The sequence below is a fragment of the Geobacillus sp. BK01 genome (assembly GCF_052220245.1).
Taxonomy (GTDB): Bacteria; Bacillota; Bacilli; order Bacillales; family Anoxybacillaceae; genus Geobacillus.
Genome location: NZ_JBQPTH010000001.1, coordinates 56,584 through 114,254, shown reverse-complemented (window position 1 = coordinate 114,254; position 57,671 = coordinate 56,584). Strand labels below are relative to the sequence as shown.

Below are 57,671 nucleotides of genomic sequence, written 5' to 3'. Positions count from 1 at the left end.
CGCCACGACCGCTGTTTTTTCCCACCTTTTTTCTTTTTTTGGAACGCTTCTGACACAGAAATGACTCTGTCGTCTTCTTCAAGGGCGGCTGCTTCTTCCCCTTTAACTGTTTCACACGTCTTCGTTTCCGCCTCGTAGTCGCCGGTTTGCCGGCCGCCCTCCTGAAATGAACGTGTCTGATGATGGCCGGCTGACTGTCTGTCAATGACATGATCGGCGGAGAAACGATCTTCAGATTGGTGTCCGCTCAGCTCATCCGGCTGATCTCCTTCCGATGAGTGTCTAATCGTAAACGGCCGCGAATGTCCGTTAATGTTCACCGTAATGCCCGGGCGCTGCTTGTCCATTTTGCCACCGTCCTTTTCCGTCCTTCGATTTCTTTCGCCTATCTTACCATAAAGAAAAAAAAAAAGAACAAGACATTTGTCGCCTTGTTCCCGCTTCTTTTCTTCATTTTCCGACATTACCGGTCACGAATCCTCTCCGTCCCCAGCGCTTCGACAGGAATCGGCTGCTCGCGCCCTTGATCAAAGCAAAGCTGCTTCGTCTCTCCCTTCAAGCAAACGGCATAATCGATTCCGCCATCCTCCCGCTTCATAACAAGCACATACGATGGATTCGTTTCCGGGGCCAATAGGTTTCCGGTAAACGGATCATGGATCGGTTCAAGCAGGCCGTTTTCCACCAACTCCCCGTACGACAACGCGGCAGAGGAACGGGCTGGCAAAAACTCCACTTTCTCGGCGCCGACATACAACCGCGCCGCTTCGTACATCGCATAGGCATCAGCGACAAACGCCCGTTCCCGCGCCCGGTCGATCATCGTCCAGATGGCCAAGCCAACGATCGTTGCCACAATGCCGATGATCACCAGCACGGCGAGCAGTTCAATCAACGTCATCCCACGCTTCGCCCGGATGAGCATACAAGCCTCCTTCTCGATTACGGGCCCGCCGGCGGCGCGATTTCCACGAACGGGTTGTCTTTGCCGCTTGGCGGCGGAACGTCCAGCATCGGCGCGATCTGCTTCCATTTTTCAAGCTGCGGCGCATAAAAGGCGCGCACGGTCAACGAATACGTCAACGGCTGAACTTCGACAGCCGTCGAGGTCAATTCCGGCCGTCCGGCAAATGTGAGCGATTCAACAGCGAGAATCCGCTCCGAACGTTCAAGTGTCTCTAAAAACCGCTCGAGCTGGTAATATGAGGGCGACTGAACGGTCAGCTGGGCGCTCACCGTTTCAATCCCGTCCGGCGGAGTGCCCGTTTTTCCTTCTCCCGCCTGCCCGGCCGCTGCTTTCCCTCCTTCGGAAAAATTGACACTCAGCAGCACGCTGCCGGAGATGTATTCCGCCTTTTGAAACTCAAGCAGCAACTGCTCAGTGAGCGGGCGGACCGGCACTTTCTTTTGCAGCGCGGTGAGGCTTTCCATCATATCCCCCTCTTGGGGGGACGCACGCTGTTCCATGGCGGCCAGCACTTTTTTCTCGCTCTCGAGCACAGCGGCAAGCTGGTCGATTTCCCGGTAGCGCGGCGCCAGCAAGAAAAAATAGAATGCAGCCAACACAGCAACAGCGAACAGCGTCGATACTAAAACAGTCAACCATTTGCCGATGCGGTTGGTCATGGTGATATCCCCTTTTTCTCAGCTTGGCCGATCGTTAATTCATATTGCGCCATATAGCGCGGCACTGTTATGTCCGTCCCGGCTTCCTCGTTTGAGCCGTTGGCGGAAACCCCGGTCAACTTCGCTTGTTTGACCATCTTGACTGCCCCGAGCCGCTCCAAATAATAAGCAGCTTCTTCCGCCGTATCAAACTGGACGGTCATCGTCACCGTCCGCCGGTCGGCATAGGTCAAATTCATAATAAAACCGCGCTCCGGCAACTGTTTCGTCAAAGCGCGCAACAGCGGCACCGTTTTGAGCGGATAGGCGTCCGCCCATTGCACCGCTTCCGTGAGCTGCTGGCGTCCTTTTTGCTCTTCGGCGTCCTGCTGTTTGGCCGCAACCGCGGCCTGCAAGGCGCGCACTTGCTTCAGCTCCGCCTCAAGCGCCGCCTGGCGGCTGTCAGCGCGCTCAAGCAGCCAATACCCTAAGCCGGCGCCGAGCAAAAGAAGAAGAACCGCCAAGAGGGCCGCCATAGCGCCCCCGGTGCGGCGCGGCTCTTTTCGCGGCAACAAGTTGATGTCAGCGATCATCGTCAGCCATTCCTTCTTTCAACGCCAGTCCCCAGGCAAGATGGTAGCGGTCCGGCAGCGGATCGAGCGGCTGGGCGAGCTGCTCCGGCAGCACGTCAAGCCGCTCCGCCAAGGCAGCGAATACACCATGAAGCTGCGGATGGTCGCCGGTGAGGAAGAGGCGCGTAATTTGCTGTTTTCCTTGTTGGAGGGAAAATGAATAAAAGCTCATCATCCGTTCGATTTCTTTGTACACATCCACAAACGGGTCAATGAACGCCGCCGTCTGCCCTGCGGGCGCCTCGAGCGGCAAATGGCGCATAAACAAGGGCAAATGTCGATGGAACACACTTACATTCACCGCCGATTCATCAAATTGCACAAGCAAAATATGATCATCCGGCCCGGCTTGTCCGGCAGCATAAAACGGGCGATAGGCGCAAAGCGGCGACACATCGGCCGCCACAGGGCGCAAATCCATCCCCTCCAACAGCTCCGCATACTCAGACACCGTCTCCTCCGGCGCCGCAAACAACAAAATCGACACCGCCTCGCTCGTTCTCTCCATCACCACATAATCGAACACCGGGTCGGCAAACGGAAGCGGAATCGATTCACCCAATTCCATAAACAAATAGCCGCGAATGTCCTCATCAGCTAAATGAGGCGGAAGCGACAAGCTGCGGATCATGACGAACGGATCGGGGACGACAAAGCGGACGCGCCGCCCGTCAAGCTTCCATTCATCAACGCACTCATCCAAAATCATCGCCAATGCATCCGCATCCACGATTTTGCCATCGCGAATGACGCCGGGCGGCAGCTCACGCTCGCCCCACCGTTTCGCCTCCGGCGGATCGCCCGGCTTCGCTTCCACATAGCGGATGACATGGTCTTTCATCACGATGTTCGCTTCCTTCCCTTTTCGCCGCCATAACGCCATCTTCGCTGCTTCCTTTCTGCTATCGTTACCGGATGAACGCCATATACGCGCGCACGATCGCCTCGCCGAAAAACAACGCCGTCAGCGCCCCGAGCGCGATCGCCGGCGCAAACGGCATCGGCACGCCGCGCCGCACGCGCCCCAACGCCATGCCGACAAGCCCGATTGCTGTTCCGTACAACGTCGCCAAAAAAAACGCGAGCAACACGAGTTTCCAGCCAAGCACGAACCCAAGCACGGCAAACAGCTTCACATCGCCGCCGCCCATCCCGCCTTTTGACAGCACGGCGATCAGCCATAAAAGGAAAAAGCCGGCCGCCGCGCCGATCACCATATCGGTCCACGGCAAAAACGGAATCCACAGCCGCTCGATGAGAAACAACGCGGCAAACGCGAGCAACACCCGGTCCGGGATGAGCATATAGCGAAGGTCGGACACGACGATGATCGCCAACAAGCTGATCAACGTCCACGCTACAATCAACCGCCCGCCCCAGCCGACCCAAACAGGCGCAGCCGTAAACAAGGCGGCAGTCGCGAGCTCCATCGCCGGGTAAAGGGGGGAAATGCGCCCCCCACACCCTTTGCAACGCCCGCGCTGCACGACATACGACACGACCGGAACCAACTCCCTCGCCGACAGCGTCCGCCCACACGCCGGACAATGCGACCGCGGCCTTACAATCGACTTCCCGGCCGGCACCCGCAGCCCGACGACGTTGAAAAAGGAAGCGAGGAGGAGGGAGTAGAGGAAAATGAAACCATATCGCATAACACTATAAGTTTAACGGACTTCGGAACGTTTCAAATTTGATTCTGTGACTGCTGAACCATCGGCAGCATGAACACCACGACTGCTATTTATTAACTTGACGAAATAGCTTAATTTATTTGCACTATTTTGTATAAGTACATAGGAATAGGCAGCCTTAGGGTCAGCAGTCAAATTTTTTTGGATTTGAGCTGCACCTTGACCTTCAGGCCCTTTATTGTACGATGTTGTATCCCCATCTGGATCCTTTACGGTCTCTAAGTATCCCTCCTCTTCCAAATATTTAAGCGTAACAAGTGTATACTTCCCATTCGCCGGTATTAAATCCTTATCCGCCGTTACGGCGATTTTCGCAGCGTTGATCATTTGTTGCGCGTTGGCTACGTGCGCATCCTTTTTCGAATTGTCAATCAACCCCCCGATCGCCGGAATCGCAATCGCCGCAACGATCCCTAAAATGACAATGACGGCGAGCAGTTCGATGAGCGTCAAGCCGCGCTCGTTTTTCACGATTCGCTTTACCATCGTTTCCTCTCCCTTTCAAACAAAATTAGAACGTTTTCCCTATTATTCTACAACAAAGTGGCATAAATAGGAATATATTCTTATTTTCTAATTATTGAACATGATTGAAAATATCGTACATCGGCACGATGATCGCCGTGACGATCGTCCCGACGACGCCGGCGAGCAGCACGATCATGAGCGGCTCGATGAGCGATTTTAACCGGTCGGTGCCGGCGTCCACCTCCGCTTCGTAAAAGTCGGCGACTTTGCCGAGCATGGCGTCAAGCGAACCGGTTTGTTCGCCGATGGCGATCATTTGCGCAACGAGCGGCGGAAACGCCCAATGGCGGCGGAGCGGCTCGGCGAGCGACTGGCCGCGCTCAAGGGCGCCGCGCGCTTCGTCCAACACGGACGCGATCACTTCATTTTCGACGACGCGCCCGGCGACCGACAGCGCTTCTAAAATCGGCACCGAACTTGACACGAGCGAGCTGAGCGTCCGCGTCAGGCGGGCGAGCGCCGCCTTTTGCACGAGCTTGCCGAAAATCGGCAGCCGCATGGCGGCATAGTCCAAATAATATTTCGCCGCCTTTTGCCGGCGGAGGGCGGCGAATGAAGCGGAACAGGCGATCAAGACGAGAACGGCCGCCCACCAATACTGTTCCATCACGCCGCTTGCCTTGAGCACGAACTTCGTAATCGCCGGCAGCTCGGCGTGAAACTCAGCGAACATTTCGACGAACGTTGGCACGACGGCAACGAGCAAAAAGATGACGACGGCCGTGGCGATGATGGCGACCGCCGCCGGATAGGCGAGCGCCGAGGCGATTTTTTGCCTTGTGCGATGCATTTTTTCAAAATGATCGGCCAGGCGGTCAAGCGTTTCGTCCAATGTACCGCCCGCCTCGCCGGCGCGCACCATGTTGACAAACAGCGGCGGAAAGATGCGCGGATGATTCGCCGCTGCCGCCGAGAGCGGATTCCCGCCGCGCAGCGACTGTTCGATGTCAGAAAGCGCCCGGGCGAGCGGCTTGCTTTCCGTTTGCTCGGCCAAAATGCGGACTGAATCGACGATCGTCACCCCGGCGCGCACAAGGGTCGCAAATTGGCGCAAAAAGATGACAAAGTGCTGCAGCTTGACAGCGCGGCCGAATGAAATTTCTTTATTCCATATCGACGGCGGCACTTCGGCGAGCGTCAGCGGGCGAATCCCTTTTTCACGGAGCTTCACGGCCGCCTCGCGCCGCGAAACGGCGGTGATCACTCCGGTTTTTTTCCGCCCGCTTTGGTCGCGCCCTTCGTACTTAAACTGCGCCATTCTGTTCACGCTCCCCCGCCAAATACGCTTCCGCCGCCAACGGATCGATGCGCCCGGCGGCGGCAAGTTCTTTGATGCTCATCTCCATCGTCTGCATGCCGGCTTGGCGGCTCGTCTGCATAATGTTGACAATTTGATGCTCTTTTTCGTTGCGGATCAAGTTGGCGACCGCCGCGTTGTTCAGTAAAATTTCCAGCGCCGCTGTCCGGCCGGTTTTCCGGCTGTTGGGAAACAGACGCTGAGCGATGATGGCGACAAGCACGGAAGCGAGCTGAAGGCGGATTTGCGCCTGTTGGGCGGACGGAAAGACGTCAATCATCCGCTCGACTGCCGCCGGCGCGCTCGCCGTATGAAGCGTGCCTAGCACTAAGTGCCCGGTTTCGGCAGCGGTGATCGCCGTTTGAATCGTCTCTAAATCGCGCATCTCCCCGACTAAAATCACATCCGGATCTTGGCGCAAGGCGGCGCGCAGCCCGGCGGCAAAGCTTCCGGTGTCAAACCCGACCTCGCGCTGGTCGATAATCGATTTCCCGTGCTTATGCAAATACTCGATCGGATCTTCGAGCGTGATGATGTGTTTTGACATCGTTTTGTTCATATAGTCGATCATCGCCGCCAATGTTGTCGATTTGCCCGAGCCGGTCGGCCCGGTGACGAGCACGAGCCCGTGCGGTTTTTCGGCGATGCGTTTCAAAACGTTCGGCATGGCGAGCTCTTCTAACGTCGGGATGCGCATCGGGATGAGGCGCACGGCGAGCGACACACATGACCGCTGTTTAAAGATGTTGATGCGAAAGCGGGAAACACCGGGAATGCCATACGAAAAATCAAGCTCTCCGGTTTCTTGAAACTGCTGCCAAAGCGGCGGCGGGACGGCAGCTTTCGCCATTTGCTCGGTCTCCTCCGGCTGCAGCCGCTCATGGCCGTATGCTCTCAACTCCCCGTTCACGCGAAAAATCGGCGGCGCACCGACGGTCAAATGCACGTCGGACGCGCGGCATTCAAACGCGGCGCGCAATAACGCCTCAAGTTTTTCTTTCATCCGTCTCACCCATCAATGCAAAATGGCCACTTTTAGCACTTCTTCAAGCGTCGTCAACCCTTGCTTCACTTTCAACAGCCCGTCATCCAGCAAAAAAATCATTTTGTTTTGACTGGCGAGCTCGCGCAGTTTTGAAAACGGCTCGTTATTTAAAATGACGCGCCGCATCTCCTCGGTGACGACAAGCAGCTCGTGAATCGCCAGCCGTCCGCGGTAGCCGGTCATGTTGCACGTCGGACAGCCGCGGCCACGGACGAGTTGGCGAACGTCGATGCCGCGGCGGGCGAAAATGTCCCGTTCCCGCTTCGTTGGCTCATACGCCTCTTGGCAATCGCGGCAGACGCGGCGCACAAGCCGCTGTGAAACGACGCCGGCAAGCGACGTCGCCACCAAAAACGGCTCAATGCCCATATCGACGAGGCGCGTGATCGTGCTTAACGCATCGTTCGTATGAAGCGTGCTCAACACTAAATGGCCGGTGAGCGAAGCGCGGATCGCCACTTCCGCCGTCTCGCGGTCGCGAATCTCCCCAACCATGATGATGTTCGGATCTTGGCGCAAAATCGACCGCAGCCCTTGGGCGAACGTCAAGCCGACATTCGGGTTCACTTGAATTTGGTTGACGCCTTCGATCTGATATTCGACTGGATCTTCAATCGTAATAATGTTCACGTGCTCGCTGTTTAAATGATTGAGCGCCGCATAAAGCGTCGATGATTTCCCCGAACCGGTCGGTCCGGTGATCAAGACGATGCCGTTCGGCCGCTCGATCAAGCGGATAAACCGGTCCAAATTGACCGGATTGAAGCCAAGTTTATGAATATCGTTTAACGCCGCACCTAAATCAAGAACGCGCATAACGATTTTCTCGCCATATACGGTCGGCAATGTCGAGACGCGCAAATCGACCGGATGAAAATCGATGTCCATTTTGATCCGCCCGTCTTGCGGCACGCGGTGTTCGGTAATGTCCATATTGGCCAAAATTTTAATTCTCGCCGTCAACATGCTTTGCATATGTTTCGGCAGCGCCCGCTCGGTGCGAAGCAACCCGTCGATGCGATAGCGGATGAGCACTTTCGTCTCTTGCGGATCGATGTGAATGTCGCTCGCCCGCTGTTCGACCGCCAGCTGCAAAATTTGATTGACGAGCCGGACGATCGGCGAATCGTCATCCTCCGTCCGCTCGTCTTCGCGCACTTCCGGCGCCGCCTGCAAAAATTCGTCAAACGACTCATCGATGTCGTAATACTTGTTAATCGCCCGCAAAATATCGTCTTTTGAAGCGATCGCCGTTTCAATTTGAAACCCGGTCGACAGGCGCAAGTCGTCGATGACAAAAAAGTCCATCGGGTCGGCCATAGCGACAAGCAGCCGCTCGCCTTCAATTTTCAGCGGCATGACCATATGGCGGCGGGCAAACTCTTTTGGCACTAAACTGGTCGCCTTCGGGTCGATCGGATAACGGTATAAGCTGACGTGGGGAATGCCGAGCTGAAACTCGAGCACTTCAATGAGCTGCTGCTCGGTGATGTAGCCGCGCTGCAGCAAGGCATCGCCGAGCTTCTGACCGGGCGCCTTCTCGCGCAGCGCTTCGGCCAACTGGCTTTCGGTGATCAACCCCGCTTCGACAAGCAAATCACCAAGCCGTTTCCGTTCCTGCTTTTTGCTCATTTTCCTTCCCCTCCGCCCATGTCCGTCTCCCCGCCAGCGCCCGCTTTCGGCGCGGATGCGCCGTCGCCCGGCTTATCGCCTTCTTCCTTTCCTTCATCGTTTTCCGGTTCTGATGAAGCGGGTTGTTCCGCCGGCGTGCTGTTTTCGCTTTCCCCGCCGTTTGGCTCCGCGCTGCTTTCCGGAACTTCAAGACCGCGCACTTGAATCGTATACGTCGGTGGGTAAAAGTCTTCGCTCACCGTCTCCCGGCGCACAAGTTTGGTCCCATCGCGCACTTCACGCATGACTTTCACTAGCAGCCCCGGGCGGCCGCTCTGTTTCGTCTGCTGCTCGCCGGGCGCTAAGCGCGAATCGTACTGGACAACGGTGCGCGGTTCGATTTTCTCCGTTTCGCTAACGTGAATCGTATATTGATAGACAAACGGCAGCCCGATGATGGACGCACGCACGTTTCGCCCATCGTATCGAAGAACGAGCGTGTAATCGGTCGTGTTCGGGTTGAACCATTCCAAATCGCGGCCGCCGCTGATGGCGGCCTCAAACCCGGGCGCCGCTCCACCCGGCAACATACGGCTCGTATAGCGCTCCACAACAGTGAAATTGGTCGCCAGCACCGCCCGGTACACCGCGGAAGCGATCGCATCGGCCGCTTTCGCGGGCAAATCGGCCTTCGCCTTTTTCATATAATCGCCAAACGAAAACAACTGGTTTGCCTTAATCACTGCGCGCCGCTCTTGCGACAGCCAGCGGGCCGCCGCCGCATCGGAAACCGCCGCCGCCGCTTCGCTCACGACCGGCCGCCGCTCATCCGGAAGCGATATGTATTGCGCCAAATCGACCGGAGAAGACGGCGCCTCAAGCCGGGATGCCACAGCTTCCAAGTCGGCCCCAAGCCGCTTCACATCGAGCGCCGGCAGCACCGTCGGCGGGACGATGGACGACGCTGCATGAAGGCCCGTTTCCAAGTCAGCCAGCACAAACAACGGCGTCCGCTGTCCATCGACAAGCTGCTTTAGGCTTTCCTCAAGCTGAAACGCAAACGCGTCCGCCGGCAGTTCGGCTTGTTTTTCTTGGTAGCGCAGCGGAATCGCCGCCGTCGCCCGCCACTCGTTTACCCGCTCGGCCACCGCCTGCCGGGCCGCGGACGGCGTCAGACCGGAAAGTGACACCGGACCGACGGCTGTCCCCGGGCGGAAGCGGCCGTCATCCGGGGCGAGCGCATCGTAGGCAAAGGCGCCAAGGCGGGAAAACGCGGTAAAATACATCGTACACACCGCCATGACAACAAACAGCTTCCACGCGGCCGCTTTTTTCACCGCCGACCCTCCCCGTTTACTCCTCGACATTCATGGAAACGTCAACGATGACGCCCGGTCCGGCAGCTTGCGCTTTGCGCACATCCGCTTCCGTCAGCACCGTGCCGCTCGCGAACAGCAGGCGGCCGTCCGCGTCGTAAATGTCTTTCGTCAGCCGCTTGCCGGCCAGCAGAGCGATTTGTTTTTCTCTTAACGTATGAAGCGCCTCAACGTTTTCCGCGCTTTCCGCCATCGCTTCCATTTGCGCCAAGAGACCGCCTTCATCCGTTTCGACAGCCGGTTGGCCGCTTTCCGCCTTCACCAGCTGCGCCGGGTCGTCACAAAGCGCCCCGTTCGCCCCGTCGTTGACAATTAAAATGTCTTTGCCGTATGTCAGCACTTCCGAAGCCGGCAGCACCGCTTCTTTGTCGTCAAGCCGCAAGGCAATGCCGATAATCTCCCCGGATTCCTCATCAACAAAAAACTCGCTCGCCTCGCCAAGCAGCTGCCCTTTGCGCGTAATCGCCTTCGCATTTTTAATGCGGATTTGCTTGTTGACAAGCTGGTTGGCAATCGGAATTTCTGAGAGATCGATCACATCATGCCCTTTCTCTACGGTCACGGCAAACTCACCGATGCCGATGACTTTTTTAAACGGAATGGCTTTTAAGCTGAGCTGCACATCATCTTGCTCGACCGTTAAAAAATCAATCGTTCCCTTATCCGGATTGATGACGACACTTTTCACCACGCCGATTTGCACGCCGTCGGCAATGCTGATGATCGGCAGTCCAATGATTTGCGCGCTAGCTTTCATCGTTTTCACCCCAACTTGTTTGCTAATGCGGCGGCTTGTTGCCGCCAAAGCGCCAACTCTTCGGCCACGGCCGGGTAGGCGCCAAAACGTCCGGCCAGTTCGTCAAGCCAGATCGCGAGCTTGTCATACTGTTGTTCTAGTACATAATGTTCCATTAACAACCGGGCCAATACGTAATAATCGCGATCGGAAAGCGGCGCTTCCAGGCAGCGGCGGAGGCAGCGCTCATAACTGTCGGCAGCCAAACAACGGCGGCTGAGGCGCAATTCGAGCGCGACCGCTTGCACCACTTCCGGACGCACCGTCTTGCGTTCCTCCCCAGGCGGCCCGGCAGCTTGCGTTTCGCCCTCCGCCTTCTGTTCTCCCTCGTCGGCACCGCAGCCTTCGCCCTCTTCCCGGCCTTTGGGCAACGCTTCTTCTCCGTTGTCAAGCCCGCTATATTCGCGGCGTTCCTCTCTTGGTGGTTCGAGCGCCGCTCCTTCGCCCGCTTCCATGCCGGCCGCCTCCATAGCACCGCCTATATCCAGCGGGCGCAGCTCTATGCTCTTAGGCAGCTCCGCAAACGGCGGCCGTTCAAAAGAAGGTTCCCGTTCCAACGCAAAACCGTCCCGATCAATAAAGGCGCCGGTCCGTTCAAGCCCAGCCCATTCGGGAGGCAGGACGCCGGCCCCATCCCGCAGGCCCTGCCCGCCATCGTCCAGGCTGTCGGCCGCTTTTCCTGTCTGCAGCACGGCCGCTTCGATGTCCGGCGTCACGGCCACCGGCAGCTCATCGAGCCAATCGTCCAACCGGCGCACGGGCTCGATCTCTGAAGCAGCGTCCTCGAGAGGAAGAAGCGAAAGCTCAGAAAGGAAACGCTTCTCCTCTTCCGTTTCGCTCCCGTCCCTTCCATCATCCGCCATAGCAGCTCTCCCTAAAAGGAGGAAATCGTCTTCTTCCGCACCGTCAGCCGAAGCGGAAAACGGCGCGGTGAAATGCCGATCCGCCCCCTCTTCCAGCGCGCGCAGGACGTCGGGAGCGAACGCAGGCGCCGTTTCCCCCGCTTCTTCTGACGCCAACGCGATTTCATCCAAAGCAGGCGGCCCATCCCCCACTCCGTCATGCGCCGGTGCGTTTCCATCCGGTTGGCCGGCGTGGATCGGCTGCCTCACATCTTCCTCCCTAGGGAGCATCTTCATTTCAGGCCAGCGGGCCGACGGGCGCCCCCCATCGACCGCCTGCCCCGCCAAAGACGTTGCTTCCGCGCCTTTTGGCGTCCCCCGCCTCCCCGTTTCGTTTCGCTCCGTCATCCGATACAACACCGCCCCAAAACGGCGGTCAAGCAAGTACGATGCAGCGGCCAACAAAAGCCCGACCAATAACACCGTTTGCCAGACGGGCGCCACCGATTCCGCCAACTTGGCCAACACGGCAGCCAACAGCGCGACCATCACAGCCACCGCGCCCCCAACCCGGCTGAAGCCAAGCGGCAGCAGCCAGACCGCCCCAAGCGCCAACACGAATGCAACGACATAAATGACTGCCTCTTTTCCCATGCCACCCGTTCCTTCCCGGCTATCGTCTGCCAAAAAGCGGCATATGCACCGCCTATCGTCCTCTTAGCCTAAAATTCTACATAATTCAACTCGAACTTATTGTATAATAAAGTTACATATTTTGAAAGAAGGTTATGACGAATGACCGAAGGCAATTTTTCTCCCACTGGCCGCCAAGGCGGGTTCACGCTCATTGAAACGTTGCTCGCTCTCACCCTTCTATCAAGCGTTGTGATCGGCTTGTTTTACTTTTTTACGAATGCTATGGCCCATACGTCCTACAGCCAAGGGCGGACGGTGGCGATCAACATCGCCCGCGGCGTCGCCGCCTATATGGAACGGCTTGAGTTTTCCGCGCTCGAACGTTACGTTCGCCAGTCAGCAGGCGAACAGGCGCCGTTTGTCAAATTGACGAGCGGCGATTGCGAAAATAGAGCCATTTTCCCAGAGCCGGACGCCTGCCGCGCCCAGCTCGGCCCGACGGTCAACAATATCGTTTATGACGACGGGCGGGTGGCCGTCTTTCTCATCCCGTATGACGGAGCGCTTTGGGAACAGCTCGTCTCATCGCCGCCTGACGCGTTCCCGTCCTCCCTCCGCAAACAAATCGAAAAAGAAGCGGAAAAAGTGCGGGCGTCAGACCCCGGCCTCGGGCAGTATTTGTTGAAAATGTACGTTGTCGTCCGCTGGGGCGAGCGTCCTGGGGAAGCGGAATGGGTCGAAGGGGTGGTCACCGATGAAACGATCCGCTAGAAGCAAAGCCGGCATGACGCTGATCGAGCTTCTAGCTGCTGTTTCCGTTTCGCTGTTGATCATCGGCGCCATCTATACCGTGTTTCTAAGCGGCATCCGCGCCTACGAACGGATCGGCATCGAAAACGAACTGCGCAGTGAGGCGGACTACGCCATGGCAATGGTGATGAATAAACTGTACGAATTTGCACCGGATGGGATTAACCTTAGCGAAAGCGGCGAAAAAACATTAACGTTTATCGACGACCGGCAAAAGCGGGTTGACCCCTCATCCGGATTTGTCGATGAAAGAGAAATCGGCGGCGGCGCGTTGACTGTTTCCATTGAAAACGGCTCGCTCATCATCAACGGGGAAGCCATTTCCCCGCCACACTTGCTGCTTGTGGACAACTCTGCCTTTTCGGTGCGCTGTTTGCGCGAAGAGCGGAAAGAGGAAGCGCGAATTTGCCGCAGCGGCGTCATCACGATCCGTCTTGCCGTACAAGACCGCAAACATGCTGATCCGGACAGCCGCTTGTATGTGCGCCCGTTTACATTAAAAACAGAATTCGGCTTTTAAGGAGGGACGAGGATGAACCGTCCGCGCTCGAACGAGGCTGGCTACAGTCTCGTGACAACGATGCTCGTCATCACCATTTTCTTTTTGCTCGGCACAACCATTTTAACAGTGGCCGCCCAGCAGGCGCGATGGGCCGCCGTGCGCGTCGAAGATGTCGAGTCGTTTCATGAAGCAGCCAGCGCCATCGATGAAACCGTGGCCGCCTTAAAGACAGCGATCACCAAACCCGATTTTGCCTTCTCTACCCCAACGCGCTTTGACGATGATTTGAGGCGTTGGCTCCCTTCGTTTGAGCGGCGCTATGACGTCACGATCACGGATGCAACCAATGAAGAAGGGATCGACCGAAAAAAGCTGTTCACCCGCGTTTTGCACATTGCAAAATCGTCCGGTCAGAAAACCATCACCCGCCGCGTCATTATCACCAACACGCCAAGCTTTTTGAAATACGCCCTCGGTTCAGCTGAAGATTTGCTCGTCAACGGCGGGGCATACATTGACGGGCATGTGTACGCAGGCCGAAATGCCTACGTCACTAACGCTGCCAACTATATCGATCACTCGCAGCGCCGGACCGAGCTGACTTCCTTCCCCACCCTCTCAACCGGCAGCGCTTGGCTTGTTCAAGGGGAAATATCATCGTGCGAACACGGTGCGGGGTGTTACCGGATCGAAGACGGGGTGTTCATCCGCCGTGAAAACACCTTTTCCCCTCGTCTTGACGGAGCTCCGGTGCAAAAGGAAAAAGACGATTTTATCGACGTCAATTTTGATTGGACGGTGAAAGATAAGCTGCTCCATGCCGCAGGAATGGAAACGTTCAGCGATGAATACGAACAGTATATCCATGAGGACATCCCGACATTGCTTGCCATGCTCCGGGGCCGCCTAACGGTCGTGGACAGCGTAGGGCCGCTGCTTGGCCGTTCTTGGAACGAGCCGGTTTTGCTTGAGAGCGAAGAAGTTTCCTCCTTTTTCATTGACCATGGAGAAATCGATTTAAAGAAAAACTGGCTTGTCGTCAATGGCGATTTGTTTTTAGGAAACACGGCGCAAACGCCGACGAAAGTGCGCGGCAATCTCATCGTGCTCGGCGATGTCACCATTCAAGGAAATGTGGCGTTTGACGCCTCGGTCTACGTCACCGGACGCACGCTCGTTTACAGCGCCGATATCAGCGGTTGGGGCGGAAAAGAGCTCGTTCTCTTATCGAACGGGCCGCTCGAGCTGGCGCGCATCAATGAGTTTGATAACTCGTTCCCGCCGCGGCCGAATTTAAAAGGATATTTCTATACGAACAGCAACGCGACCGTTTATGCCGTCGGCTCGTATATCCACATTCAAGGCGGCTTGTTCGCCCGCGGGGATGCCTCCAGCCTTGCCCCTGATGCCGATATATCGGGCCTTGTCGTCAACGCCTACCGCGGACGGGCGGAAAACGGGCTGTCATTCATCCCGGCGCCTGACGATGATCTGGAACAATCACGCCTTGTCATTCACCACGACCCGCAAGTGTTGATCGACCGCGGGGAAGGGTTGCCGTTTGTCAAACAGCTGTCGCTCGTCGTTGAGCCAATAAAAGTCAAATAGAAAAAAGCGGCCTGTGCAAGGCCGCCTTTTCGTTTTGCCGCCGCGCGGAAGCAGCTGCTTTTGTCACCACCGATTTCGCCCGTCATCGCTACCGTCGGCCGCTTCTTGAACAATGACCGTCACCGCCGCTTGAATCGCCTTATGATCGCTCGTTCTCGCCTTGGCGGTCGCCGTCACCGTCGCATAGCCGACATCGTTGGCGATCAGCACCCATGTTCCGTTTTCATTGACCGCTTCCACATAGGCCGGGGCGGATGACTGGACATCGGCAATCGTTTTGTCGGTCGCATTCTCAGGGATAAACCGCAGTTGCGGCGCCACCTCGAGCCGTTCGTCGACTTTCATGTACAGCACCGGGCTGGAAAACGCCATCCTTTCAAGCGGCACATACGGGTCGATGACCGTAATCACCGCTCTAGCTGTTGCCCCGCTTCCGTCAGTTGCGCGGACGATGATCGCGGCCGTTCCCGGTTTGTTTGCTGTTACAACACCGTTATGGCCGACAGAAGCGATATCCGGGTCGCTCGATTCCCACATAAGCGTTTTGTTTGTCGCATCAATCGGTTCAATGATCACCGGAATCGTTTGCGTTTCGCCAACGTTCATTTCCCGTCTGTAATCGCCGAGCGTCAAATTGCGAATGAGCTTCATATACTGGAATGACACGATCGTCGTTCCATCGCCGCGCGTCAACCCGCCGCTTGAACGCACGGCAACCGTATACTCGCCGTCATCGGAAACCGAAATGGCATACGGCGGACCAAGCAGCTGCCAATCGGACGATGAGCCGTTGCGCACGATTTCGTATTCATACATCACCCGTTCACCGGCGACAAGCCCGATCACGCGAACCGTCGGCGCTTCCGTCACCGTCGCGCCGCTTTCTACTTCGCCATTTGATGCAATGATCGACAAACGCGGCTTCAAATATATGCGCACCGTTTCATCGTGGCGATAGGTGACAAGCAGCGCGCCGTCATCGTTCGGATCGTATTGCAGCGCTTTGACCGCCAGCGGCAGCAGCCCGTATGAATTCGGCTCCGCGCTTCCGACCTCGTCTTGCGAAGCGGCGGAAACTTGATATTTGCGGATCGCGCCGTTCGCGTTTCCTTCATAGTAAAAATTCGGGAAATCATGGAGACGAACCGTCATGCCGATTCGTTCCCTCGGCGGCGCAAGCGTCGAGGTTTGCGCGCCATAGCGGCTGTCCGTAAACGTCACAACCGCTGGCGGCAGCGAGACATTGCTCATCGCAAAATCAGCCTGCATGACCCATTGCGCCGAAAGCGTCAGCTTATTCAGCTGGTTGTAATCGAACGTTTGATTGGCAAATGTCCATTTGGCATAACGCCTGCCCTGATCTGTGTAGACTGTGACTTTCCCATCAGGAACGACAGAAATGCCGTCGGGCAGTTCTTGGATAATGCTTACATTGCTAATCGTCCCGCTCGCATTGCCGACATAGCCGACAAGCGACAGTGAATATGCCGCGCGGAAGCGGTTGTCATCGCCATTAGCGGCGCCGAACTTGATTAAGCTTGTGACATCATTGGTCACTCCTTGCAATGTCACCGTGCCTGTAAAGGACGGCGGCGCTTCATCTTTAACCGTGACCGTCACCTTTTTCGTCACCGGCGGCTGCGGTTGGCCATACACGTCGCGATACGTCAATTCGGCTTCAAACGTATACGTCCCTTCAGCTTTAAACGATACCGGAACCGGAATCGTCACCGGCGGTGGAGCGCCTTGGCCGATCTGGTACGGAATCGAAAACGAAATGTAGGCGTTTTGCTTTGTTTCATCGAGCCATACTTGGCCGTTTTCCGCGATGGCGACATTGCCGCCAAATGACGACAGCGGAATGCGGATCGTTCCGGTGATCGCCGGGGTGGTGGCGAGCTGGGAAAACTGTTGGAATAAAGCGGTTAAGTTTTGCGCCGTTCCTTGCCGCGCCTCGCCGCCGGCAACCGCTGAAAGGGCGCGCAAATAGTCCATATCGACTTCCTTGCTGTCACCGAAGCCGATGGAATAGAGCGTGATATTGTTCAGTCCAAGCGCTTTGGCCACCGCTATAGCATGGGCACGGATTTCCGTTTCCACCCACTCATACGTGAATGGATAACCATTGTCACGTGAAAGACGATTTCCATTAACATAATCACTCCCATTGCTATAGAACACTCGAGTAAATCCCTTATTATCTTGAAAATGGATTCCTGCTCTTCCATCCACGTATAACTCATAAGTTAATGGTAAGTTAGCAGTGATTTTTTTCCCTGTATAGTCATAATACGGAATAAGCAAAAGCCATTGTCTCTCTACCTCGCGATACGTGATCATAGCGTCCGTATGCAACACTGTCGGCATCCCGTCTGTCAAGAAAATCACATACTTTTTGCGCGCCGGATCGTTAAAATACGACTGCGCAAGCGACAGTGCCGCCGAATAGTTCGTGCCGCCTCCGGCCGTCAGCCTGTCGCCGACCGTCCGGATTTTCTCGAGCTGGGCGGCGACCGTCGGCTGATCCCCAAACGGCACGATATCTCTCACCGAGTCAGAAAATGGAATAAGGGCAAACCGGTCATGCGGATGCGAATGGGCTTTAAAGTAATCGACAGCCGAACGGAGCGCCGTCTTGGCGCTCGAAAGCTTCTCCCATGTCATCGACCCCGACACGTCCATGACAAACACGACGTCAATCGGCGGACGGACAGGCGCGGAAACCGAGCCTTTCGGGATGAGCGTCACATCGAGCCGTCCTTCGGCATCGCCGTTTGGCGGCTTGGCGTATTCCGACTGTGAAAACGCCATGGAGAAATCGAGTGCAGCGGTGCTGGCTTCATTTCGTTTCGTATACTCATAAGGCGGCTCCGGGAATGAAAAATACAAGTCTTCCTGCCCGTTTCCCAACACCCGGTAAGCGTCGACGGTAATGTCGTAAGCCGCCCTCTCCCCTTGGGCCGATGGCCACTTGCCGCGCATATCAAGCGAAAACGTATACGTTTTCGCTCCGTTTCGGCCCGCCGGCGCTTCCACCGCTTCCGTGCGATAGCTGACGACAGAGCCGTTTTGTTCCTTCACCTTAATACGGACTTCAAAAAAGCGGATGCTGTTGCCCCGGCCATCCCCGGCCCCTGGGGCAACGGCCCATCCTTCTATTTTTTCATCTGAAACGACGGTGAGAGCGCCCTCTTTTTGATCGGCATAAACGATGTCAACCCTCACCGGCCATAGACTTGCGATGAGACAAAACACCATTCCCCATAACAGCCAGCCACGCCGCCGCATGCGCCTCCCCTCCCGCGTCAAAAGGACTATCTTTCTTCCATTATATCAATCCTTTTCATCGCTTGGTATGTTTTTTTAATAGTTTCCGCGCTTCGGATATAAAATAAAGCGATCCGGTGATCAGCAGCAAGTCATCGCTTCCCGCCTCTTTTTTCTTTCCGTCTATCCAGGCGGTCCAATCGCCCACAACAGCTTTGTGCGGGTGGGACGAAAGGGCGGCAAGATCCTCGGCCGCCGCCGCGCGCGGAAAATCAAACGTCGTAAAGGTGATCGTGTCCGCGAGCTCATCGAGCGGTTCGATCATTCGCTCAAGCGGCTTGTCCGTCAGCGCGGCGAACAAAACATGGACGCGTTTGTCGGGATAATGAGCGCGCACCGTCTCGACAAGGGCGCGGATGCCGGCTTCGTTATGGGCGCCGTCAAGGATGATCAGCGGGTTGCCGCTCACCTGCTCAAACCGGCCGGGCCAGGCGGCGGCGGCGAGTCCATCGGCGATATGCTCCGGATCGATCAAAAACGAATAGCCAAGCCGCAACAACTCCGCCGCCATCACCGCCACCGCCGCGTTGTCGACTTGATGGGCGCCGGGCATTTGAATGCGCACATCGCGGTATTCGGCAAACGGCGTGGCGAGGGAAAACTGTTCCCCTTCGGCAGTCGTTTTCCAGTCTGTTACAGTAAAATCAACGCCGAGCCGGTACAGTTTCGCCTTCCGCTCCGCCGCCGTTTTGGCGATCACCTCCCACGCCTCCGGTTCCTTCACCGCCGTCACAAGCGGCACGCCCGGCTTGATGATCCCTGCTTTTTCCGCGGCGATTTGCGCGAGCGTATCGCCTAAAATGTTCATATGATCATAGCTGACGTTTGTAATGACGGAAACGAGCGGATAAATGACGTTCGTCGAATCGAGACGGCCGCCAAGCCCGACCTCGACGAGCACGATGTCTTGAACGTTCTGTTTTCCAAAATAATATAGCATCATAGCCGTGATGACTTCAAATTCGGTCGGCCCGCCAAGTTCGGTTTTTTCCAATTCATCCGCGAGCGGCTGAATGACTTGCACGAGCTCGACGATCTCCTGATCGGAAATCGGTTCGCCGTTGATGCTGATCCGCTCGTTAAACTGCTCGACATACGGCGACGTGAACGTTCCAACCGAATAGCCCGCCGCCTGCAAAATCGAGCGCAGGTAGGCGACGGTCGACCCTTTTCCGTTCGTTCCCCCGATATGGACGGCGCGGACGCGGCGTTCCGGGTGCCCGAGTTGTTCCATCATCCATTCCATCCGTTTCAACCCGGGTTTCATGCCGAGCCGCAGCCGCCCATGAATCCAGGCGACCGCTTCGTCATAAGTTCGAACCATGTCCATCGTCCTCCTCGTTCGTTGCTGTCTTGTCCACGCTGCCGATTTCATGCGGCAATTGGGGCAAAAGCTGAATCGTACATGTCGAAGGCATTTTCCTTCGGCATCATCATCCCTATCGAAAAAGACGAACCCGCCCGCAAGCGGATTCGTCTTCATCATAATCAACAGCAAGATCGTTTGTCTACCGTTTCAACTCAGCGAGGCGCGCTTGGACGGCTTCGCGTTTTTCCATGTAATCTTGCCGCTTGCGCCGCTCTTCTTCGACGACATGGGCCGGCGCTTTCGCCAAAAAGCCTTCGTTCGCCAGTTTCTTTTCGACGCGTTCGACTTCTTTGTTCCATTTGTCGAGCTCTTTTTCAAGCCGCTTGATTTCTTCTTCGATGTTGATCAACCCTTCAAGCGGCAAAATGAGCTCGGCGCCGGTGACGACCGCGGTCATCGCTTTCTCCGGCATCGGAACATCCACATCGATCAACAGCTCGCTCGGGTTGCAGAACCGCTCCAAATAAGCGCGGTTGTTCATAAGCACATCGCGCACTTGCCCGTCTTTTACCTTCAAGTAGAGCGCCACCGGCTTGCTTGGCGGTGTGTTCACCTCAGCGCGGATGTTGCGGACGGAGCGGATGATATCAACCAACAGCCGCATTTCCTCAGCCGCTTTTTCGTTTGACAGCTCAGGGCGCACCTTTGGCCACGGAGCGACGGTGATCGATTCGCCTTCGTGCGGCAAGTTTTGCCAAATTTCCTCGGTAATGAACGGCATAAACGGGTGAAGCAGACGCATTGTGTTGTCGAGCACATACGCCAACACGGAGCGCGTCGTTTGTTTCGCCGCTTCGTCGTCACCGTAAAGCGGCAGCTTTGCCATTTCGATATACCAATCGCACAAATCGTCCCAAATAAAGTTGTACAGCGTGCGCCCGACTTCACCGAACTCGTATTTTTCCGCGAGTTTTGTCACCGTCTCAATCGTTTCATTTAAGCGCGTTAAAATCCAATGGTCGGCGACCGTTTTTTCGCCGCTCAAATCGAGTTCTTCGTGCGTCATGCCGCCCATGTTCATTAAGGCGAAGCGCGAGGCGTTCCAAATTTTATTGGCAAAATTCCATGTCGCTTCGACTTTTTCCGTGCTAAAGCGCAAGTCTTGCCCCGGCGAGCTGCCGGTTGCTAAAAAGTACCGGAGCGCATCAGCGCCGTATTGGTCGATGACATCCATCGGATCGACGCCGTTGCCGAGTGACTTGCTCATTTTCCGCCCTTGGGCGTCGCGGACGAGGCCATGGATCAAGACATCTTTAAACGGCCGCTTCCCAGTGAATTCGAGCCCTTGGAAAATCATGCGCGACACCCAGAAGAAGATGATGTCATAGCCGGTGACAAGCACGTCGGTCGGGTAGTAGCGCTTGTAATCCGGCGATTCTGTATCCGGCCAGCCCATTGTCGAGAACGGCCAGAGCGCCGAGCTGAACCATGTGTCAAGCACGTCAGGGTCCTGCTCCCAGTTTTCAATGTCGCTTGGCGGCTCATGGTCGACGTACACTTCGCCCGTTTCTTTATGATACCACGCCGGAATGCGGTGCCCCCACCAAAGCTGGCGCGAAATGCACCAGTCGCGGATGTTCTCAAGCCAATGCAAATACGTTTTCTCAAACCGCTCCGGCACAAACTGCACTTTGCCGTCCGTCTGCTGGAGCTTGATGGCCGCTTCGGCGAGCGGCTTCATTTTCACAAACCATTGCGTCGACAAATACGGCTCGACGACCGCGCCGCTCCGTTCGCTATGGCCGACAGAGTGAACGTGCTCCTCGATTTTGAACAAAACGCCTTGTTCTTGCAAATCGCGGACGATTTGCTTCCGGCATTCAAACCGGTCAAGCCCTTGGTATTGCATGGCGTTTTCGTTCATCGTGCCGTCTTCGTTCATGACGAGAATGCGCGGCAAGTTGTGGCGGTTGCCGATTTCAAAGTCGTTCGGGTCGTGCGCCGGCGTAATTTTGACCGCCCCGGAGCCGAATTCCATGTCGACGTATTCGTCGGCAATGATCGGAATTTCACGGCCGACGATCGGCAGCTTGACCGTTTTGCCGATCAAATGCTTGTACCGCTCATCATCCGGATGGACGGCAACGGCCGTATCGCCGAGCATCGTTTCCGGGCGGGTCGTCGCCACTTCAATGTAACCGGAGCCGTCGGCAAGCGGATAGCGCATATGATAGAGCGCGCCTTTGACTTCTTTATACACGACCTCAATGTCCGACAACGCCGTTTTCGTCACCGGATCCCAGTTAATAATGTACTCGCCGCGGTAAATGAGCCCTTTTCGATAGAGCGAAACGAACACTTCGCGCACCGCTTTGGACAGCCCTTCATCAAGCGTAAACCGCTCGCGCGTGTAATCGAGCCCAAGCCCTAACTTCGCCCATTGGCTGCGAATATGCCCGGCATATTCTTCTTTCCATTTCCACGTTTCTTCTAAAAACTTCTCACGGCCTAAGTCGTAGCGCGACAGCCCTTGCTGGCGCAGTTTTTCCTCGACTTTCGCCTGGGTGGCGATGCCGGCGTGGTCCATTCCCGGAAGCCAGAGCACGTCATACCCTTGCATCCGCTTCATGCGCGTAATGATATCTTGCAGCGTTGTATCCCACGCATGCCCTAAGTGCAGCTTGCCGGTGACGTTCGGCGGCGGGATGACGATCGTAAACGGTTGTTTGTCCGGATCGCCGGTCGCTTCAAAAAATTTCCCTTTCAGCCACCACTCATAGCGCCCTGTTTCGACGGCGCGATGGTCGTATTTCGGCGGCATCGATACTTCATGCTGTGCCATGTTTCATTTCCCTCCCTCGACATGATGGACAGTGCGGCCTATAGCCAGCAAAAAAGCCCCTTTCATCCGAAAAAGGACGAAAGGAGCTGCTTTCGCGGTACCACCTTTTTTCTTAAGCCTGGAAGGCTGGCGATGGAGAAGACCGCAACACGGCCAAAACCACCGGTGAAAAATCGGCTTCGTTTGCCGAGCCAAAAAGCGGACTGTGTTTCAGCCTTCTAAAGGCTTAAGCGCTTCATTCGCATAACGGCGCAAAGCCGGCTTCCTCTACTAGGCGGGAACCCGCCGTTCAACGAAGCAGCTCAGGGGCGACCTTCCAGCAGCCGTCATCCTAGGAAATCTCACAGCTTTTGATTTCCCTCTCTGCAGGCGCGGATTGCTGTACTCCTCCCCGTCTTCGCTTTTATCATCATCGTTCGATTATTATACTACCATTGTCCATCATCTTTGCCAAGTTTTTATTTATTTATTCCATTGGCCATCGGTTGGTGACAAACATTTTTTCGCTTCATATTGTATAGTAAACCTAGGAAGGAGGGAACGCCGATGCGGCGATTCAACCCGTATTCGTGGCCGCCGTGGCTAAGGCAAGTGCGCGCCGTCTGCGCCCAAGTGATCATCCCGCTTACCATTTTTCAAGCCATTCGCACCATTTTTTTGCCGACGACGTTCGATGTCATCTTATTGGCGGTATTTGTTTTACTCGCTGTGGCGCTCCATTTGGAATGGATTTAACGGCTGCCGCCCTCATCTGCCGGTGCCTCGGAGCCGTCTGTCTCACCCTGCGGCTGCGCGGCGTCGCGTTGGACAAGATGCATGACGACGGCCTCCATGTTTTTAAAAGCCATATAGCAGCGCAACAGGGCAGCGACGTGTTCGCGCTCGTTCCGCTCCATGTGCGAAGCGGCCTCATATCGTTCAAGGCAGCGGACAAACCCGCGCGGTTCAGCCAGATGGCTGTATAGAAACGCCCGTTCCGCCGGAGATAACGGCAGCTCCTTTTCGTATTCATCGATCCCCTCTATCCATTCCTGTCCGAGTGGCGGAAACATCCGGACATGAATGCGAAACGCAGCGGTCAAATCGTATACCGGAGAATTCCAGTGTGCTCGCTCCCAGCTGATCCAATACGGCGTCACGTAATGGGAAAGGCGCGCCTTTCCGTGCACCCAGGCGATTCGCCATTGTTTCGTTTCCTTCACCGCTTCCTCCCAAGCGGCAAGCTGCTCCTCGGCAAACCAATACGCGCGCATCACCTCATGAAAATACGTGCAGCACTGCAGCTGAAACGGCGACATGTACCAAGCTGTTTCATACCGCTCGATCCGCTCTTCCCAAACCGCCCGCTCCCGTTGCCATTCCTCTTTTTTTTGCTTCCGGTAAGCGTTGATCTCCTCCTCGCTTACTTTAACAAAACGGACGGTAGCGCGGTGAAGGTGCGCCAGCCCGCGAAAAAAGGCGCGGACGGCTTCTTCCTTCCCCCCCGTTTCGCCTTCGTGCCATGCTTGCAAATAATAGAGGCGCCCCCCTTCGGCCGCAAACAGCGACCGCAGCCGCGTCCCATAATGTGGGGGGCAATGGCGCCCGTAATAGTGGAGTGACTGCCAAATGGCGGCCGCCTCCTGTTCGTCATCGAGCGGTTTTAAGGCAAACACACCGCGGTCAGTATGCACTTTAACCGCTTTGCCCCGCTGTTCGATATGCCGCGGCTGAAGCCCATACTGGTGAAGCACGGCGCGATACGTTTCAGACCGTATGGTCATCCGTTACGCCCCCTCGCCGGCAAAAGAAACGGAAAGCGTCCCTCTCATAAGAAAGGACGGCTTCCCGCCATGGCCGGAATATATAACAGCTGCCCCTCGTGCACATCATCCGGGCTTTCTAAATCGTTGGCGCGCAAAAGCTGGGAGATAGTCACATCATACCGCTCAGCAATCTTGTCCAACGAGTCTCCTTGCTGGACGATGCAAATTTTTACTTTTGTAAACTCTTCCGCTTCACTTTTCGCAAACAGCTTTGTTAAGTAAAGGGCGTTTTCGCTTTTCACTTCCGTCTGTTGTTCTTCCTCTTCCTCCTCATTTCCTGCCTTTTTGGCGGCCCCGATTGAGACTTTCGCCTCCGTTGGCGGCAACAGGGGAGCAAGTTCCTCTTCCGCTTCCGCACTCACCGCTTTCGTTTCCGTCTCAAGCGGCAAAAATGGTTCTTTTACGTCCTCTTCTTCATCAGACGGCGTTTGTTCATGACGTACAGCCGCCGGTTCAAAGGCGGAAACCGGCAGTTCCTCGCCCGCTGCGACAGTCTGTTCATCCGCCTCATCAGCGGGACGGTCCTCCGATGTGAACGTCTCATCGTCGGCTGCCTCCTTGCGGGCGACCGACTCGAACGGGGCAAAAAGCGGCTCCTCATCTTCGTCATCGGCAGGCAAGTCATCGACAAGCGGCGCTTCACTAATCCCGCTGATCGAAATATCAGCAGTCACAAGCAGTCTCCCGTTATCACCTAAGTCATAGTCAAACGTTTCCACTGTAACGTATACATCATCAAGATCACGAATGCGGTTTTTCGGAATCGTTATATCGATCGGAAACCGGTGCGACAGCTCGCAAATGCCATCCTCGCGCACGGAAATGTGCTGAATGTAACGATAGCTGGCAAAATCAAATGCGTCGCTGTCCACTTCCGGAGCCTCTCCTCCGCTTGCCGGGTGAAACTCTCCGTTTAGTTCAAGCGCGCCGCGAATCGTAATATATTGATCGTACTCGTCGACAGAGATCACAGGGTCAAGGGAAATCGACAAAAATTCGGCGACTTCCTGTCCGCTTTTAAACCAGACTGACTCTTCCAATGAAAAACGCAAATACGATTGCTCCAACCGGGCCTCCTCCTTCCGTCCCTTCACCTAATGGTTTCTATGACATTATCCATTGTATGAGCGAAAAAGAGGCGGTATGATAAAAAAATCAGGCTGCCGTCGATCAGCAGCCTGATTAGCTCACGCCTTGCGCAGGCGGGCAAACACCCGCTCCGCTGCGGCAATCGTATACTCGATATCCTCATCGCTGTGCGCCGTCGACAAAAACAGCCCTTCAAATTGCGACGGCGGCAAGAAAATGCCTTCATTCGCCATTTCCCGGTAATAAGCGGCAAACAGCTCCAAGTCAGACGTTTTCGCCGTTTCGTAATTGACCACCGGTTCGTTCGTGAAGAACAAGCCGATCATCGATCCGGCGCGGTTGATTGTATGCGGAATATCATATTTTCCGGCCGCTTGGCGCAACCCTTCTTCGAGGCGCGCCGCCTTGCGGCTGAACTCTTTATACGTTTCCGGCGTCAGCTGGCGGAGCGTTTCGTAACCAGCCGTCATGGCGAGCGGGTTGCCGGATAGTGTGCCTGCCTGGTACACCGGCCCGCTCGGCGCAACGAGTTCCATAATGTCCGCTTTCCCGCCATACGCCCCAACCGGCAGGCCGCCGCCGATCACTTTGCCAAGGCACGTCAAATCCGGTTCAACCCCATAATACCCTTGGGCGCAGCGGTAGTCGACGCGGAAGCCGGTCATGACCTCGTCAAAAATAAGCAGGGCGCCGTATTGTTTTGTCACGTCCCGCAGTCCTTCCAAAAAGCCGGGAACAGGCGGCACGACCCCCATGTTGCCGGCCACCGGCTCAACGATCACCGCGGCGATGTCTTCGCCAAACCGCTCAAATGCATAGCGGACGCTGTCTAAATCGTTATACGGAACGGTGATCGTATGTTGGGCAACCGATTCCGGTACGCCCGGGCTGTCCGGCAAGCCGAGCGTCGCCACGCCGGAGCCGGCTTTAATGAGCAGCGAATCGCCATGGCCATGGTAGCTGCCTTCGAATTTGATGATTTTGTTGCGCTTCGTATAGCCGCGCGCAAGGCGAAGTGCGCTCATCGTCGCCTCAGTTCCGGAGTTGACCATGCGCACGATTTCAACCGACGGCACCCGCTCGATGACGAGTTTGGCCAGCTCATTTTCCAGAAGCGTCGGGGCGCCAAAGCTCGTTCCTTGTTCCGCCATGCGCTTTAACGCTTCCACGACTTGCGGATGGGCATGTCCTAAAATGAGCGGCCCCCATGACAATACATAGTCGATATATTCGTTGCCGTCAATATCGTAAATTTTCGAACCTTGGCCGCGCGCCATAAAGATCGGCGTCATGCCGACCGACTTAAAGGCGCGCACCGGGCTGTTCACCCCACCCGGCATCAAGTTGACTGCCTCTTCGTAAGCGGCTTTCGACCGTTCATAGCTTCGCACAGTTCCGACCTCCTCTATTCCGCCAGCCAACGGGCGACGTCTTTCGCAAAATACGTGATGATCAAATCAGCACCCGCCCGCTTCATGCCGGTCAGCATTTCCATCACGACCGCTTTCTCGTCGATCCAGCCGTTTTGCGCCGCCGCCTTGACCATCGAATACTCGCCGCTCACGTTATAAGCGACAAGCGGAAGCGGAAAGCGGTTTTTGATGTCGCGGATGATGTCCATATACGCCAACGCCGGCTTCACCATTAAGAAATCGGCGCCTTCTTTCACATCGGATTCCGCCTCGCGAAACGCTTCAAGACGGTTGGCCGGATCCATTTGATACGTTTTCCGGTCGCCGAACTGCGGCGCGCTGTCAGCCGCGTCGCGGAACGGGCCGTAAAACGCCGAAGCGTATTTAATGGCATACGACATGATCGGCACGTTTTCCAATCCGGCTTCATCCAATCCTTGACGGATGGCGGCGACAAAGCCGTCCATCATGTTCGACGGTGCGATGATGTCAGCACCTGCTTTCGCTTGACTGACCGCCGTTTTGACGAGCAGCTCAAGCGACGGATCGTTCAACACATGTTCGTTCTCCACGACGCCGCAATGGCCGTGGCTTGTATATTCACACAAACACGTGTCGGCAATAACGATCAGTTCTGGGCATTGTGCTTTAATTTGGCGGGTTGCCCGCTGGACGATGCCGGTTTCGCAATACGCCTGTGTACCGACTTCATCTTTGTCATCCGGCACGCCAAACAACATAATCGCCGGAATGCCGAGCTTGACGATTTCGTCGATTTCCTCCGCCAAGCGGTCGAGTGACAAATGGTACACCCCAGGCATTGACGGCACTTCGCGGCGAATGCCGCTCCCTTCGACGACAAACAGCGGATAAATGAGATCGTCAACACGAAGATGCGTCTCGCGCACCATCGCCCGCAGTGCGGCCGTTTGCCGCAGGCGGCGGTGTCGGTCAAATGTCAACGCCATATGATCGTCCCTCCATGGAAAAATATTGTTCCATCGCTTTTATCATACCATCAGCTGTATAATCGGTTGGACAAATATGTACTGTGATCCCTTCCCGCTCCGCCGCTTTTTTCGTCACCGGCCCGATGCAGGCGATGGTGACCCCTTCAAGAAGCGCCGGCATTTCGCCGCCGAGAAGGTGGACAAGACTATGGACGGTCGAAGGGCTCATCAACGTAATCACATCGATTTTCCGCTCGCATAGCAGCGCCAACAGCCGTTCGCGCCCGCTCGCATCGGGCACGGTGCGGTACACCGTCAGCTCATCGACCAACGCCCCTGCTTTCCTGAGCGCCTCAGGCAACGTCGGGCGGGCCAAATCCCCTTTGACAAACAACACCCGATCCCCTTGGCGGAGGCGAGGCGCGAGGACGGCTGCCAGCCGCTCAGCGGTGAAATCATCCGGCATGAGCGCCGGCGAAAAGCCGAATTCGGCGAGCGCCGCCGCCGTCTGCCGTCCGACGACAGCGATGTCAGGCACAAGCGACGACGGCGGGAGATACGGGCAAAAAAAGCGCACCGCGTTCGCGCTTGTCAAGACGAGCCAACGATAATCGTGAAGCCGTTCGACTGCGGCGGCGATGTCTTCCGGCGCGGCGGCCGGCCGGATGGAAATTAACGGAATCTCAACCGGCATAGCGCCGGCAGCGCGCAATTTGGCAGAAAACGAAGTTGCCTGCTCCTTCCCGCGGGTCACGAGCACCGCCTTGCCGGCGAGCCGACGTTCAGCCATTATTGATCCAACTCCTTTTTCACCCGTTCAATAAGCGCCTTCGCCCCTTGCTCACTCAACATGGCGGCCGCCTGCCGGCCAACCGCCTCCGGATCGAGGCCGGACACGATTTCTTTGTACATTTCGTTGCCATCCGGCGAAGCAACAAGTGCGGTGAGACGCACCGTTTCCCCTTCCACTTCCGCATAGCCGGCAATCGGCACTTGGCATCCGCCTTCCATTTGCTGCAAAAAGGCGCGCTCCGCCCGCACCGCCCGCTCGGTTCGCTCATCGTTTAAGCGGTTTAACCATTCCCGCAGCTCCGCATCATCTTCACGGCATTCCACCGCAAGCGCCCCTTGGCCGACGGCCGGGACGCAAACGTCCGGCGGCAAGTAGTCGCTGATCACGTCACCGCTCCACCCCATGCGCACCAAGCCGGCGGCCGCCAGCACGATCGCGTCGTAATCCTCGTTTTCCAGCTTCGCCAGCCTCGTATCAATATTGCCGCGAATCCATTTGATCGTCAAATCCGGGCGATAAGCGAGCAACTGTGCCGAGCGGCGCAAGCTGCTCGTGCCGATGACCGCTCCCGGCGGCAAGTCAGACAACGTCCGCTTCCCCTTGCTCACGAGCACATCGCGCGCATCTTCGCGGCGCGGCACCGAGCCGATCACCAACCCGTCCGGCAGCACCGCCGGCATATCTTTCATGCTGTGAACGGCCATATCGATGCCGCCGGTGAGCAATTCATGCTCGATCTCTTTCACAAACAGCCCTTTTCCGCCCACTTTGGAAAGCGTGACATCGAGCACGCGGTCTCCTTTCGTGACGATTTCCTTCACCTCAAACGTAAACGGCGCCCCGAGACGCTTCAATTCGTCGATGACCCAGTTTGTCTGGGTCAAGGCGAGCTTGCTGCGCCGTGAGCCAACGACAATGTTTCGCATTTCGTTCCTCCCCAATTACGCATACCAAAAATGGAATTTTGACAGACTGCCAAACAAGAAAAAGTTCACAAGCAAAAATAAAAACGAACCAATATTCCATAGCGCAATCGCCTTCCCTTGCATCTGCCGGACGACCCGTTTGTAAAAGTAGATGCTATAAACGAGAAGAACGACAAACGACCCGAGCACTTTCGCGTCATACCAACGGAAGTGGTCAAGTTGAATGTATGCCCAGATGACACCGAGAATGAGCCCTAGTAACAACATAGGCAAGCCGAGCAAATTTAAAACATAAGACAAAAAATCGAGCTTCGCCAAATCGGCCATCCGCCACAGGCGCGCTCCCCATTTTTTCCTTTTCAACAAACTGTATTGCAGCATATACAGCACCGAAAAAATAAAGGACACCGAAAAAGCAGCGTATGCTCCGAGCGCGAGCGTAATATGAATGATCAGAAGCTCCGAGACGAGCCGTTCGGCGATGGCCGGCGACTGCGATGACGGCACAAACGTGTGAATGGCCAAAATAAAAAAGGCGAGCACGTTCGTAAAAAAGACGATGAAATCGACGCGCAACAGCCGGTTGATCACGAGCGACAGCGTAATGAGCAGCCAGGCGTAAAAATAAAGCCCTTCCGACATCGTCAAAATCGGAAAGCGCTTCGTTTCCATGATGCGGAAGGCGAACACCAACGTCTGCAGCAGCCAGACAACAGAAAGCAACCAGAAGGCGGTTTCGTTCGCCTTCCGGTTTTGCTGCAAAAAATCAATGAAGTATAACAGGATGGACGCAATGTAAAGCAAAATCGACAGTTCGTACAACGGCGCCACGATCCATCCCACCTTACAGCTGCCACGACGGATGGGCCGCTTCCGCTTGCTGCCGGTCGTGCCGCACTGCTTCTTCCCGCTTCATCCCCTGTTGCTGCGCTTTCACCGCATCTTCGATATTAAAAATTTTCATAAACAGCTCGAGCGCCTCCTCGGCGTTCGGGCTGGCAGCGAGCTCTTTCGCCTGCAAAATCGGATCGCGGAGCAGCTGGTTGATGATGCTTTTCGTATGCTTGTTCAGCACTTTCCGGTCGCGCTCCGACAAGTGCGGCAGCTTCCGCTCCAAGCTTTTCATCGTTTCCGCCTGAATGGCGAGCGCTTTTTCACGCAGCGCCGCAATGACCGGCACGACCCCGAGCGTCTGCAGCCATTGGCTGAACGCAACAAGTTCGGCCTCCAGCATCGTTTCAATGCGGGCCGCTGCTTTTTGCCGCTCGGCCAAATTGGCGGCCACCACATCTTGCAAATCGTCAATATCGTACAAAAAGACCGTCTCCAAATCGGCCAACGCCGGATCCAAATCGCGCGGCACGGCGATGTCGACCATAAAGAGCGGGCGGCCTTTGCGCATTTTCTCGAGCGGCGCCACCATCTCTTTTGTCAACATGTAGCCTTTTGCTCCGGTCGAGCTGATGACGATGTCCGCTTCCAGAAGCGCACACGACAGTTCGCTGAGCGGCTTCGCCTCGCCGGCGAACTGTGCGGCGAGCTGCTTCGCTTTGTCGAGCGTCCGGTTGACGACTGTGACTTTGCCGGCGCCGCTGCCATACAAGTTTTGCGCCGCCAATGCGCCCATTTTGCCGGCACCGATGATCAACACGTGCTTATCCGCCAGGCGGCCAAAAATTTTCTTCGCCAGCTCAACGGCCGCATAGCTGACCGATACAGCATGCGCGCCGATGCCGGTTTCCGAATGAGCGCGCTTGGCAAACGTCACCGCCTGTTTAAACAGATGGTTGAAAATCGTGCCGGTCGCCCCAATCTCTTGGGCGAGCAAATAGCTGTCTTTCACTTGCCCTAAAATTTGCGTTTCCCCGAGCACCATCGAATCTAAGCCGGCAGTGACACGGAACAAATGGCCGACGGCCGCCTCCCCTTCAAAGACAAGCAAGTACGGGGCGATCGCTTCCGTCTCGAAGCCAAACCATTCGGCTAAAAACGATTTGATATAGTAACGGCCGGTATGCAGTTGATCGACGACCGCGTAAATTTCCGTCCGGTTGCATGTCGACACAATGACGTTTTCGAGCACGCTTTTTTGCTTGGCGAGCCGTTGCATCGCTTCGCCGAGCTCGGTCTCGCTAAACGCCAGTTTTTCACGAATTTCTACAGGGGCGGTTTTATAGTTCACGCCGACAACGATGACTTGCACAGTGCAATCCCCCCTTTTAGGCAAATCCCTTCTACATATTATACCATAGCTGTCCACCACTCCGATTTGAAAAAATTGTGAACATCCATCGCCAGCTATGATAAACTGTATACAGTGACCATTCTACCACAAACATGTCTACATGGGAAACGGGGGACATGACCATGAAAAACAAAGCCGCCTTCTCCGGCATCTTGTTCATTGGGCTTGGGCTGTACTTCCTTGCCGCGCAGCTGTCAATCCCATTTTTGCGTCTTTTTCAAGGCTGGCCGGCTTTGCTTGCCATTTGCGGCGCCGCCCTGCTCGGCCAAGCGTACTCGGCGCGCGAGTACCATTATGTCTTCCCTGGCTTCCTTTTGCTCGGCTTCGGCGTCGAGCTGCTGCTCGCCGGCGCATTTCCGTCTTGGCCGCGCGGGACCAATATGTTTTTTTTCCTTATCGCGCTCGCCTTTTTGGCCAGCAGCCGCAAGCAAAAAAGCGGAGCCGGCTTCGGTGTCTTTTTTTTGTTTCTTGCGGTGGTGTTCACGTTTTCCGGCCGCGGCCAGCCGCTCTTTCAACTCTTGCAAACCGGGCTTTCTTCCGTCTGGACGTTTTGGCCGCTCGGGCTGATCGCCGTTGGAATGTATGTGCTATGGGCCAAACGGAAGTAAGCGGGCGAAAAAGCGGTTTCCGCTAACGAAACGGACGGCCGGCGGGCCGAAAAGGCTGGTGAACAACAGACTCGCCGGATTTGTCAACATCGCACGGAATGCCGTTATGGCGCCGCAAACAAAGTTGTGCAATTCGGAACACGGTGTTGGGGTGCAATGTTCTCCTTCCCCCAACTTCCTAAAAAGGCGCCCCCTCCAAAAACGGGACGCCTCTTTCCGTCACCCGGCTAAAAACGGCATGATCGCCGCCCACGCCTCGTCTTTCCCCTGCCCGGTCTCAGCGGAAAACAAAATGAGCGGGTCGCCGCCAGCCATATTCAACGTTTCACGCGCGATTTTCGCCTGTTTTGCCTGCTTGCCGCGCGGCACTTTATCGGCTTTGGTCGCGATCACGATGACCGGAATGTCATAATGCTTCAAAAACTCGTACATCATCACATCGTCTTTCGTCGGCGGATGGCGCAAATCGACGAGCAGAAGCGCCGCTTTAAGCGGCTTGCGCGTCGTAAAATACGTCTCCATCATTTTCCCCCATTTTTGCCGCTCCTGCTTTGAGACGCGGGCAAAGCCATAGCCGGGCACGTCGACGAAGTAAAACGCATCGTTAATCAAATAAAAGTTCAACGTCTGCGTTTTGCCTGGCTTTGATGACGTGCGCGCCAAGTTTTTCCGGTTGATCATTTTGTTGATGAACGATGATTTTCCGACGTTTGAACGGCCGGCGAGCGCCACCTCCGGCCGCCCGCCGTCCGGATATTGCTCCGGCTTGACAGCGCTGATCACGATTTCCGCTTTTGTCACGTTCACCGTTCCCACCCCACGAGCGCGTGCGGCAACACTTCATCAAGATGGGAAACAAGCACAAAGTGCAAGTCGCGCTTCACCGTTTCCGGAATGTCGGCTAAATCTTTTTCATTGTCTTTTGGCAAAATGACCGTTTTCAGTCCGGCACGGTGGGCGCTTAACGTTTTCTCTTTTAAGCCTCCGATCGCGAGCACCCTGCCGCGCAGCGTAATTTCCCCGGTCATGCCGACAAACCGGCTCACCGGCTTGCCCGTCAACGCGGAAATGAGTGCGGTCGCGATCGTAATGCCCGCGGACGGCCCGTCTTTTGGCACCGCGCCTTCCGGAACATGAATATGAATGTCATACGTTTCATGAAATTTCGGGTCAATGCCGAGCTCCTCAGCGCGCGAGCGTACATAGCTGAACGCCGCTTGCGCCGATTCTTTCATCACATCGCCGAGCTTTCCGGTCAAGACGAGCTTGCCGTTTCCTTTCGCGAGCGACACTTCGATGGCGAGCGTATCGCCGCCAAACGCGGTGTACGCGAGTCCGGTTGCCACACCGACTTGATCTTCCGCTTCCGCCTGGCCGTAGCGGTATTTTCGCTTTCCTAAAAATTCTTCGACATTGTTTTCTGTAATGACAACCCGCTTTTTCTCGCCGGAGACAATGAGACGGGCCGCCTTCCGGCAAATGGCGGCAAGCTGCCGCTCAAGCTCCCGAACGCCGGCTTCCCGCGTATAGTGGCGGATGATATCGACCATCGCGTCATCACGAACCTGGAGTGCCGCCTTTTTCAAGCCGTGCTCATCGAGCTGTTTCGGCAGCAAATGCCGTTTGGCGATATGAAGCTTTTCGACTTCCGTATAGCCCGGAATGTGAATCACTTCCATCCGGTCCAACAACGGCTGCGGAATGGTCGCCAAGTTGTTGGCGGTGGCAATAAACATCACTTTCGACAAATCGTACGGCTCTTCAATATAATGATCGCTGAACGTATGGTTTTGTTCCGGATCGAGCACCTCGAGCATGGCGGCAGACGGATCGCCGCGAAAATCGCTCGACATTTTGTCGATCTCATCAAGCAAAAAGACCGGGTTGATCGTACCTGCTTTTTTCATGCCTTGGATGATGCGGCCTGGCATCGCCCCGACGTATGTGCGGCGATGGCCGCGAATTTCCGACTCGTCGCGCACGCCGCCGAGCGACATGCGGACAAAGCGGCGGCCAAGCGCTTTGGCGACCGAGCGGGCAAGCGATGTTTTTCCGACCCCCGGTGGTCCGGCGAGGCAAAGAATCGGCCCCTTTAACGATCGCGTCAACTGCTGTACGGACAAAAATTCAAGCACCCGTTCTTTCACCTTATCGAGCCCATAATGTTCCTCGTTTAAAATGGCTTCCGCCCGTTTAATGTCGTGGATGTCTTCCGTTTCTTTCGACCAAGGCAAAGCGATGAGCCAGTCTAAGTAGTTGCGGATGACCGCGCTTTCCGCTGATGTTGCCGGAATTTTTTCGTAGCGGTCCAGCTCCTTGAGCGCCGTCTCTTTCACATGTTCCGGCATGCCGGCCGCCTCGATTTTCTCTTTGAGCGCCTCGACTTCACCCGTTTTTCCTTCCTTTTCGCCGAGCTCTTTTTGAATGGCTTTCATTTGCTCGCGCAAATAGTACTCTTTTTGCGTCCGCTCCATCGACTGCTTGACGCGGGCGCTAATTTTTTTCTCGAGTTGGAGCACTTCTTTCTCGTTGTGCAAAATGCGAATAATTTCGTTCAGTCGTTCTTTTACATCGATCGTTTCTAAGATGCGCTGTTTTTCTTCAAGCTTGAGCGGCAAATGTGAGGCGATAATATCAGCCATGCGGCCCGGCTCGTCAATATCAACGATCGATGCGTAAATGTCAGCCGACAGCCGCTTCGATAAATTTATGTACTGCTCGAAATATTCGAGCATCGTCCGCTTGAGCGCCTCGTCTTCTAAATCTTTCGCCGCCCGGTCGGCAAACTTTTCAATCTTGACGGAAAAATACGGCTCCTCGCTGATGACTTCGGTGATGAGCGCGCGCGCCACCCCTTCAACAAGTACGCGAAACGTGCCATTCGGCAGTTTAAGCAGCTGCTTGACGCGGGCAATCGTCCCCATTTTATATAAGTCGTCCATATCTGGTTCGTCGATGCCGACATCTTTTTGTGATGTCAGCAAAATCATATGATCCTCGACCATCGCCTGTTCGAGCGCTTTCACCGATTTCTCGCGCCCGACGTCCAAATGGAGCACCATCGTCGGAAACACAAGCAATCCCCGCAGCGGCAAAAGCGGAACGACCGTCTCCTTTTTCTTTCCGTTCACGCCGAACACCTCCATATCTCGCTTCTATTCGTTTATTGTATAGTACGACAGCCAGATTTGTAAAATTTGACGAACACCAAACGAGGTAACTGCCTGCTGCCTGTCGGAAGACAAAGAAAAACCGACTCCGGCGATCATCCGGTTGCGCCGAAGCCGTGCGCTGACAACTGGTCAAACAGTGGCTCCCGCCCGATAACCGGCCGCATCATATAGCGACCGCACACGAGACGGTGTGTTCCGCAGCCGCCAAGGGCAGGCGGACGCGCTCCTTTCCGCCATCGTTCCTCTTTGGCTAAACGAGTTTTTTCTCCGAACGGTCGGCTGCAGCAGCTGGCAAAAACGCGGTTCCCCGACGGAGCGTTTCTTCACCGAACACGTGAGCGAGCGCTTCTTCAAGGCGGCGGACGGCGATAATTTGAATGCCGCTTACTTCCCGCAGCAACGACTGCATGTTCTCAATCGGAATAATGACTTTTTTCGCTCCGGCTTGCTTGGCTGCTTTAATTTTGGCAAACACTCCGCCGACCGGTTTGAGGTAGCCGCGGATGCTAATCTCTCCGGTCATCGCGACGGTATGATCGACCGGCAGCTGGTAAATAGCCGAGTAAATGCCGACCGCGATCGCCACCCCGGCCGAAGGGCCGTCGACCGGTACGCCACCCGGAAAATTGACATGAATATCGTAGCGGTCCGCCGGCACGCCCATCGCCCGCAGCACAGTAATGACGTTTTCCGCTGAGCCGCGCGCCATGCTTTTGCGGCGCACCGATTTTTCCGCGCTGCCGATGCTTTCTTCCTCAACAATGCCGGTCACATTAATCGACCCTTTTCCTTTCGCCGGCAAGGCCGTCACTTCGATTTCGAGAAGCGCACCGGTGTTTGGCCCGTACACAGCCAACCCGTTCACCACACCGACAGCCGGAGCGGAAGCGATTTTCTTCTCATAGCGCGGTGCCATTTGGCTTGAGTGAATGACCCATTCGATATCTTTGTCTAAAATTTTCTCCCGGTTCTCTGTAATGGCCATGCCGGCAGCGATCTGCATGATGTTGACCGCTTCCCGGCCGTTGCGCGCATAGGCGGCAAGGAGGCGAATACCGCTTTCGGAGACATTCAAGCGAATTTTTTCCGCCGCTTTTTTCGCGATTAAGGCGATTTCGTCTTGATCAAGCTCACGGAAAAACACTTCCAAACAACGGGAACGAATGGCCGGAGGAATCTCGTTTGGCGTTCGCGTCGTCGCCCCGATGAGGCGGAAATCAGCCGGCAGCCCGTTTTGGAAAATGTCATGAATATGGCTTGGAATTTGCGGGTTTTCTTTGCTGTAGTAGGCGCTTTCAAAAAATACTTTCCGATCTTCAAGCACTTTTAGCAGCTTGTTCATTTGAATCGGATGGAGTTCACCAATTTCATCAATAAACAAAACGCCGCCATGGGCGTTCGTCACCGCCCCTTGCTTCGGCTGAGGAATGCCAGCTTGTCCCATCGCCCCGGCTCCTTGGTAGATCGGATCGTGCACCGAGCCGATGAGCGGGTCGGCGATGCCCCGCTCGTCAAAGCGCGCTGTCGTTGCATCCAGTTCAACGAATACGGCGTTTTTCTTAAACGGGGAGAGCGGATTTTTTTTTGCTTCTTCCAGCACGAGCCGGGCCGCGGCCGTCTTACCGACGCCAGGCGGTCCATAAATGATGACATGTTGCGGGTTCGGACCGCACAGCGCCGCTTTTAGCGCCTTGATGCCGTCTTCCTGGCCGACAATATCGTCAAAACTTTTCGGTCGCACTTTTTCCGCCAGCGGCTCGGTGAGCGAAATCGAACGCAGCTTGCGGAGCTGCTCCATCTCTTTGCGCGATTCTTTATCGATGGATACTTTTTGCACACGCTGCCCTTTTAACAAATTCCAAAAATAAAGGCCAATGATGACCCCGAAAAACAACTGAATGACAAGCACGATATTTGTCCAATCCATGCCCCGATATCCTCCTGCCTTCAAGTAGTATGTAGTATGATAGTATCTCCGCGAACTGGTGGGAATAAACAAAAAAAGCGGCTGCCGACGCCCGGGGCATGGCACAAAAAAAGAAACCGCCGTAAAAGGCGGTTTTCTCATTAAGCGGACGTTTTCCGTTCATGCTCGACCACCGTACCGTCGTGGCGAATGAGTTTCGGCGGCTTTGTGCCGCGCACGGTGTCGAGGGTAATGACGCACTTTTGCACATCTTCGCGCGACGGGAGCTCAAACATAACATCAAGCATAATCCCTTCGATGATCGACCGAAGGCCGCGCGCACCGGTTTTCCGTTCGATCGCTTTTTTCGCGATTTCATGAAGCGCCGCTTCTTCAAACTCAAGCTCAACGCCGTCAAGCTCGAGCATTTTTTTGTACTGCTTTACAATTGCATTTTTCGGTTTCGTCAAAATTTCAATGAGTGCCTGCTCATCGAGCGGTTCAAGCGTGGTAATGACCGGCAGCCGGCCGATGAACTCCGGAATGAGCCCAAATTTAAGCAAGTCTTTCGACAGCAAGTTTTTCTCATCCATGTCTGCCTGGTTCATTTCAGCCCCAAATCCGATCACTTTTTTGCCGAGGCGGCGCTTAATAATCGGCTCAATGCCGTCAAACGCTCCGCCGCAAATGAACAAAATGTTCGTCGTGTCGATTTGGATAAACTCTTGGTGCGGATGTTTGCGGCCGCCCTGCGGTGGAACGCTGGCGATCGTTCCTTCCAAAATTTTCAGCAGCGCCTGTTGCACCCCTTCACCTGAAACATCGCGGGTAATGGAAGGGTTTTCCGACTTGCGGGCGATTTTATCGATTTCGTCGATGTAAATAATGCCTTTTTCTGCCCGTTCAACGTCGTAATCAGCCGCTTGGATGAGCTTCAGCAAAATGTTTTCAACATCCTCGCCGACATAACCGGCTTCTGTGAGCGATGTTGCATCGGCGATGGCAAACGGCACGTTTAAAATGCGCGCCAATGTTTGGGCCAAGAGCGTTTTCCCACTTCCGGTCGGCCCGATCATCAAAATGTTGCTTTTCGACAACTCGACATCGTCAATTTTGCTGCCGGAGTTAATCCGTTTATAATGGTTGTAAACGGCGACAGCAAGCGATTTCTTCGCTTCATCTTGGCCAATGACATATTCGTCCAAAATTTCCCGGATTTCCACCGGCTTTGGCACATCTTTAAATTCAAATTCTTCTTCATTGCCCAGCTCTTCTTCCACGATCTCCGTGCATAGCTCGATGCACTCATCGCAAATGTAAACCCCCGGCCCGGCAACGAGCTTGCGCACTTGATCTTGCGTTTTGCCGCAAAACGAACACTTCAATTGCCCTTTTTCATCATTAAATTTAAACATGTTATTCACCCCTTGCTAACGGAATCACGCCTGCGTTATGTATCGTGCCTCGCCATCCTTTGTTGCCCAAAACTTATGTATTCGCTATTTTACCATAAATGTTCCTAAAAAGGCGAATGAAAAATCCATGATGTGTTAGAAAAGTTTGAAAAGTCACTCTTCAAACGCCATGATTGAGATAAAGAACAAGGCACGAACGTCTCGCGCCTTGTTCTTTCACTTTATTATTATGCCGCAACCGTGCTATGCTCTACAAGAAAATCGACCGTTTTCCGCCATTTTACATCTTCTTTGACGCCGTCCAAGCTGCCGAGCAGCTCTTTTAACTTGTCAACGCTCAAGTTGTAGGCTGCCGCCATTTTTTCGAGCTCTTCGTTCACTTCTTCGTCCGTCACGTCGATGTTTTCCGCTTCGGCGATCGCTTCAAGCGTCAGAGCCGCGCGAACCCGTTTTTCGGCGTCTTCTTTCATTTGCTCGCGCAGCGCCGCTTCGTCTTGGCCGGAAAACTGGTAATACAGCTGCAAGTTCAGCCCTTGCATTTGCAGGCGCTGGTCAAATTCGCGAAGCATCCGGTCGGTCTCGTTTTGTACCATGACAGCCGGAATGTCAATTTCCGCGTTGGCCGCTGCTTTCTCGACGACCGCGTTGCGCACCGCCGCTTCCGCCTCGTTCTTTTTCGCTTCTTCCAGGCGGGCGCGAATTTTCGCCTTCAATTCGTCAAGCGTTTCGACCTCTTCATCGACGTCTTTCGCAAATTCATCGTCAAGCGCCGGCAGTTGTTTCGCTTTCACTTCGTGCACTTTCACCTTGAACACCGCCGGTTTGCCAGCGAGTTGTTCCGCATGGTACTCTTCCGGGAAGGTGACTTCAATTTCTTTTTCTTCGCCCGCTTTCATGCCGACAAGCTGCTCTTCAAATCCAGGAATGAACGTCCCGGAACCGATTTCGAGCGAATAGTTTTCCGCTTTGCCGCCTTCAAACGGTTCGCCGTCGACAAACCCTTCAAAGTCAATGACAGCCGTATCGCCGTTTTCTACTGTCCCGTCTTCTTTGACGACCAGTTCGGCATAGTTTTCTTGCAGGCGCTTCAGCTCATTTTCGACATCTTCGTCCGTCACCGTCGCATCCATTTTTTCGACTTCAAGCCCTTTGTATTGGCCGAGCTTTACTTCCGGTTTCACGGTCACTTTCGCTTTAAAAATTAAGCTTTTCCCTTTTTCCATTTGCTCAATGTCGATTTCCGGCATCGATACCGGCTCAATGCCTGCTTCTTCAACCGCTTTCGCATACGCTTCCGGCAGCAAAATATCGAGCGCGTCTTGGTAGAGCGCTTCAACGCCAAACCGTTTTTCAAACAAGACACGCGGCACTTTCCCTTTACGGAAGCCCGGAAGCGTGACGTTTTTCACCACTTTTTTGAACGCGGCGTCCAAGCCTTTGTTCACCTGTTCTGCATCGACCTCAACGGTCAATACCCCTTCGTTTCCTTCAAGCTTTTCCCATTTGACTGACATACTGTTCCCTCCACCTAAAATCATTGCTCGGATCATGGCGCAGTCTGCTTGTCCATTATCCTGTTATTATGTCCATATTATGTAGCCAAGTATGCGAAAACAGATACATAGCACAGCCATTATATTATAACATACAAAAGCCATGTTTCAATACAGAACCATCCATTAGAGGTAGGAAAGTTTCTCTATTTCGTGCAGCTTTTTGCAAAGCTTCGCCATCTCCGCCGCCGCTACGCCGTAGCGGGCGGCCAATGTGTCCATATCAGCATCCATCCCTTGAAAGCGGCTCGCCATCCAATGGAGGGCGGCAAGCCATAGGTCAGCATCGGCCGGTTCCGGCGGGAACGGATACAAGATGTACGCATAACGAAGCCAAATTTCCGACGCGGTTTCATATAAGCTTGGGCTTTCAGCAGTGAGCCGCTGTTCAAGCAGGCGGAGCAGCGTTGAAGCGAATTCCGTTTCCGCCTGTTCGTTCAAGGCGGAGGGGACGACATCGATGAGACGGCCAAACTTCTCGACCGTCACCGCCTCGTCGATCTGTTTTACCGTCAAAAGCCGAAGCAGCATCGTTTTCGCCATCGGGCTTTTTTTCGGTTCACTTAAATATTGCTTAAGCAACGACAGTACCGGGGCGATGTCTTCCTTTTCCAACTGTTTAATAAGCTGCATGTGCTCGGCGATATCCTCCGATTCAAGCAATCGTTTCACCCGCTTCCGTTCGGCGGGCGGCAATGGGCGGGCATTCATTTTTTCGCTGAACCGGAGCAGCTGGCGAAGCTGTTCGCGCAGCGAAACCGGCAACGTCTGGCGGCGCAAGGCGGAGCGGATCAATGTTTCCGCTTCGCGGTATCGGTTTGTTTGCAACAGCAGGGCAACGTACATTTGCAGCAGTTCGCTGTTGTTCGGCTGTTCGTTAAGCAACGCGGCCAGACGCCATTGTGCCTCATCGTATTCCCCGAGTTCGTAGCAGCAAACCGCAAGCCCGAGCCGGATCGGAAAACTGCCCTCGCCAAGCTGTTCGGCGGCGCGCAAAAAACGGAGCGCTTCCTTGTACTGCTTTGCTTCGAGCGCCGCGAACGCCTCTTCGATCAACCGTTCTTTCGTTTGCGGAAACATAATGATTTTTCCTTTTTTTCCGTTTCCCATCTTCGCCTGCTCCCATTTGCATTTACCACAAGTGTAGCAAGTTTTCTCCAGTGAAACAAGCTGTGCGTTGTTGCACACCGGGACAAAATGATGACGGCACGCCCATGCTCTCACAGCCAAGGAAAGAACCAGAACTGGTCCAAAAAGTCGTCTGCCTCTAAGAAAGGGACAAGATATAGCCGGACGAAAGCGAGTAGCGCATGTACGGAGCGATATTCCCCACTGACGCTCACACATGGAAGCGGACGCTTCCCGGTTCAGGATGATAAAAAAGGGTGTCCCGTCGCTTTTGGGACACCCTCCATTCGCGTTGCATTGACGCGCCAAACGCAGAGCGCTTACGGCCGCGGACAATGTTTTTGCTCATAGGCGGCAATATGTGGTTCGTATACAAACGTTAAATCAATCTCGTCCCATCCTTTTAAGAGCAGCTGTTTTCGGTACGGGTCAATGTCAAACGGGCGCGAAAACCCTTCGTCATCAAACACGCGCTGCTCTTCAAGCGACACAGTCAGCTCATAGTCGGCGCGCTCGCTTTGGCGCAATAGATAGCGGACATCTTCCTGATCAAGCCGGATCGGCAGCAGCCCATTCTTTAAGCAGTTATTGTAAAAAATATCGGCAAATGACGGGGCGATGATCGCGCGAAATCCGTAATCTTGAAGCGCCCACGGCGCGTGCTCGCGCGACGAGCCGCAGCCAAAATTTTCGCCGGCGACAAGAATTGTTGCCCCTTCATTTTCCGGACGGTTCAGCTCAAACTCCGGGTTCGGCGTACCGTCGCTCAAATACCGCCAATCATAAAATAGAAACTGGCCGAATCCGGTGCGCTCGATCCGTTTTAGAAACTGTTTTGGGATGATTTGGTCGGTATCGATATTCGCTCGGTCGATGCCGGCGGTTTTCCCGCGGTGAATCGTAAACGGCTTCATCGTCTCTCCCCTTCCGTCAGATGTATGAGTCACCGTTCCAAAAGCGGATATCCTCAAAACGTGATGCAGCCACTTCCAGAACCGTCCGTCATCGGGCCGGCTCAGCCTCAAGCTGCCGCACGTCGACAAAGCGGCCGTAAATGGCGGCAGCGGCGGCCATCGCCGGGCTGACGAGATGCGTGCGCGCCCCTTTTCCTTGCCGCCCTTCAAAGTTGCGGTTCGACGTGGAAGCGCAATGCTCCCCTTCCGGAATGATGTCCGGATTCATGCCTAAACAGGCGCTGCAGCCGGCATCGCGCCACTCAAAGCCGGCATCGATGAAAATTTGCGCGAGCCCCTCTTCCTCCGCTTGCTTTTTCACTTGCTGCGACCCGGGCACAACGAGCGCACGCACGCCGGGAGCCACTTTTTTTCCTTTGATAATGTTCGCCGCCTGGCGCAAATCGCTGATGCGTGAGTTCGTACAAGAGCCGATAAACACGTGCTGCACCGGAATTTCCGTAATCGGTGTGCCTGGCTCGAGCCCCATGTATTCCAAAGCTCGGCGCACCGCGTTTCGCTCTGTTTCGCTTGCAAATTGTTCCGGGCCGGGCACCGTCCCGTCAACCGATGTGCTCATCGCCGGGTTCGTGCCCCACGTTACCATCGGGGCAATGGTCGAGGCGTCGATTTCGATCGTTTTGTCATACTCGGCTCCCTCATCGCTGGCGAGCGCCCGCCACCGTTCGACCGCCTGCTCGAATTCCTCCCCTTTTGGCGCATATTTGCGGCCGCGCAAATAGGCAAATGTCGTTTCATCAGGACTGATGAGACCGGCGCGCGCTCCGGCTTCAATCGACATGTTGCAAATCGTCATCCGCTCTTCCATCGACATACGGCGGATCGCCTCGCCGGTAAACTCGATAATATAGCCGGTGCCGACGCCGACACCGTAACGGCCGATGATGGCCAAAATAACGTCTTTTGCCGTCACTCCGTCGCCAAGTTGGCCGTTAATGCGGATTTGCAGCGTTTTCGGCTTATGCTGCCAAAGCGTTTGGGTCGCCAACACGTGCTCGACTTCGCTGGTGCCGATGCCGAATGCCAAGGCGCCAAATGCTCCGTGTGTCGATGTATGGCTGTCGCCACAGACGATCGTTTTGCCCGGCTGGGTTAAACCGAGCTCCGGGCCGATCACGTGCACAATCCCCTGCTCTTCACTATGCAAATCGGCGAGCGGGACGCCAAACTCGCGACAGTTGCGCTCTAGCGCCGCAATTTGGTTGCGCGCCACCTCATCGGTGATGACAAACCGGTTGACGGTCGGCACGTTATGGTCCATCGTTGCAAACGTCAAGTCCGGGCGTCGCACTTTGCGACCGTTTTGGCGCAGCCCCTCAAACGCCTGCGGGGAAGTGACTTCATGCACTAAGTGCAAATCGATGTACAGCAAATCCGGTTTGCCTTCCTCGCGGTAGACGACATGATTTTCCCATATTTTCTCGATAATCGTTTTTGGTTTCATGGCCTTCACCTCGCACGTCTCATGCATAAACGGTCATAATTTGCGCGATCTCGGTATAGTCCAGCACTGCGTTTTTGATTTCCTCGACCATTTCATCTGTCGAGACAATGCGCCCGCTGCCTTGCGCTAGATCAGCTGTGCGCAAGCCCGCGGTGAGCGCCTGCTGCACCGCATGCTCGATCACTTCCGCCTCAGCGGTGAGCCCGAACGACAGGCGAAGCATCATAGCGGCTGACAAAATCGCGGCAATCGGATTCGCCTTGCGCATGCCGGCGATATCAGGCGCCGAACCGTGCACCGGCTCATACAAGCTCGGCCCCGAGGCGGATAAGCTCGCCGACGGCAGCATCCCGAGCGAACCGGACAGCATTGACGCCTCATCGCTCAAAATATCGCCAAACATGTTTTCCGTCACAACGACATCAAACTGTTTCGGCGCGCGGATGAGCTGCATCGCCGCATTGTCGACAAGCATATGCTCGAGCTCTACGTCCGGGAATTGTTTGGCGACCTCTTCGGCCACTTCCCGCCATAAACGGCTTGAGGAGAGCACGTTCGCCTTGTCAACCGATGTCACCTTTTTCTTCCGCCCGCGCGCGAGCATAAACGCCATGCGCACGATCCGTTCGATCTCTTCCTTTTTATATAAGAGTGTGTCAATCGCTTTTTCTTCCCCGTTTTCGACGACGCGGCCGCTCGGTTGACCAAAGTAAATGCCGCCCGTCAACTCGCGGACAATGATGAAATCGACGCCGCGGATGACATCCGGCTTAAGCGGCGAGGACACGGCCAAGCTGTCATGGCAAACGACCGGCCGCAAGTTTGCGTACAACTTAAGCTGTTGGCGGATGGCAAGCAGCCCTTTCTCCGGGCGCAAGTGCGGAGGATTTTGATCCCACTTCGGACCGCCGACCGCCCCGAGCAAGACGGCGTCGCTTTGTTCGCAAAGACGAAGCGTTTCATCAGGGAGCGGCGTCCCTGCTTCATCGATCGCCGCTCCGCCAATCAACCCGTATTGGAATGTAAACTCGTGGCCAAACCGGGTTCCGACCGCTTTTAATACTTCCACCGCTCCGGACGTCACTTCTTTACCGATGCCATCCCCTGGCAAGACGGCAATCCGATAGTTTCCCATATTGAATCCCTCCGTTTTATGGTGTTGCCACTTTTTCGTTTTCGGCACGCATCGCTTCGATCATAAACATGCGGTTCATCGCATTAATGTACGCTTTCGCCGATGCTTCCAACACATCTTGCGCCGTGCCGCGCCCGCTTGTTTCCACATCGCGCACGCGCACTTTCACAAACACTTGTGCTAACGCATCGCGGCCGCCCCCTACCGATTCGATCCGGTAATCGAGCAGCGTCACCGCTGTTTGGAAACAGCGCTCAAGCGTATTGTACAGCGCCTCGACACTGCCGGCTCCGGTCGCCGCCTCTTGAATGTCGCGTCCTTTTCCGTCTTTTAAAACGACGACCGCTGTCGGGATTTGATTTGTCCCGTATTGCACTTGGATCGACGACAATTGGTAAAAATCTTTAAAGTGATCGAACTTCTCCTCGAAAATTAAGGCGATCAAATCATCATCCGTAACATCTTTTTTCTTATCCGCCAACTCTTTAAAGCGGATGAACAGTTGGTTGATTTCCTCTTCCGAAAGCGCGTAGCCAAGCTCTTCAACCCGATTGCGAAGCGCGTGGCGCCCGGAATGTTTGCCGAGCACCATCGAGTTCGACGCCACACCGACGAGCTCTGGCGAAATGATTTCGTACGTCGTTTTTTCTTTTAAAACACCATCTTGGTGAATGCCTGATTCATGGGCAAAGGCGTTTTTGCCGACGACCGCTTTATTCGGCGGAACGACCATGCCGGTCAGCTTGCTGACTAGACTGCTCGTGCGCTTAATTTCTTGCAGATTCAGACGCGTTTCCACTTGATAGTAGTCTTTGCGGATATGAAGGGCGACAGCGATTTCCTCGAGCGCCGCATTGCCGGCTCGCTCGCCGATGCCGTTGATTGTGCATTCGACTTGTGTTGCCCCGTGCTCAATGGCTGACAGCGAGTTGACGACCGCCATGCCTAAGTCGTCATGGCAATGGGCGGAAAGGGAAACATTTTCAATATTCGGAACATTGTTGCGTAAATAGAGGAAAATGTCGCCATACTCTTTTGGTGTAATATAGCCGACCGTATCTGGAATGTTGATCACTGAAGCGCCAGCTTTGATCACTTCAGTGACGATTTTCGCCAAAAACGGCAGCTCGCTCCGGCAAGCATCTTCCGCGGACCATTGGACGATCGGGAAGAAACGTTTCGCGTATTTCACCGCTTCGGTCGCCGCTTCAATCACCTGCTCCGGCGTCATCCGCAGCTTATGCACCATATGGATCGGCGATGTAGCGATAAACAAATGGAGCCGGGGTTCAGCGCCGCCTTTTAACGCCTCCCATGCAGCATCAATATCCCCCTTCACCGAGCGTGACAGCCCGGTGACCGAACATGTTCTTATCGTTTCGGCGATTTGTTTGACCGCTTCAAAGTCGCCCTTTGACGAGGCGGGGAAGCCCGCCTCGATAATGTCGACTTGCAGCCGCTCGAGCTGGCGGGCGATCTCCAACTTTTCTTGCAAGTTCAGGTTCACACCAGCCGACTGTTCCCCGTCACGTAACGTTGTGTCAAAAAACTTAATTTTTCGCACCTGGCACCACCGCCTCGTTTTGTTTTGCCTTCACAAACGGCATCATGCTCCGCAATTCGCGTCCGACGACTTCAATCAAATGTTCGTTCTCACGCCGGTTAATGGCGTTAAATTCTGGACGGTTCGCTTGGTTTTCCAAAATCCAGCCTTTTGCAAACTTCCCAGTCTGAATGTCATGCAAAATGTTTTTCATTTCCGCTTTCACAGCGTCGTTAACGACGCGCGGGCCGGAAATAAAGTCGCCCCATTGCGCCGTATCGGAAATCGAGTAGCGCATCCACGACAAGCCGCCTTCGTAAAGGAGATCGACGATCAGCTTCATTTCATGCAAACATTCAAAATACGCGACTTCCGGCTGATACCCGGCTTCGACGAGCGTTTCAAACCCGGCTTTAATGAGCGCTGTCAGCCCGCCGCAAAGCACCGCCTGTTCGCCAAACAAGTCGGTTTCCGTTTCTTCCTTGAACGTCGTCTCAAGCACCCCTGCCCGCGCGGAGCCAATCGCTTTCGCGTAGGCGAGCGCTGTTTCTTTCGCGTGCCCGGTCACATCTTGGTAGACAGCGATGAGCGCGGGTACTCCGGCTCCTTCCGCGTACGTGCGCCGCACAAGATGGCCCGGTCCTTTTGGGGCAACTAAAAAGACATCCACATGCTCCGGCGGAACAATTTGGCTGAAATGAATGTTAAATCCGTGGGCAAATACAAGCGCATTGCCCGGCTCGAGTTCCGGTTCGATTTCTTCTTTGTAAACCGCCGGCTGCTTTTCATCCGGCAGCAGCACCATCACAATATCCGCCTGTTTCGCCGCTTCGCGAACCGGGTAGACGTCAAAGCCGTCTTGTTCCGCCTGTTCCCACGATTTCCCCTTCCGCAATCCGACGATGACACGGACGCCGCTGTCGCGCAAGTTTTGCGCATGGGCATGGCCTTGTGAACCGTAACCGATGATCGCGACCGTTTTTCCTTGCAAATATTGTTCGTTTGCATCTCCGTTATAGTATACTTTTGCCATGATTACCCTCTCCTTTGTCACGTAGTGTAAGTATTGTTAAATGATAAACGCCGTCTTCTGGCTGGCTGCCGCCTTTTGCGCCCCGCGGGTAAACGCGGTCGTTCCGGTGCGCGCTACTTCTTTAATGCCGTACGGGCGCAGCAGCTCAATCAATGCTTCGACTTTTTCCGGCTCGCCGGTGACTTGAATGACAAGGCTGTCTTTGCTCACGTCGACGATCGAGGCGCGGAACGGTTCGATGAGCGTATAAATTTCTTGACGAACCGCCGGAGCTGCCGCCACTTTCACGAGCGCCAGCTCGCGGGCGACGATGGCCTGATCGGTAATATCATTGACCTTCAGCACATCGATTTGCTTGTTCAACTGCTTAATAATTTGTTCGGCGATCCGTTCATCATCAACATTGACGACGAACGTCATCCGCGATACCCCGTCGATTTCCGTATGGCCGACAGTTATACTTTCAATGTTGTAATGCCGCTTCGTAAACAGTCCGGTGATGCGATTTAACACGCCTGGACGGTTGTTGACGGTCATTGTGATAATTCTTCGCATGCTTTCACCCCCACCATTTCATGAAGCCCTTTTCCGGGCGCCACCATCGGATAGACGTTTTCGTCGGCGCGGACATGGAAGTCAAGCAGCACCGGACCATCGATGGCAAACGCTTGTTTTAATACTTCAGCAGCTTCCGCTTCCGTTGTCGCCCGCAGCCCTGGCATGCCGTACGCTTCCGCTAATTTCACGAAATCCGGTTGGTTCGGAATGAGCGAGTGGGAGTATCGTTTGTCATAAAACAGTTCCTGCCATTGCCGCACCATGCCAAGCGCCTGGTTGTTGACGATAACGACTTTGATCGGCAGACCTAACTCTTGGATGACCGACAGCTCTTGGAATGTCATTTGGAAGCCGCCGTCACCGACGATCGAAACGACAGTCGCGCTCCGATCCGCCAGCTGAGCGCCGATCGCTGCCGGCAGTCCGAATCCCATCGTGCCAAGCCCTCCGGAGGTGACCCAGCGATTCGGTCGGTTAAACTTGTAATATTGCGCCGCCCACATTTGATGTTGGCCGACATCGGTCGTGACGATCGCCTCACCATTCGTTAATTCGTAAATCATTTCGACCAACTTTTGCGGTTTGATGGTGCCGGCTTCCGGTTCGTAATGAAGCGGGAAGCGCCGCTTCCACTCATCAAGCTGCGCGAGCCATGCCGCGTTGTCGGCCGGTTTGCCTTGCTGGTCGATCAGTTCTTGCAAGGCCGCCTTCGCATCGCTGACGATCGGGATTTTCGTCGGTACATTTTTTCCAATTTCCGCCGGATCGATATCAATATGGGCGACCGTCGCCTTTGGCGCAAAATATTTCAAGTTGCCGGTGACCCGGTCATCAAAGCGGGCGCCGATGTTAATCAGCAAGTCGCACTCATACAGCGCCATATTCGCCGTGTACGTGCCGTGCATGCCGGCCATGCCGAGGAAAAGCGGGTGGTCGGCCGGGAACCCACCAAGGCCAAGGAGCGTATGGACGACCGGAATGTTTTGCTGCTCGGCGTATTGCCGCAATTCACTGGCCGCATTGGCGTGCAAGATGCCGGCGCCGGCTAAAATGACCGGCCGCTTCGACTGGCTGACCGCCTCGACGAGCCGGCGGATTTGCCAATGATTCGGCTGTGTCGTCGGCTGGTAGCCGGGCAGGTGGACATCTTGGTCGTAATCGAATTCCCCTTCGGCCGTCGTGACATCTTTTGGAATGTCGATCAATACCGGACCTGGCCGCCCGGTCGTCGCAATATGAAACGCTTCTTTAATAATTTTCGGCAGCTCACTGATGTCGCGCACTTGGTAGTTATGCTTCGTGATCGGCATCGTGATCCCGACGACGTCCGCCTCTTGGAACGCGTCCGAACCGATGACGCTCGTCGCCACTTGCCCGGTAAAGACGACGAGCGGCAGCGAATCCATCATGGCGTCCGTCAACCCGGTAACGATGTTTGTTGCTCCCGGGCCGGAGGTGGCGATGACAACCCCGGGTTTCCCGGAAATGCGCGCGTACCCTTCCGCCGCATGGATGGCTCCTTGCTCATGACGCGTTAACACGTGAAACACACCGGCTTTATACAGCTCGTCGTAAAGCGGCAGCACCGCCCCGCCCGGATAGCCGAAAATGACTTCGACCTGCTCCGCCTTGAGCGCTTCAATCAGCATCAGCGACCCGCTCATTCTCGCCTTCGTCTTCGCTTGTTCCTCCACTTTCATCTTTGCCATCGTCGATCCTCCCCGTTGGTTGTGATCCATATAAAAAACCTTTCCACCCACAATGACTGGTCCTTCCAGCCAAAGGGGCGAAAAGGTTTCCTTTCCGCGGTACCACCCTTCTTCACGGCCATCACGGCCGCCTTAGGAGCAACCAGCCAAAGCCAGCCGCTCGTTTTCGTAACGGGTGAAGCGCGCATCTCCACCCGTCCAACCCTACTAGCCGTTTGGCGTTCAGGCTGGCGCTCGGAGGTGAGTTCATCAAGCGGCAACATCACCGGTTCCCAGCTCTCCCGGCTCTCTGTGGATGTTGGCCCCGCTGACTACTTATCCTCGTCAACGCTTTTTCCCTATGCAATTATCGTTGCAGCTCAACCGACATTGGCGTTGGTCGGATATACTTTCACGCCTTCCGCTACAACGCGGCGGCGGAATTCTTCCAGAAGCCGCTTCGTATGCGGACCAGGGGTTCCGTCGCCGATCGTCCGGCCGTCAACTTTAATGACGGAAATGACTTCGGCTGCCGTCCCGGTTAAAAACACCTCGTCCGCAACATATACATCATGGCGGGTAAACGGCTCCTCCTTCACCGTATAGCCGAGTTCAGTCGCAATTTCTATAATCGCCTGGCGCGTAATGCCTTCAAGCGCCCCGACATACCCCGGCGGCGTGTAAATGACGTCATCCTTCACGATAAAGACGTTATCTCCAGAGCCTTCGGCCACATATCCTTGGTCATTCAAAATGAGCGCTTCGCTCACGTTGGCCAGATGGGCTTCAATTTTTACAAGAATGTTGTTTAAATAGTTGAGCGATTTGACTTTCGGACTCAACACATCGGAGCGGTTGCGGCGCGTTGCTACTGTCACCACTTCAATGCCCGTTTCATATAAATGTTTCGGGAAGAGTGCCAACGGCTCAACGATAATGACGATTTGCGGCGTTTTGCATTTATACGGGTCGAGCCCCAAATCGCCAACCCCACGCGAAACGACAAGGCGAATGTACGCATCTTGATAGCCGTTGCGGCGGACAGTTTCGAGCAAGTAGCCGATCATTTCGTCCTTCGTATACGGAATGTCCAACAAAATAGATTTAGCTGAATTGTACAGCCGATCTATATGCTCTTCGAGACGAAAAACATTGCCGCTGTAAACGCGAATCCCTTCAAACACGCCGTCCCCATACAAAAATCCGTGATCATAAACTGATATTTTTGCGTTTTCCTTCGTCACAAGTTCTCCGTTTAAAAAGATCCATTGTTCGCCCACTTCGGTTCCCCTCTTCCTTGATCAGTCAACAGTTGCTTCGAACGGCTCGATGATGTGTTTGAGTCGTTTCTCTTGTTTGAAAATTATAATAATCCTAAACCTCCCCGCCGTCAATAACGTTTTTTGAAAATTTCGATTGGTCCAACTATTTGTATACGCTTACAATGTGATAGAATCAAGGATTTGTCGATTATGAAAAAATTTTTTCTTTCCCGCCAACAACAGAAGGGGAGAGGCGAGAAACGGTTCAAATAGTTTCAATCCTTCAAGGTGAAGACGCCCGGATAATGAAAAAAGCGGACAGGCGTCCGCTTTAGATAGAAAACGTTTTTTCAAGACCGGGAATAGGGCGCCCCCCGATATCGCAAAATTGGATGAAGGTCCGCCCTCTGTCCATTTCTAACACCGCATATGTTTTTTCTTTTCTTCCGCGCGGCAGGGCGATGCTGCCGGGATTAATGAACAACACATCATCGATTTGCTCGGCGCCAGCCAAGTGGGAGTGGCCGAAGCAAACGATATTGGCCCCCGCTTCTTTCGCCCGATAGTATAACCGTAAAAGCGACGTCTTCACCCCGTATAAGTGGCCGTGGGTGACAAAGAGGCGGACGCCGTCCGCCTCCTCGATCCGCTCATCGGGAAACGCCGCTGTCCAATCGCAATTGCCGCGCACGACCGCAAATGGGGCGATCGCATCCGCCTCAGCCGGCAGTTCGGAATCGCCGCAATGAATGAACAAGTTCACTTCATGGCGATGGCGCATGACAATTTGCGCCAGTTCATCCGTAAGCCCATGGCTGTCACTCACAATGACCGCTTTCATTCCGCCCGCCTCGTTTCGCCCATGATCTCGTCCCATTGCTCATTCAACCGCGCCAACGCCTTCGCCCGGTGGCTGATGGCATTTTTCTCTTCCGGAGTGAGTTCAGCCATCGTCTTCCCCTTCTCCGGAAGATAAAAGACGGGATCATATCCGAAACCGCCCTCCCCGCGCGGCTCTTCAGCGATATAGCCGTCGCACGTCGCTTCGACAACGGCGGTCGGCCGCCCGGGAATGGCGACCGCCAACGCGCAATGAAAGCGGGCGGTGCGTTTTTCCATCGGCACACCTTCCAACTCACAAAGCAGTTTTTCGATGTTGCGCGCGTCGTTTTTGTCTTCGCCGGCATAGCGGGCTGAATAGACACCCGGCCGGCCGCCGAGCGCATCGACCGCCAACCCGGAATCGTCGGCGATGACCGGCCGCTGCAAGCGGTCAGACACCGCTTCCGCCTTTAGTTTGGCGTTTTCGGCAAATGTGCTCCCTGTTTCTTCAACATCCGGAATGTCCGGAAAATCAAGCAACGATTTCACGTCGATGCCCCGCTTCGCAAACAAGGCGGCAAACTCGCGCACTTTGCCGGCATTTTTTGTGGCAATGACGATTTCCTTCACTCTGCCTTCCCCTCCCGTTCTGTTTCCCACTTCGCCCCGATGTGGGCCGCCTTCTCGCCTAATACGCGGCGCTGAATGGCGATGAGCTGTTCAATGCCGGTTTGCGCCGCCCCGAGCAACTCGTCCAGCTCGGCGCGGGAAAAAGTCGCCTCTTCCCCGGTGCCTTGAATTTCGACAAACTGGCCGGCCCCGGTCATGACGACGTTCATGTCAACTTTGGCCCGCGTGTCCTCGCTGTAATTCAAATCAAGGATGATCCCGTGTTCGGGATCGATGCCGACTGACGTAGCAGCGAGAAAATCGCGAACCGGAAGCGACTGAAGCTTCCCTTCCTCAACGAGCTTCGAGAGCGCCAGCACTAGCGCTACATACGCGCCGGTAATCGACGCTGTCCGCGTCCCTCCGTCCGCCTGAATGACGTCACAGTCAAGCCAGACGGTCCGCTCACCCAACTGTTCCAGCTCAACGACCGAACGGAGCGACCGGCCGATCAGGCGCTGAATTTCCATCGTCCTCCCTGACACTTTCCCTTTGCTCGCTTCCCTCGCATTCCGCTGTTCTGTCGCCCGCGGCAGCATCCCATATTCAGCCGTAATCCATCCTTTCCCGCCGCCGCGCATAAACGGCGGCACTTTCTCTTCGACCGTCGCCGTGCAAATCACTTTCGTGTCGCCGATTTCAATCAGCACCGACCCTTCGGCATGTTTCATGTAATGCGGTTGTATATGTACAGGGCGCAGCTCGCGGTTCTTTCGTCCGTCCGTTCTCATCGGCAATCCTCCTTTTTCCTCCTTAGGTGGCTCCCGCCTGGCCGTCCGGTGTCGGTCGGCCCTTTTTTAGCGAATCCAGGCGGTGTAGAACATTTCTTTCCTGCGTCTATCGCAAGCTTCCCACCGCTTTATTGAACGCCCTCCCACCTACACGTGCGCTTAGAGGTGGGAGATTCGCAGGAACCTCCGCCCCACGGCACGCTGTCCGCCAAGCCATCTCCGTGCGTCCTACGGTTTTTAATCAAAAACAAAGAGGCGGAAGACGTTTCCACCTCTTTGTTATACCATAACCGTTTCTTCGTTTCCAGCTGCCGGCGCCAAACGGCTAAAATGTCCCGGTATTGACGTTTTGCGGCCGAGTGACCGGTTTCGTGAGCGGCTTACCGTCTTCGGTAACGAGATCCGCTTTGCCGTTGACGGTGATCGCCACACTTTCCACCCCGTTTTGTTCGGTGAGCGACAACACAAGCGAATTTAGCACAACATCGGAAATGACGTTTTTCTTGTTGCTGCCATAAATACCTTCGTTAAAGTTGAGCGTCACTTTGCCGTCTTCATATTTCGGGGCATCGACAAGTTTGGCATCCGGCTGAAAGACGCCGACAAGTCCACTGCCATGATCCGGCCCTTGAATGAGTTCATGGATCGCCGCTGCGATATCGTCCTTCTCTTTATTGGGGACGCGTCTTGTCACCGGCACGTAATATGTGTGATCCCCCTGTTGGGCGACAAAATAGACGGTGACCGGGTGTGTATTCGTAATGTCCGGTACGCCGCTTGCCTCGATATTGATGCCGTCCGCACGGCTGACTCCACCCTGAATCGGTGTTTTATTGACCGGCATCACTTCTTGGTCATAGCCATTAATCCGGATTTTGACGCGCTTAATGTTATCAAATTGAGTCAATGTCCACGTAATGGCTTGCAAAATCCGCTTTTCATCTTCCGGTTTGTATTGCTTAAATTCCGGCGAAAAATCGGCGATCAGCGTCCCATCTTTCTCCAATTTCGTCCCGAGCACAGTCGTCCCTGCCGGAATGACAGCGCGGAAGCCATTTGGCAAAATTTCTGACACCGGACCGTCCTCAACCAAATATTCGAGCACTTGTTTGGCAACCGCCTGTGTTTTTGGCAACTCGACCGTTTGCGGCACGACGAAGCCGTGTTTGTCAATTAAGTATAATTCTCTCTTCACCGTCTCAGCAGCCTTCGCTTCCTCTTTTTCTCCCTGTTTGTCTCCCGTTGCCTCCTGGAGCGCTTGGCCGTCTTTGACATAGCTCGTTTCTTGCGGCGGGTCGATCTCCTTCACCGCCTCATCATTGCCAAACAAACCGCAGCCGCCAAGCAGCAAAAGCGAAGCGAGCACCGGCGCCATCCATCTATGAGCCGTCCGTTTGCCCATTGACGTTCCCTCCTACTCGTAGTTTGTACTACTATGTATACGAGCCGGTTGCCAAAATAGAATAAAAAAATCCTTTAGCGTCCAAGCGCTAAAGGATTTTTTCGGTCATAAGCGAATCGTCTCCACTTTGCCGATCGATTTGCCAAACCATTTTCCTGAGATCTTTTCAAACAGTTCTTTTGATCCGGTCGTGAAAAACAAGTGCTCCGGTTCGCGTCTGCCCGTGTAAAGGAGGTGGCTATGATGCAAAATCGTGCTTACTTCGCGGGCCGTTTCATCGCCGGAGCAAATGAGTTTCACCTGTTTCCCCATATACGCCCGAATGAGCGGGGCCAACAGCGGGTAATGTGTGCATCCTAAAATGAGCACATCGATCGGCCGCGGACGCAGCGGAGCAAGCGATTCGGCGACAATCGCCACCGCCTTCTCCCCTTCAAAATCACCGCTTTCGACAAGCGGGACGAATTTCGGACAGGCTAAACTTTCGACACGAACGTGCGGGTTGATCGATTGGAGCGCTTTTTCATACGCTTTGCTTCTGACCGTTCCGACCGTGCCGATCACACCGATATGCCCGCTTTTCGTCGCCTTCAGAGCGGCGCGAGCGCCAGGATGGACGACACCAAGCACCGGAATGTCAAGCATCGCCCGCACCTCATCAAGCACGACAGCGGTCGCCGTGTTGCAGGCGATAACGAGCATTTTCAGCGGGTATTGCTGCAAGTACTGAATCATTTGCCATGTAAACTGACGGATTTCTTCCACTGGACGCGGTCCATATGGGCAGCGGGCGGTGTCGCCGAGATAAATGATCCGTTCCTTCGGCAGCTGCCGCATAATTTCTTTGGCGACGGTTAAGCCGCCAACCCCTGAGTCTATGACACCAATTGCTCTTTCCAAATGATCGCCTCATTCTTTGTTCATTTCTTGATGCAATTTTCGTAAACAACGTTCCAAGAAGACGATTTCCTCGTCCGAAAAGTTCTCTAGCACTCTCGCCAAATCGCGCCGGCGTTTTTCAATGACCTCCTCGATGATGCGTTCTCCTTTTTCCAACAGATGGATTCGGACGACGCGGCGGTCATGCTCGTCGCGGATTCTGCTGACAAGGCCGTTCCGTTCCATGCGGTCAGTCAAATCGGTCGTCGTGCTGCACGCCAAATACATTTTGTTCGATAACTCGCCAACCGTCAAGTCCCCTTCTTCAAGCAGCCATTGCAAGGCGACAAATTGCGGGGGGGTAATCGGGTAATTCGTTAAAATTTCGCGGCCGCGCTGTTTTAAGTTAGCGGCGATATAACGAAGCAATTTTTCCAACTCAGCAACTGTTTTTTCATTCATCGCAGACGGCATACAATCTCCCCTTGATCGTTTTCGCGGCTTAGCCCTAAAGCGGCGGCTCGTGCCAATACTTATTCTATTTTTCATTTTACAACACCCGGGGACATAATCAATACAAAAATGCCACTTCCACTACAGACGAAAGCCGGGCGGGCAATCAAGCCTCGTCCGGCCGCAAGGGAACATAACAGCCGGCCATCCGAAAAGGGAAAGCCGGCATCGTTTATAGTTCAAGTTCGCCCATTCGAAGCAATTCGATGACAGCTTGCGAGCGCCCCTTAACCCCAAGCTTTTGCATCGCATTCGAAATATGGTTGCGAACGGTTTTCTCGCTGATGAACAGCTCTTTGGCGATCTCTTTCGTTGTTTTGTCTTGGACGAGCAATTCGAAGACTTCTTTTTCTCTTTTTGTCAACAGCGGCTTCGATTGAAACGATTGATCCTTCAACGGTTGTAACCCTCCTTGCTCTCAATGGGCCCGAACTGCCGGATGGGTATTTCCTCACCATATCGTATGTGAGAGCAAGGGTGACGGTGACGAAAATTTGTTTATCTAATAGAAAAATGGGTCTTCTTTCTTCACACTTCCCGTCCGCCGGGACAACAGCCGACAGGCGGCATCTGCCTGGCAGCCGGTTGTCGCCCGGTGTCTTGGTGAACATAAATCCCCTTCATGGCCGTCCATGAAGGGGATCGATATAGTATCGTTATGCTTCGTCGCTGCCGAAGAAATCGCGGAACATTTGAATCGTCGTGTCGCGGTTTAATGCAGCGATTGACGTCGTCAGCGGAATGCCTTTCGGACATGATTGCACGCAGTTTTGCGAATTGCCACAGTTCGCCAATCCCCCGTCGCCCATAATGGCCCGCAGCCGTTCCGCTTTATGCATCGCCCCAGTCGGATGGGCGTTAAACAGCCGGACTTGCGACAGCGGCGCCGGGCCGATAAAGTTCGACTTGCTGTTAACGTTTGGGCACGCCTCAAGGCAAACGCCGCACGTCATGCATTTTGACAACTCGTATGCCCATTGCCGTTTCCGCTCCGGCATGCGCGGCCCCGGACCTAAATCGTACGTTCCGTCGATCGGGATCCACGCTTTTACTCGTTTTAAGGCGTCAAACATCCGGCTTCGGTCGATCGCCAAGTCGCGGATGACCGGGAACGTGCGCATGGGCTCGAGGCGGATCGGCTGTTCAAGCTGGTCGATCAAGGCCGCACACGCTTGGCGCGGCTTGCCGTTAATAACCATCGAACACGCCCCGCACACTTCTTCCAAACAGTTCATTTCCCAAACAACCGGTGTCGTTTTTTCTCCTTTGGCATTGACCGGATTGCGGCGAATTTCCATGAGCGCTGAAATGACGTTCATATTCGGGCGGTACGGGATGACAAACTCCTCTTCATATGGCGCAGAATCCGGACGATCTTGGCGCGTAATGATGAATCGAACCGTTTTGTTCTCGCTCATCTTACTTCACTTCCTCTTTCTTTTTGCTGTAGTCGCGTTTACGCGGCTTAATCAACGAGACATCGACCTCTTCGTAATGGAACGCCGGACCGTCTGGCGTATAACGGGCCATCGTCGTTTTCAGCCACTCTTCGTCA

General features: G+C 54.9%; 52 protein-coding genes and 2 other annotated features (2 of these 54 only partly in view). Of the genes, 5 read left to right on the top strand and 47 right to left on the bottom strand.

Annotated elements, in window-relative coordinates:
* From ACTVDO_RS00550 to ACTVDO_RS00490, 13 genes are all read right to left on the bottom strand, one after another.
* Positions 1-347, bottom strand: partial view of a stage II sporulation protein D gene (locus tag ACTVDO_RS00550; RefSeq protein WP_442900862.1) — the 5' portion only. Its footprint begins 748 nt before the window's first position; only the first 347 of its 1,095 coding nucleotides appear in the window; it begins with the start codon at positions 345-347; the stop codon falls past the left edge of the window.
* A 116-nt stretch (positions 348-463) separates the two neighbouring features.
* A complete protein-coding gene (locus ACTVDO_RS00545) occupies positions 464-925 on the bottom strand; it encodes a type II secretion system protein (RefSeq protein ID WP_020960748.1) in 462 nt (153 codons plus the stop codon).
* A 17-nt stretch (positions 926-942) separates the two neighbouring features.
* Complete coding sequence (locus ACTVDO_RS00540; protein WP_442900861.1) at positions 943-1,626, bottom strand: pilus assembly protein PilO; 684 nt, start codon at positions 1,624-1,626, stop codon at positions 943-945.
* Positions 1,623-2,198 (bottom strand): fimbrial protein, encoded by a 576-nt coding sequence (locus ACTVDO_RS00535; protein ID WP_442900860.1) that lies wholly within the window; start codon positions 2,196-2,198, stop codon positions 1,623-1,625. Before ACTVDO_RS00535 ends, ACTVDO_RS00540 begins: the two co-directional genes overlap by 4 nt.
* The gene (pilM, locus tag ACTVDO_RS00530; protein WP_442900859.1) at positions 2,188-3,120 is read right to left on the bottom strand and encodes a type IV pilus biogenesis protein PilM; all 933 of its coding nucleotides are present in this window, start codon (positions 3,118-3,120) and stop codon (positions 2,188-2,190) included. Before pilM ends, ACTVDO_RS00535 begins: the two co-directional genes overlap by 11 nt.
* 25 nt (positions 3,121-3,145) lie before the next feature.
* Complete coding sequence (locus tag ACTVDO_RS00525; RefSeq protein WP_442900858.1) at positions 3,146-3,892, bottom strand: prepilin peptidase; 747 nt, start codon at positions 3,890-3,892, stop codon at positions 3,146-3,148.
* A gap of 12 nt (positions 3,893-3,904) precedes the next feature.
* Positions 3,905-4,417 (bottom strand): prepilin-type N-terminal cleavage/methylation domain-containing protein, encoded by a 513-nt coding sequence (locus tag ACTVDO_RS00520; protein ID WP_442900857.1) that lies wholly within the window; start codon positions 4,415-4,417, stop codon positions 3,905-3,907.
* Positions 4,418-4,508: 91 nt separating this feature from the next.
* Positions 4,509-5,717, bottom strand: coding sequence for a type II secretion system F family protein (locus ACTVDO_RS00515; protein ID WP_020960754.1), 1,209 nt, complete (start codon positions 5,715-5,717; stop codon positions 4,509-4,511).
* The gene (locus tag ACTVDO_RS00510; RefSeq protein ID WP_020960755.1) at positions 5,704-6,759 is read right to left on the bottom strand and encodes a type IV pilus twitching motility protein PilT; all 1,056 of its coding nucleotides are present in this window, start codon (positions 6,757-6,759) and stop codon (positions 5,704-5,706) included. Before ACTVDO_RS00510 ends, ACTVDO_RS00515 begins: the two co-directional genes overlap by 14 nt.
* Before the next feature lie 12 nt (positions 6,760-6,771).
* Positions 6,772-8,433, bottom strand: a complete 1,662-nt coding sequence (locus tag ACTVDO_RS00505; RefSeq protein WP_020960756.1) for a GspE/PulE family protein — start codon at positions 8,431-8,433, stop codon at positions 6,772-6,774.
* Positions 8,430-9,749, bottom strand: a complete 1,320-nt coding sequence (locus ACTVDO_RS00500) for a G5 domain-containing protein (RefSeq protein WP_442900856.1) — start codon at positions 9,747-9,749, stop codon at positions 8,430-8,432. The genes ACTVDO_RS00505 and ACTVDO_RS00500 overlap by 4 nt, the downstream gene beginning before the upstream one ends.
* Before the next feature lie 16 nt (positions 9,750-9,765).
* Positions 9,766-10,545 (bottom strand): PRC-barrel domain-containing protein, encoded by a 780-nt coding sequence (locus ACTVDO_RS00495; RefSeq protein WP_442900958.1) that lies wholly within the window; start codon positions 10,543-10,545, stop codon positions 9,766-9,768.
* 5 nt (positions 10,546-10,550) lie between these two features.
* Positions 10,551-12,080, bottom strand: coding sequence for a hypothetical protein (locus ACTVDO_RS00490; protein WP_442900855.1), 1,530 nt, complete (start codon positions 12,078-12,080; stop codon positions 10,551-10,553).
* A 141-nt stretch (positions 12,081-12,221) separates the two neighbouring features.
* Between ACTVDO_RS00490 and ACTVDO_RS00485 the strand changes: the two genes are divergently transcribed.
* The 3 genes from ACTVDO_RS00485 to ACTVDO_RS00475 are packed head-to-tail and all read left to right on the top strand — an operon-like array spanning position 12,222 to position 14,982.
* On the top strand, positions 12,222-12,833 hold the full coding sequence (locus tag ACTVDO_RS00485; RefSeq protein ID WP_020960760.1) for a prepilin-type N-terminal cleavage/methylation domain-containing protein: 612 nt from the start codon (positions 12,222-12,224) through the stop codon (positions 12,831-12,833).
* Positions 12,817-13,392, top strand: a complete 576-nt coding sequence (locus tag ACTVDO_RS00480) for a PilW family protein (protein ID WP_020960761.1) — start codon at positions 12,817-12,819, stop codon at positions 13,390-13,392. The genes ACTVDO_RS00485 and ACTVDO_RS00480 overlap by 17 nt, the downstream gene beginning before the upstream one ends.
* 12 nt (positions 13,393-13,404) lie before the next feature.
* Entirely contained in the window at positions 13,405-14,982 is a 1,578-nt protein-coding gene (locus ACTVDO_RS00475) for a hypothetical protein (RefSeq protein WP_020960762.1), read from the top strand.
* A gap of 63 nt (positions 14,983-15,045) precedes the next feature.
* Here the strand turns inward: ACTVDO_RS00475 and ACTVDO_RS00470 are convergent, their stop codons facing one another.
* From ACTVDO_RS00470 to ACTVDO_RS00460, 3 genes are all read right to left on the bottom strand, one after another.
* Positions 15,046-18,270, bottom strand: coding sequence for a VWA domain-containing protein (locus tag ACTVDO_RS00470; RefSeq protein ID WP_442900854.1), 3,225 nt, complete (start codon positions 18,268-18,270; stop codon positions 15,046-15,048).
* A 55-nt stretch (positions 18,271-18,325) separates the two neighbouring features.
* Complete coding sequence (locus tag ACTVDO_RS00465) at positions 18,326-19,633, bottom strand: bifunctional folylpolyglutamate synthase/dihydrofolate synthase (RefSeq protein ID WP_442900853.1); 1,308 nt, start codon at positions 19,631-19,633, stop codon at positions 18,326-18,328.
* Between the two features lie 184 nt (positions 19,634-19,817).
* On the bottom strand, positions 19,818-22,460 hold the full coding sequence (locus tag ACTVDO_RS00460; protein ID WP_442900852.1) for a valine--tRNA ligase: 2,643 nt from the start codon (positions 22,458-22,460) through the stop codon (positions 19,818-19,820).
* A gap of 69 nt (positions 22,461-22,529) precedes the next feature.
* Positions 22,530-22,867: a binding site (T-box leader), on the bottom strand.
* Between the two features lie 139 nt (positions 22,868-23,006).
* On the opposite strand from ACTVDO_RS00460, the gene ACTVDO_RS00455 reads away from it, so the two are divergent.
* Positions 23,007-23,195, top strand: coding sequence for a hypothetical protein (locus ACTVDO_RS00455; protein ID WP_020960766.1), 189 nt, complete (start codon positions 23,007-23,009; stop codon positions 23,193-23,195).
* Here ACTVDO_RS00455 and ysxE read toward each other — a convergent pair.
* The 8 genes from ysxE to hemA form a co-directional block, all read right to left on the bottom strand.
* The gene (ysxE, locus tag ACTVDO_RS00450; RefSeq protein WP_020960767.1) at positions 23,192-24,223 is read right to left on the bottom strand and encodes a spore coat protein YsxE; all 1,032 of its coding nucleotides are present in this window, start codon (positions 24,221-24,223) and stop codon (positions 23,192-23,194) included. The two genes, ACTVDO_RS00455 and ysxE, sit on opposite strands and share 4 nt — an antisense overlap.
* Positions 24,224-24,267: 44 nt before the next feature.
* On the bottom strand, positions 24,268-25,332 hold the full coding sequence (spoVID, locus tag ACTVDO_RS00445) for a stage VI sporulation protein D (protein ID WP_020960768.1): 1,065 nt from the start codon (positions 25,330-25,332) through the stop codon (positions 24,268-24,270).
* A 120-nt stretch (positions 25,333-25,452) separates the two neighbouring features.
* The gene (gene hemL / locus ACTVDO_RS00440; protein ID WP_442900850.1) at positions 25,453-26,745 is read right to left on the bottom strand and encodes a glutamate-1-semialdehyde 2,1-aminomutase; all 1,293 of its coding nucleotides are present in this window, start codon (positions 26,743-26,745) and stop codon (positions 25,453-25,455) included.
* Positions 26,746-26,759: 14 nt separating this feature from the next.
* Positions 26,760-27,734 (bottom strand): porphobilinogen synthase, encoded by a 975-nt coding sequence (gene hemB, locus ACTVDO_RS00435; RefSeq protein ID WP_020960770.1) that lies wholly within the window; start codon positions 27,732-27,734, stop codon positions 26,760-26,762.
* Entirely contained in the window at positions 27,718-28,506 is a 789-nt protein-coding gene (locus ACTVDO_RS00430) for a uroporphyrinogen-III synthase (RefSeq protein ID WP_442900849.1), read from the bottom strand. The genes hemB and ACTVDO_RS00430 overlap by 17 nt, the downstream gene beginning before the upstream one ends.
* Positions 28,506-29,435, bottom strand: a complete 930-nt coding sequence (hemC, locus tag ACTVDO_RS00425; RefSeq protein WP_442900848.1) for a hydroxymethylbilane synthase — start codon at positions 29,433-29,435, stop codon at positions 28,506-28,508. The genes ACTVDO_RS00430 and hemC overlap by 1 nt, the downstream gene beginning before the upstream one ends.
* Positions 29,436-29,450: 15 nt before the next feature.
* Positions 29,451-30,269 (bottom strand): cytochrome c biogenesis protein, encoded by an 819-nt coding sequence (gene ccsA, locus ACTVDO_RS00420; protein ID WP_041267976.1) that lies wholly within the window; start codon positions 30,267-30,269, stop codon positions 29,451-29,453.
* Between the two features lie 10 nt (positions 30,270-30,279).
* Complete coding sequence (gene hemA / locus ACTVDO_RS00415; protein ID WP_020960774.1) at positions 30,280-31,638, bottom strand: glutamyl-tRNA reductase; 1,359 nt, start codon at positions 31,636-31,638, stop codon at positions 30,280-30,282.
* Between the two features lie 164 nt (positions 31,639-31,802).
* On the opposite strand from hemA, the gene ACTVDO_RS00410 reads away from it, so the two are divergent.
* Positions 31,803-32,288, top strand: a complete 486-nt coding sequence (locus tag ACTVDO_RS00410) for a LiaI-LiaF-like domain-containing protein (protein WP_020960775.1) — start codon at positions 31,803-31,805, stop codon at positions 32,286-32,288.
* Between the two features lie 219 nt (positions 32,289-32,507).
* On the opposite strand, the gene yihA is transcribed toward ACTVDO_RS00410, so the two are convergent.
* The 23 genes from yihA to sdhA form a co-directional block, all read right to left on the bottom strand.
* Positions 32,508-33,095: a ribosome biogenesis GTP-binding protein YihA/YsxC gene (yihA, locus tag ACTVDO_RS00405; RefSeq protein WP_020960776.1), complete on the bottom strand. Its 588-nt coding sequence runs from the start codon at positions 33,093-33,095 to the stop codon at positions 32,508-32,510.
* A complete protein-coding gene (gene lon, locus ACTVDO_RS00400; RefSeq protein ID WP_442900847.1) occupies positions 33,092-35,434 on the bottom strand; it encodes an endopeptidase La in 2,343 nt (780 codons plus the stop codon). Before lon ends, yihA begins: the two co-directional genes overlap by 4 nt.
* A 277-nt stretch (positions 35,435-35,711) precedes the next feature.
* On the bottom strand, positions 35,712-37,388 hold the full coding sequence (gene lonB / locus ACTVDO_RS00395; RefSeq protein ID WP_442900846.1) for an ATP-dependent protease LonB: 1,677 nt from the start codon (positions 37,386-37,388) through the stop codon (positions 35,712-35,714).
* Positions 37,389-37,528: 140 nt separating this feature from the next.
* Positions 37,529-38,782 (bottom strand): ATP-dependent protease ATP-binding subunit ClpX, encoded by a 1,254-nt coding sequence (gene clpX / locus ACTVDO_RS00390; RefSeq protein ID WP_442900845.1) that lies wholly within the window; start codon positions 38,780-38,782, stop codon positions 37,529-37,531.
* 227 nt (positions 38,783-39,009) lie between these two features.
* Complete coding sequence (tig, locus tag ACTVDO_RS00385; RefSeq protein ID WP_442900844.1) at positions 39,010-40,296, bottom strand: trigger factor; 1,287 nt, start codon at positions 40,294-40,296, stop codon at positions 39,010-39,012.
* Positions 40,297-40,461: 165 nt separating this feature from the next.
* Positions 40,462-41,445: a tetratricopeptide repeat protein gene (locus ACTVDO_RS00380; protein WP_442900843.1), complete on the bottom strand. Its 984-nt coding sequence runs from the start codon at positions 41,443-41,445 to the stop codon at positions 40,462-40,464.
* Between the two features lie 338 nt (positions 41,446-41,783).
* Complete coding sequence (gene leuD, locus ACTVDO_RS00375; RefSeq protein ID WP_020960782.1) at positions 41,784-42,377, bottom strand: 3-isopropylmalate dehydratase small subunit; 594 nt, start codon at positions 42,375-42,377, stop codon at positions 41,784-41,786.
* A gap of 88 nt (positions 42,378-42,465) precedes the next feature.
* A complete protein-coding gene (gene leuC, locus ACTVDO_RS00370) occupies positions 42,466-43,881 on the bottom strand; it encodes a 3-isopropylmalate dehydratase large subunit (RefSeq protein WP_020960783.1) in 1,416 nt (471 codons plus the stop codon).
* 19 nt (positions 43,882-43,900) lie between these two features.
* Positions 43,901-45,016: a 3-isopropylmalate dehydrogenase gene (gene leuB / locus ACTVDO_RS00365; protein WP_442900842.1), complete on the bottom strand. Its 1,116-nt coding sequence runs from the start codon at positions 45,014-45,016 to the stop codon at positions 43,901-43,903.
* Between the two features lie 16 nt (positions 45,017-45,032).
* A complete protein-coding gene (locus tag ACTVDO_RS00360) occupies positions 45,033-46,580 on the bottom strand; it encodes a 2-isopropylmalate synthase (RefSeq protein WP_020960785.1) in 1,548 nt (515 codons plus the stop codon).
* Positions 46,567-47,592 carry a ketol-acid reductoisomerase gene (gene ilvC, locus ACTVDO_RS00355; RefSeq protein ID WP_020960786.1) on the bottom strand — a complete coding sequence of 342 codons (1,026 nt, stop codon included), beginning with the start codon at positions 47,590-47,592 and terminating at the stop codon, positions 46,567-46,569. Before ilvC ends, ACTVDO_RS00360 begins: the two co-directional genes overlap by 14 nt.
* 36 nt (positions 47,593-47,628) lie before the next feature.
* Positions 47,629-48,147 (bottom strand): acetolactate synthase small subunit, encoded by a 519-nt coding sequence (gene ilvN, locus ACTVDO_RS00350; protein WP_023817697.1) that lies wholly within the window; start codon positions 48,145-48,147, stop codon positions 47,629-47,631.
* Positions 48,126-49,859, bottom strand: a complete 1,734-nt coding sequence (gene ilvB / locus ACTVDO_RS00345; RefSeq protein ID WP_020960788.1) for an acetolactate synthase large subunit — start codon at positions 49,857-49,859, stop codon at positions 48,126-48,128. The genes ilvN and ilvB overlap by 22 nt, the downstream gene beginning before the upstream one ends.
* A gap of 70 nt (positions 49,860-49,929) precedes the next feature.
* Positions 49,930-50,196 (bottom strand) — a binding site (T-box leader).
* Positions 50,197-50,218: 22 nt separating this feature from the next.
* Positions 50,219-51,118, bottom strand: a complete 900-nt coding sequence (ilvE, locus tag ACTVDO_RS00340; protein ID WP_020960790.1) for a branched-chain-amino-acid transaminase — start codon at positions 51,116-51,118, stop codon at positions 50,219-50,221.
* A 313-nt stretch (positions 51,119-51,431) separates the two neighbouring features.
* Complete coding sequence (locus ACTVDO_RS00335) at positions 51,432-51,941, bottom strand: metallophosphoesterase family protein (RefSeq protein ID WP_020960791.1); 510 nt, start codon at positions 51,939-51,941, stop codon at positions 51,432-51,434.
* On the bottom strand, positions 51,938-52,552 hold the full coding sequence (locus ACTVDO_RS00330) for an XTP/dITP diphosphatase (RefSeq protein ID WP_442900841.1): 615 nt from the start codon (positions 52,550-52,552) through the stop codon (positions 51,938-51,940). Before ACTVDO_RS00330 ends, ACTVDO_RS00335 begins: the two co-directional genes overlap by 4 nt.
* A complete protein-coding gene (gene rph, locus ACTVDO_RS00325) occupies positions 52,549-53,322 on the bottom strand; it encodes a ribonuclease PH (protein ID WP_020960793.1) in 774 nt (257 codons plus the stop codon). Before rph ends, ACTVDO_RS00330 begins: the two co-directional genes overlap by 4 nt.
* 325 nt (positions 53,323-53,647) lie before the next feature.
* On the bottom strand, positions 53,648-54,724 hold the full coding sequence (locus ACTVDO_RS00320) for a GerMN domain-containing protein (RefSeq protein ID WP_020960794.1): 1,077 nt from the start codon (positions 54,722-54,724) through the stop codon (positions 53,648-53,650).
* 105 nt (positions 54,725-54,829) lie between these two features.
* On the bottom strand, positions 54,830-55,624 hold the full coding sequence (gene racE, locus ACTVDO_RS00315) for a glutamate racemase (RefSeq protein ID WP_442900840.1): 795 nt from the start codon (positions 55,622-55,624) through the stop codon (positions 54,830-54,832).
* A 9-nt stretch (positions 55,625-55,633) separates the two neighbouring features.
* Positions 55,634-56,077, bottom strand: coding sequence for a MarR family winged helix-turn-helix transcriptional regulator (locus ACTVDO_RS00310; protein WP_020960796.1), 444 nt, complete (start codon positions 56,075-56,077; stop codon positions 55,634-55,636).
* A 211-nt stretch (positions 56,078-56,288) separates the two neighbouring features.
* Positions 56,289-56,513 (bottom strand): helix-turn-helix domain-containing protein, encoded by a 225-nt coding sequence (locus ACTVDO_RS00305; protein WP_020960797.1) that lies wholly within the window; start codon positions 56,511-56,513, stop codon positions 56,289-56,291.
* A gap of 259 nt (positions 56,514-56,772) precedes the next feature.
* Positions 56,773-57,534 carry a succinate dehydrogenase iron-sulfur subunit gene (gene sdhB, locus ACTVDO_RS00300; protein ID WP_020960798.1) on the bottom strand — a complete coding sequence of 254 codons (762 nt, stop codon included), beginning with the start codon at positions 57,532-57,534 and terminating at the stop codon, positions 56,773-56,775.
* Between the two features lies 1 nt (position 57,535).
* On the bottom strand, positions 57,536-57,671 hold the end of the coding sequence (sdhA, locus tag ACTVDO_RS00295) for a succinate dehydrogenase flavoprotein subunit (protein ID WP_020960799.1). The gene runs 1,622 nt beyond the window's last position; the window shows 136 of its 1,758 coding nt (coding positions 1,623-1,758); its start codon lies off the right edge, out of view — the gene reads right to left on this strand; its stop codon occupies positions 57,536-57,538.

What these genes read in the sequence shown, in the direction of transcription:
- ACTVDO_RS00545 (WP_020960748.1), bottom strand. Translation starts at nt 925, where the DNA reads ATGCTCATCCGGGCGAAGCGTGGGATGACGTTGATTGAACTGCTCGCC.
- ACTVDO_RS00540 (WP_442900861.1), bottom strand. Translation starts at nt 1,626, where the DNA reads ATGACCAACCGCATCGGCAAATGGTTGACTGTTTTAGTATCGACGCTG.
- ACTVDO_RS00535 (WP_442900860.1), bottom strand. Translation starts at nt 2,198, where the DNA reads ATGATCGCTGACATCAACTTGTTGCCGCGAAAAGAGCCGCGCCGCACC.
- pilM (WP_442900859.1), bottom strand. Translation starts at nt 3,120, where the DNA reads ATGGCGTTATGGCGGCGAAAAGGGAAGGAAGCGAACATCGTGATGAAA.
- ACTVDO_RS00525 (WP_442900858.1), bottom strand. Translation starts at nt 3,892, where the DNA reads ATGCGATATGGTTTCATTTTCCTCTACTCCCTCCTCCTCGCTTCCTTT.
- ACTVDO_RS00520 (WP_442900857.1), bottom strand. Translation starts at nt 4,417, where the DNA reads ATGGTAAAGCGAATCGTGAAAAACGAGCGCGGCTTGACGCTCATCGAA.
- ACTVDO_RS00515 (WP_020960754.1), bottom strand. Translation starts at nt 5,717, where the DNA reads ATGGCGCAGTTTAAGTACGAAGGGCGCGACCAAAGCGGGCGGAAAAAA.
- ACTVDO_RS00510 (WP_020960755.1), bottom strand. Translation starts at nt 6,759, where the DNA reads ATGAAAGAAAAACTTGAGGCGTTATTGCGCGCCGCGTTTGAATGCCGC.
- ACTVDO_RS00505 (WP_020960756.1), bottom strand. Translation starts at nt 8,433, where the DNA reads ATGAGCAAAAAGCAGGAACGGAAACGGCTTGGTGATTTGCTTGTCGAA.
- ACTVDO_RS00495 (WP_442900958.1), bottom strand. Translation starts at nt 10,545, where the DNA reads ATGAAAGCTAGCGCGCAAATCATTGGACTGCCGATCATCAGCATTGCC.
- ACTVDO_RS00490 (WP_442900855.1), bottom strand. Translation starts at nt 12,080, where the DNA reads ATGGGAAAAGAGGCAGTCATTTATGTCGTTGCATTCGTGTTGGCGCTT.
- ACTVDO_RS00485 (WP_020960760.1), top strand. Translation starts at nt 12,222, where the DNA reads ATGACCGAAGGCAATTTTTCTCCCACTGGCCGCCAAGGCGGGTTCACG.
- ACTVDO_RS00480 (WP_020960761.1), top strand. Translation starts at nt 12,817, where the DNA reads ATGAAACGATCCGCTAGAAGCAAAGCCGGCATGACGCTGATCGAGCTT.
- ACTVDO_RS00475 (WP_020960762.1), top strand. Translation starts at nt 13,405, where the DNA reads ATGAACCGTCCGCGCTCGAACGAGGCTGGCTACAGTCTCGTGACAACG.
- ACTVDO_RS00470 (WP_442900854.1), bottom strand. Translation starts at nt 18,270, where the DNA reads ATGCGGCGGCGTGGCTGGCTGTTATGGGGAATGGTGTTTTGTCTCATC.
- ACTVDO_RS00465 (WP_442900853.1), bottom strand. Translation starts at nt 19,633, where the DNA reads ATGGTTCGAACTTATGACGAAGCGGTCGCCTGGATTCATGGGCGGCTG.
- ACTVDO_RS00460 (WP_442900852.1), bottom strand. Translation starts at nt 22,460, where the DNA reads ATGGCACAGCATGAAGTATCGATGCCGCCGAAATACGACCATCGCGCC.
- ACTVDO_RS00455 (WP_020960766.1), top strand. Translation starts at nt 23,007, where the DNA reads ATGCGGCGATTCAACCCGTATTCGTGGCCGCCGTGGCTAAGGCAAGTG.
- ysxE (WP_020960767.1), bottom strand. Translation starts at nt 24,223, where the DNA reads ATGACCATACGGTCTGAAACGTATCGCGCCGTGCTTCACCAGTATGGG.
- hemB (WP_020960770.1), bottom strand. Translation starts at nt 27,734, where the DNA reads ATGGCGTTGACATTTGACCGACACCGCCGCCTGCGGCAAACGGCCGCA.
- ACTVDO_RS00430 (WP_442900849.1), bottom strand. Translation starts at nt 28,506, where the DNA reads ATGGCTGAACGTCGGCTCGCCGGCAAGGCGGTGCTCGTGACCCGCGGG.
- hemC (WP_442900848.1), bottom strand. Translation starts at nt 29,435, where the DNA reads ATGCGAAACATTGTCGTTGGCTCACGGCGCAGCAAGCTCGCCTTGACC.
- ACTVDO_RS00410 (WP_020960775.1), top strand. Translation starts at nt 31,803, where the DNA reads ATGAAAAACAAAGCCGCCTTCTCCGGCATCTTGTTCATTGGGCTTGGG.
- lon (WP_442900847.1), bottom strand. Translation starts at nt 35,434, where the DNA reads ATGGAGGTGTTCGGCGTGAACGGAAAGAAAAAGGAGACGGTCGTTCCG.
- lonB (WP_442900846.1), bottom strand. Translation starts at nt 37,388, where the DNA reads ATGGATTGGACAAATATCGTGCTTGTCATTCAGTTGTTTTTCGGGGTC.
- clpX (WP_442900845.1), bottom strand. Translation starts at nt 38,782, where the DNA reads ATGTTTAAATTTAATGATGAAAAAGGGCAATTGAAGTGTTCGTTTTGC.
- tig (WP_442900844.1), bottom strand. Translation starts at nt 40,296, where the DNA reads ATGTCAGTCAAATGGGAAAAGCTTGAAGGAAACGAAGGGGTATTGACC.
- ACTVDO_RS00380 (WP_442900843.1), bottom strand. Translation starts at nt 41,445, where the DNA reads ATGGGAAACGGAAAAAAAGGAAAAATCATTATGTTTCCGCAAACGAAA.
- leuD (WP_020960782.1), bottom strand. Translation starts at nt 42,377, where the DNA reads ATGAAGCCGTTTACGATTCACCGCGGGAAAACCGCCGGCATCGACCGA.
- leuC (WP_020960783.1), bottom strand. Translation starts at nt 43,881, where the DNA reads ATGAAACCAAAAACGATTATCGAGAAAATATGGGAAAATCATGTCGTC.
- leuB (WP_442900842.1), bottom strand. Translation starts at nt 45,016, where the DNA reads ATGGGAAACTATCGGATTGCCGTCTTGCCAGGGGATGGCATCGGTAAA.
- ilvC (WP_020960786.1), bottom strand. Translation starts at nt 47,592, where the DNA reads ATGGCAAAAGTATACTATAACGGAGATGCAAACGAACAATATTTGCAA.
- ilvN (WP_023817697.1), bottom strand. Translation starts at nt 48,147, where the DNA reads ATGCGAAGAATTATCACAATGACCGTCAACAACCGTCCAGGCGTGTTA.
- ilvB (WP_020960788.1), bottom strand. Translation starts at nt 49,859, where the DNA reads ATGGCAAAGATGAAAGTGGAGGAACAAGCGAAGACGAAGGCGAGAATG.
- ACTVDO_RS00335 (WP_020960791.1), bottom strand. Translation starts at nt 51,941, where the DNA reads ATGAAAGCGGTCATTGTGAGTGACAGCCATGGGCTTACGGATGAACTG.
- rph (WP_020960793.1), bottom strand. Translation starts at nt 53,322, where the DNA reads ATGAGAACGGACGGACGAAAGAACCGCGAGCTGCGCCCTGTACATATA.
- ACTVDO_RS00320 (WP_020960794.1), bottom strand. Translation starts at nt 54,724, where the DNA reads ATGGGCAAACGGACGGCTCATAGATGGATGGCGCCGGTGCTCGCTTCG.
- ACTVDO_RS00310 (WP_020960796.1), bottom strand. Translation starts at nt 56,077, where the DNA reads ATGCCGTCTGCGATGAATGAAAAAACAGTTGCTGAGTTGGAAAAATTG.
- sdhB (WP_020960798.1), bottom strand. Translation starts at nt 57,534, where the DNA reads ATGAGCGAGAACAAAACGGTTCGATTCATCATTACGCGCCAAGATCGT.